The organism is Amycolatopsis sp. NPDC051716 (assembly GCF_040681595.1).
Taxonomy (GTDB): Bacteria; Actinomycetota; Actinomycetes; order Mycobacteriales; family Pseudonocardiaceae; genus Amycolatopsis.
In genome coordinates, this window is sequence record NZ_JBFAZA010000015.1 from 70,761 (window position 1) to 126,779 (window position 56,019).

Genomic DNA, 56,019 nt, shown 5'->3' on the forward strand with positions numbered 1-56,019 from the left:
CGGATCAGGTCTCGTTCGCCATGGAGACCGTCGCTGCTGTCCTGGCGCAGCAGTTCGACCGCACCGACCTGCTCGCCGACAACCGGGACGCGTACGTGGCCGCGGCCCGTACCCAGCGGCAGTCCTACGACCTGGACCTGCTGGTGTCGGTTCCCCGGCCGGAACCGAAGGTGGCCACGGAGCTGATCGAGGGGCTGGGCGAGTTCGGCCTGCGCGTGGATCGGTCGTTCTCCGGCGATCCGGCGTTCCTGGAGCAGACCGGCAACCCGGCCAAACACCTCTGCCTCGTCGTGGACGGTGGGGTGAGCCGGTGGCAATCGATGGAGGCGGAACGGTTCCTGCGGCACACCCTGGACGCCGACGCTGGACGGCAGCTCTTCTGCGTACTCACCCGAACGACCGACCCGGACCGGTTGCCGGCGTTTCTCCGCAACCTGCGGCTCTTCCAACTCGACGCCAGCACCCGGCCCCGCCAGGTCGCACGGCTGCTGCACGAGATCATCACGGACTCGGTGCCGAGCCGACCCGATTCCGACCAGGCCGCATTGCAGGATGCCGTCTCGGCGCTGAGCAAGGTGCCCACCGAAGTGGGGCATCGCGGACGTTGGCCCCTCGTCCAGCAGACGGTGGCCGATATGACCGCGGCGTGGCAGGACGGCGATATGCCGCTGCTCAAGGACCTCACGGTGGATCTCGAGCAGCTGAGCGAGGTCCGGGCGAACGGCAGCCGCTTCGCCGCGCCGGAAGGACTTCGCGAAGACATCGACGCACTGCTCAGCCGGATCGAGCGGCGGATCACCGTGTTCACCGAGTGAGGAGATCAAATGGCGGAGAAGTTCGGGACCGATGAGCGGGGCGCGCTCATCGCGCTGACCTTGGCGAACGAGGAGGTGCCGAATTCGGATCTGGTGAAGAACTATGGAGTGAGGCTTAGTCCGGCCGGTCGAGAGAAGCTGGAGACGGAAGGCTTCATCGCTGTGCGCGAAGAGGGCCGCCGTTACTACCTGCGGATCAAGGGCCCTGGCATCGCATGGTGCGAGGATCACCTCGCCGAGGTCGAGCCTCCACAGCGGCCCGGTCCTTTGGTCCGTGCGGTCTTCGAAGTCCTTCGGCGCTTGGTCGGCCAGCTGCGGGATCGCGGAGTTCGCCTGGTGGACTTCCTCTGCGGGGAGCGGGATGAGCAAGCCGAGCCTGTGGTTCCCGAGAGGAGCCTGCCCAGCGATCTCGAGACCTTGATCCGCCAGGCTTATCGGCAGCTTGCGGCCAGGCCTCAGCAGTTCGTGCGCTTGGCCCAGCTCCGGCCCAAGCTCAACGGAGCCGACAGGGCCGAAGTCGACGAGAAGCTGCTGGAGCTGATGAAGACCAGCAAGGTCCAGCTGGCTCCCGAATCGAACCGCAGGGGGCTCACCGACGAGGATCGCGCAGCGGCGATCCGAGTCGGCAGGGAGGACAAGCACCTTCTGTCGATCGGGGAGTCATGACCGAGGAACAGCAACGCCAAGCTCTGGCCGCGGTCCGGTTCAACTCGGCGGAGACGCCGGAGGACGTCTGGGGTACGTCACCCTTCCACGTCGAAGGACTGCACACGCTGGCCGAGAACCGGATTCGGGCGGGCATCCAGGACGCGAAGAACAGCCGGGGCCCGAGCCCGATCGGCCTCGCCCTGCAGGGGCAGAAAGGCGTCGGCAAGACCCATCTGCTCGGCCGGGTGAGACGAATCGTGCAGCGGGAAAGCGGCTACTTCTTCCTGATCGACATTTCCACCGGCAAGGCGTTCTGGGATGACGTCTTGCGTGCCATGCGGAGCGAACTGTGGCGCAAAGGAGACGACGGTGAGCTTCAGCTGACCAAGCTGCTGCGGAGGTTGTGCGAAAAGGCTGAAGTCGCCGAGCCGGTGGCCAAGGTCGTCCGCGGTGATGCGCCGCTCACGACGGCGGACCTCAACAGCTTCATCGGTGCGCTCCGCAGGGTCGATGCTCAAGTTGCCGTCGAGTGCGCTGACGGACTCCGGGCGCTCGTGTTGTACGCGGCGGCCGACAGCGAGTTGTCGGATACCGGCAAGGAATACCTGTCGAGTCTGGCGAGTGAAGAGAGTAAAACGGAACGCAGGCGCTGGGGCCTGCCTGCCGATCCGAAAGATCCGCGTGAGGTGGTCCGGGAGATTTCGCGAGTGCTCGCGCTGACCGGACCGAGTGTCGCCGCGATCGACCAGCTGGATTCTTTGATCACGAAGGTGGCCGACGAGTCCACCCGGGAATCGACCAGTGAGCTCGCGAAGATCGCCGACGGGCTGATGCAGTTGCGGGAGAAAACCCGGCGAACCTTGTCGATCGTGGCGTGCCTGCCGACGACGTGGAATCTGCTCGGGGAAGCGGCGACCGACTCGTTCGACGATCGGTTCACCGAAACACCGAATCTCGGTGCCATCGTCGACTCTCGGCTCGGCTGTGCGGTCGTGGAGAAGTGGCTCGAGGTGGCCTACCAGGGGATCGGCTTCAACCCGCCGCATCCGACGTGGCCCGTGGCGTCGGATGCGTTCGGTGCTTCCTGGAGCGCCTACACTCCGCGTCAGTTGCTGAGACGGATCCAGGAGCACGCCGAAGCGTGCTTGTACGGCAAGATCAGAGAACTGCCTTCCTTCGACGAAGAGCCCGTCGAAGTGGTGGTCGAGATCCCCCACGAACCCAGTGGGGAACCTCGCTACTTCGATGAGTTCGATCGTCAATTCGAAGATCTGCAGCAGCGCGCGGACGTGAAGTCCGCGATGAGCAGGCACTTGGTGGATGAGATCATGCCGGGGCTCGTCCAGGCCGCGCTGAAGTCGTGGATCACGGAAGTGGGCAACGACGACCGGTCCTGGGAAACCGAATCCTTGGACGGTGCCGGGGAACTCCACGCGGGACTGCGCCGCACCGTGGACGAGGAGCACGACGTCTGGGAGCAGTGGGTGTTCCGGGCGATCGCCTCCCAGCACGGCAACATCGTTTTGCGCAAGCTGCGGGAGGCCAGGTCGGCCGCCAAAGTTCAGGCGGGGGTGCGAAATCGGCACCTGGTCTTGATCCACGACGGGGGAAAGGGCTGGCGCGGTGGCGTGACCACCGATGAGCTCGGAAAGCTGGAGCGGCTCGGCAGCCCGCGTGTGCAGATCAGCGAGGCTGACATCCGGACGTTCTGGGCTCTCCGGCAGCTGCTCACCAGGCAGAGCTACCACCTGCTCAACTGGCTGGTCGCCCGCAAGCCGGCCAGCAAGACGGGTCTCATCCGCCAGATCCTGCCCGACCCGGGCCGGCCCGAGGGCAACCAGCGGGAGACCCGTCCGCCGCCGGTGAAGGACGAGTCCGAGCCGGAAGTGAAAGCCGGTGCATTCGCCCTCGGCATGGACGGCGAAATCCGCATCGAGCTCGAGTCCCTTCGCAAACACGCCGTCATCTTCGCCGGGTCCGGGACCGGGAAGACCGTTCTGCTACGCCGGATCATCGAGGAATGCGCCCTGCAGGGTGTCTCCGCCATCGTCCTGGATCCCAACAACGACCTGGCCCGGCTCGGCGATGCCTGGCCGGAACCCCCGGAAGCCTGGCGGCCCGGCGATGCGGAAGCCGCTGCCGGCTACCTCTCCGGGACCGAGGTCGTCGTCTGGACCCCCGGACGCGCTGCCGGGCGGCCGCTGAGTTTCCACCCGCTGCCCGACTTCGCCGGCGTCCGCGACGACGAGGACGAGTTCGCGGCGGCTGTCGAAGCCGCCGTGGCGCGGCTGATTCCACACGCACGGGTGAGCGGTGGGGCGAAGGCCGCCGTGCGGGGCCAGGCCGTTCTGCGGGAGGCGCTCACCTACTACGCGCGGATGGAGTCACGCAGCCTTTCGGGGTTCGTCGACGTGCTTGCCGAACTGCCGATGGGTGTCAGCAAGCTCGCCACGGGGACCAAGACCGCCGCCGACCTGGCCGAAACGCTGCGGGCCGCAATGGTCAACGATCCGCTGCTCGGCGGCTCGGGTGAGCCGGCCGATCCGGCCGTGCTGCTCACGCCATCGCCCGGCAAGCGGGCTCGGATTTCGGTGATCAGCTTCGTGGGACTGCCCTCCGACGAGCAGCGGCAGGGGTTCGTCAGCCAGCTCCAGCTGGAAGTGTTCGCCTGGATCAAGCGCCATCCCGCAGCCGACCGGCCGCTCGGTGGGCTGTTCGTCATGGACGAAGCCCAGACGATCGCGCCCTCCGGAGGGTGGACGGCGAGCACCCAGAGCACCATCATGCTGGCCTCCCAGGCCCGCAAGTACGGGCTCGGCCTGCTGCTCGCCACGCAGGCGCCGAAGGGCCTGCACAACCAGATCACCGGGAACGCGACCACGCAGTTCTTCGGCCGCCTGAACAGCCCGGCGCAGATTGCGGCGGCGAACGAAATGGCCAGGGCGAAGGGCAGCACCGTCGGGGACATCTCGCGGCTCGAACGCGGGCAGTTCTACGTGACCGGGGAGAAGTTCGGGTTCCGCCCGATGCGGGCCCCGTTGTGCCTGAGCCACCACCCACCCAGCCCGCTGAGGCTGGAGGAGGTGCTCGACCGGGCCCGGAAGGGCCGCTGACACGGAGGCCGCGTTCCGAGGGGGAACGCGGCCTCTGTGTGTACACCGTTGACCGCTCGGGAGGGAAACGGTCAACTCCTTGTCGCCGAATGGCGCGTGACGAATCCTGATTGCAGGGCGCAGAAATTCACAAAGCGCCCGGAACAATCACCTCTAGCAAGGAGGATTCGTCATGTCCTTGTCTTCGAAGCTGGCCAAAATCGGTGGCCCGGTGCTCGCCCTCTGCATCATCGCTGCGGCCCCCGTGATCGGCTCCAGCACGGCGTTCGCCGACGGCGACGGCGGGACACCGCCGCCCGTGACCACCACGGCTCCGCCGCCGGCGGGCACGGATGGCAACCCCTGGCACGGGTGAGGTGCGCCTGGCCGGCCGCGACTCGCTCGCGGCCGGCGACGGCAATTGCGCGCGGGCAATGAAAATGGTGTACTCGGACACGGTGGGAATGGAGGTCCGCATGGCCGAATCTTTTGGCGAGTTGTTGCGGGAATGCCGTGCGGCCGCCGGGATCTCGATGGGAGACCTGGCCAAGCGGGTCAACTACAGCAAGAGCTACATCAGCAAGATCGAGAACGACCTCAAGCCGCCCAACTCCACGCTGGCGCGGATCTGCGACGGAGTCCTGGACGCCGGCGGCGCGCTGATCGAGGTGGCGAACGAGATGCGGGCGCGCGCACAGTCCGAGAACACGCTGGACCGCCGCCAGATGCTGGCCGGCGCCGGGGCGGTGCTCGGTATCGCACTGGCCGGCGGGCCGCGTCCGATCCTGGACGAGCGTGCGGTCGCCGGACTGCGGGCGTCGTTCGAGCAGCTGCGGACGCTCGGCATGCAGACCAGCCCGGCGGTGATCCTCCAGCCGCTGGTCACCCAGACGCACACGGTGCACGCGCTGGCCAGGGGCAACCCCGAGCCCGTCCGGTCCCGGCTGCTCCTGCTCGCCGCCCGGATGGCCGAGTACACCGGGTGGTTGAGCCAGGAAGCCGGCAACGAGCACGACGCATTGTCGTGGACGAGGCACGCCGCTGAGGTGGCTCGAACCGCCGGTGACCGTGAGATCGCGACCTACGCGTACGTGCGGGAGGCCGGGCTGGCGCTCTACCGGCAGGACCCGATGGCCACGATCGACCTCGCCCGCCAGGCTCAGCGGCTCGGCAGGCCGGGCACGCGGACGTTCGGCCTGGCCGCGCGGCGGGAGGCACAGGGCCACGCACTGGCAGGCGACCGGACCGCATTCGAACGGGCGATGGACCTTGCCGCCGAGCCACCTAATACGTCCACTGTGGACGAGGGCGGGTACCCTGTGCTCGGCTCGACCGCGCCGGACCCGGTCGCGCTCGCCCGTGGCTGGTCGCTCGCCGACCTCGGACGACCCGGTGAGGCGGCGACCCTGCTGGGCGGGGAGCTGGCTCGGGTCCCGCTCGCCAACCGCCGCACCAGGGCGCGTTTCGGCGTGCGCCGGTCACTGGCTCACGCGCTGGACGGGGAGATCGACGAGAGCTGCCGGACACTGGCCGAGACGATCGAAGACGTGGCCCACGTCGATTCCTCGACAGTGCGCGCCGACCTGCGCGAGCTGAGCCGGTGTCTCAGCAGGTGGCGCGGCCACCACACCGTGCGGGAGATGTACCCCGAGCTGAGCCGCGTGCTGCACCGGCGCTGACGTCAGCGCGGGCCGCAGGCGCAGCTCAGTGTCGCGCGCTCCTGCCGCACCTCACCTGCTTCCGGCAGGTCGAGCGCGGCGAATTCGGCCTCCGCCGCGGCCCAGTGGGCGACGGCACCCGCGTGGTCCCCCAGCGCGTGCAGCGCCTCGGCGACGCCGCGGTGGGCCCGGGCCCGGTAGGCGCGATTGCCGCTCCCGTCGGCCATGTCCAGCGCCGACTTGCCGGCCGTGAGCGCTTCTCCCCGGGCACCCCGAGCCAGTGCGGTTGCGCCGCGGTCGAGGTAGAGCTGCGTGCGCAGGTCGGCGTCCGGCACGTTCGCCGCCACTTCCTTCGCCTTGTCGTGGTAGCGCCCGGCTTCGGCGTAGCGGCCGCGCTGGCGGTGCACGTTGCCGATGTTGTTCAGCGCGTAGGCCTCGACGCAGCGGTCGTCGACTTCTGCGGCGCACGCGTGCGCGTCCGTGTAGCTGGCCAACGCCTCCGTGAGCATTCCCAGCTTCTCCTGCACGGAACCGAGGTTGTTCAGCGTGTGCGCCACACCCTGGACGTGGCCGACCTCGCGCAGCATCCGCGCGGCCGCCGAGTGCTGACCCAGCGCGACGTCGAAGTTCCCGCGCTGCTCGTTCAGATACCCGAGCATGCTCAGCGCGTGAGCTTCGCCGCGCCGGTCTTCGCTCTGCTCGTACTTGGCCAGCGCGGCGGTGAGGTGGGCCATCGCATGGTCGTGCCGGCCCAGTTCCATCGTCGGGATGGCCAGCGCGCACAACGTCGCCGCTTCGCCGTGCGGGTCCTCGAGGCGGCGCCACTTGGGCAGCGCCTGGGCGGCCCGTTCGAGGGCTTCGGCGTGTTGCCCGCCCCGGTCGTGCGCGGTGGCCAGCCGCAACAGGACGTGCGCCTGGCCGTAGTCGTTGCCCTCGTCGGCGGAGACGATCTTCCACGCGAGCTCCAGGGTCCCGATCCAGTCCTCGAACTGGTTCGTCGTGTTGAAGTAGCGCCATAGCAGCACCGCGAGGCGCCAGGTGTGTTCCGGCTGGTCGTGTGTAGCGGCGTAGTTGATCGCGGCGACGAGGTTGTCGCGCTCGGCGACGATCCAGCGCAGCCCGGCGCCGGCGTCGGCGAAGACGGGCAGCACCGGCGAGGATCGGTCCAACCCGGGCAGCTGGGCGCGGTCGAACGGGTACGCGGCCGCGACCGCGGCGGCCAGCGTGACCAGGTAGAAGTCGAGCAGCCGCACCAGGGCTGCCCGCTGGTCAGGCGTCTCCCCGCTCGCGAACTCCTTCAGCGGGTCGAGCATGTGGTAGCGCTCCGGAGCGGTCTCCTCCAGCAGGCTCACCTCGTGCAGGTCGTTCAGCAGCAGGCGCGCCTCGGCCGGGGTGCAGCCCGCGAGCGCCGCGCCGCCGGCGATGTCGACGTCCGGCCCCGGCAGGCTGCCGAGCAGCCGGAACATGGTGCGCTGCGGTTCCCCGAGCTGCTGGTAGGACACCCTGACGGCGGCGGTGCCGTCGTCCGTGCCCCACGGTCCGTCGGCTTCGAGCAGGCGAAGCAGGTGCTCCAGCGGCCACCGATCGTGCCGCCGGAACAGCGCGGCCGCCACGCGGATGGGCATCGGCAGGAAGCCGCACCGCGTGACCACCGCGGAGACGTCGGCCGAGCGACCGCGCACCCGCGGCGGGTCCGTCAGCACGCGGAACAGATCGGTCGCCTCCCCGGGCGACAACGGTGCGAGCCGGACGTGCTCACCGGTGTCCGCGTCACCCATTCGGCGGCTCGTGACGACGGCGAGGCAGCCGTCCGCCTCCGGCAGCAGCGGCCGGATCTGCTCCGGCGTCGCGGCGTTGTCGAGCACCACCAGCGTGCGCGTGCCCCACAGCGTGTCCTGATAGAGCCGTACCTTCCGACCGACGGTGGCCGGGATCTGCTCGGCGGGCACACCGAGTTCGACGAGCAGCTCGGTGAGCGCGTCGCCGACCGCGGTCTCCGGCACGCCCGGGGTGAAGCCGTTGAGGCGGACCATGAGCTGGCCGTCGGCGAACCGGTCGCGAAGCCGGTGCGCTGCCTCGACGGCCAAGCCGGTCTTCCCGACACCCGGCGCACCGCTCACCCACACCGCGCGCCGTCCCGCCGAGGCGGCCGCCTCGATGGCTCCGATCTCCGCCACCCGGCCGGTGAACCCGCCGGGCCGCGATGGCAGCGAGCTGGGCGGATCACCGCGTTCCGCCCGAGCCGCAAGCTTGCGCAGCACGGGACCGGGCTCGATGCGGTGTGCGGTGAGAGCGGTGCGGGTGCCGTTGAAGACGCGCAGTGCCGCGGTCCGGTCTCCGCCGGCGAGCAGCGCGCGCATCAGGAGTTCGGCGTGGCGCTGGCCGGCCGGGTCGGCCTGGACGAGCGGCCGCAGCCGATCGCGCGCCGAGCGGTGGTCACCGGACTCGAGTTCCAGTTCGGCCAGGTCGCCGACTGCGTCGAGGTAGCTCTCGTCCGGGGAGATCACCTCGGCGCCGCCGACGCGGTCGATGTCGATGTCTTCGAGGAACTTCCCGCGCCACAGGCCGACCGCCGCACGCAGCAGGGTGATCGCCCGGCGCGGGTCGCCGGCGAGGGCCGCGGCGGCTTCGGTGCGCAGCCGGACGAACCGTGCGGTGTCGAGCTGGTCCTCGTCGACGCGCAGCAGGTACCCGGTCGGCGTCGTCTCGATGGTCACGTCGCCCGCGACCTGAACGATGTCGCGCAGCCGCTTGATGTAGCTGCGCACCAGGTTGGGCCGGATTTCCCGGCCGCCGGCCCAGACGATCTCGGTGAGACGGGCGGGCGTTACCGGCTTGTTCGCGTGGAGCAGCAGTACGACGAGGACGAATCGCTGCTGCTGGTCACCCAGTGCCACCGGGGCGCCGTCGTGCCACGCCTCCAGCGGGCCGAGCATCCGAAACTCCACGCGGCCTCCCCGGCCTCAGCTTGCGGTCCGTCTTTGACATCGCGCAATCGGCCGTAAGGGTTTCGAAAATCCGCATTTCTTCCACGTTCGATACACGCGCGCTTGCCAAGCTCCGCCGATCGATCAGGGGCGAAGGAGAAACCGGTATGGGGTCCGAGGTGTTGCCGTGTTACGTGGCTTGCGATGTTTCGCTGTCGATGGCCGACCACATCGACGAGCTGAACGCCGGGCTGCGCGAGTTCCGCGGTGCGGTCCACGCGGACGCGGCGGTCGCCGCCCGGGTTCTCTGCAGCGTGATCGGGTTCGCGGAGACACCGCAGGTGGTGCAGCCGCTGTTCCCGATGGACGACCTGGCCGCGATCCCGGCGCCCGGAGCGTGCGCCGGCACGAACTTCGGGCCGGTGTTCACTTTTCTGCGTGACGTGATCGAAGGGGACGTGCGCGCGTTGGAGGCGCACCGCGTGCGGGTCCACCGGCCGATCGTGTTCTTGCTGTCCGACGGCCAGCCGACGGACCCGGTGACCTGGCCGTCGGCGTTCGCGGCGCTGACGGATCCGGGGTGGACGCGCAACCCATGGGTGGTGACGTTCGGCCTCGGCGACGCCGACCAGGGGGCGTTGGCCCGGATCGGCACATTCCGGTCGTACCTCGGCCGCGACGGCGTCCGCGTGGGGACGGCGCTGATCGCCTCGGTGATGCACGTTCTGTCCACTTCCCGTCCACCGGCCGGTCGCACCATGCCCGGAGAGGAGACGCCATGGAAACGCACTGAAGGAGACCGACCGTGAGCGGGCGAGCTGAGCTGGTCCAGGAACTGAAGTTGCTCCGCAAGGGACGCGGTCTGCTGGGCAAGGTCGATGACCGGCTCGGTCCGGTGTTGAGATCGGCCTGCGCGGTGTCGGACGAGGACGGGATGGTGGCGGTCCGCCGGAAGGTGACGAGCCGGCTGACGGAGCTGGCGGGTCATCTCCCGGAGGACCTGAGAGTGGTGGTGCTGGCGGCCTTCGCGATCGGCGCGGAGGCCCGCCAGCCGCTTTACCAAGAGAGGGTGAAGTGGGCGGCGGAGAAACTGGACCGCGACCCGCGAACGGTTCGTCGGCGGGCGGACCAGGCGATCGACCTGCTGGCCGAGCTGGCGGTGGGAACGGCGGCGCTGACGCAGCCCACCGGCGACCGCTGGCACACCACGTCGCTGACGGTGGCGCTGGTGCTCGATCAGCCTCGGCCAACGGTCCTGGAACAGCGTCGCATCATCGCGGACGAGGACGGCCTCCGGTCGGTGGACCTGGCGGTTTCGCTGCCGTCGGGCCGTTCGGACCTTGCGGTGACGGTGTTGTACGGCGGCAGGCTGGTGGACCGTGGAATGGAAGCGAGCGACCGGTGGGGGTACAGGCTGGAGCTGCCCGGCCCGTTGGCCAGTGGTGAGCCGTGGGACTTGGCCATGCTGTTCCAGCTGCCTTCGGTGTCGTCACTGCGGCCACACATGGCCAGCGTCCCGCGGCAGCCGTGCGACCAGTTCGACCTGCGCATCCGATTCGGGGCGGACCGGCCGTCGGAGATCTGCGTCTTGGACGGCGCGTTCCAGCGGGACGTGTCGGACCCGGGCTATCGCGGACGGCGCCTCCCCGTCGACCAGGCGGGTGAGGTGCACCGGCAGTTCAGCCACCTCACCCCGGGCATGGCGTACGGAATGCGCTGGGAACGCCCGTGACCGCTGGTTGTTGCGACTTGTGGGCGGGGTGAATGGACCGCAGGTGCTCTGCCCGTTGCCGATGTGGAGCAGTGGCTGACGGACACCGGTTTGCCTTGTCCTGGCGAAGGTGTCGACCGGACATGTGGCCGACCGTGAGCTGAAACCAGGCTCTTGGGTGCCCCCGGCAGGATTCGAACCTGCGACACCCGCTTTAGGAGAGCGGTGCTCTATCCCCTGAGCTACGAGGGCCTGCTACTACCGGGTCAGCTTAGCTTGCCGGAGGGGCCCGCAGCAGCAGGGGCACGGATGGAGCAACCCGACGGACGTCGTCACCCAGGTGAGTGGTTCTCCGGGCCTGGGGAACCCGGCGATACACCCTGGCGCACCGCCCACCGCACCTGACCTGGACGGACCAGTGCCTCACCTGGTCGTGTCTGGTTTCGAACTGCTGAACAACAGTAGGTAACCTTCGTTAACGGGACGCGGGGAGCCGCCTCCTACTGGCTGTTGCGGAGGGCTTCGTTGATCAAGCTCATGTTCGCCGACGACGAGGAACTGGTGCGCTCGGGGTTGCGCGCGATGATGTCCGGGGCCCAGGACATCGAGATCGTGGGCGAGGCGAGCGACGGCAGATCCGCCGTGGAAGTTGCCCGGCGGTATCACCCCGATGTGGCCCTGCTCGACATCAAGATGCGGGCCCCTGACGACGGCATTCGCGCTCTCCGGGCCATCCTCGCCCTCCCCGATCCGCCCACCGTGGCCATGCTGACCACCTTCGACATCGACGAATACGTCAGTCTCGCGCTGCGGCTCGGGGCCAACGGCTTCCTGCTCAAGGACATCGACCCCGCCGCGCTGCTGCGGGCCGTGCGGGATCTGAGCCGGGGTGGTGCCGTGCTGGATCCGGGGGTGGCCGCGCGGATGGTTCAGTCGCACCGGGATGAACAACGCGCTGCTCAGCCCGCCCGGAAGCTGCTCGCCTCGCTGTCCGAACGGGAGCGTGAAGTCGTCGCGCTGATCGGGCAGGGCCTGTCCAACGCCGAGATCGGCGGGCGGCTGCACCTCTCCGAAGCCACCGTCAAGGGGTACGTCTCCGCCGTGCTCTCCAAGATCGGCGCGGCCAACCGGGTGCAGGCCGCGCTGCTGGCCTACCGCGGTGGTCTGCTCGACCAGTAGATGCTGCTCACGGCGCTGGAGTTGGTCGGGCTCGTCGCCTTCGCCGCGTCCGGGGCGCTCGCCGCGGTGCGGGCGCGGCTCGATGTCTTCGGCGTCGTCGTGGTCGGGCTCACCACCGCGCTCGGCGGCGGCGTCATCCGGGACGTCCTGCTCGGCATCCACCCGCCCACGACGCTGCGGAACTGGCCCTACCTCGCCGTCTGCGCCGGGACCGCCCTGGTCGTCTTCGTCTTCCACCCGCAGGTGGCGCGGCTACGGCGCGGCGTTCTGCTGGCGGATGCGCTCGGGCTCGGCGTCTTCGCCACCGCCGGGACGACCATCGCGCTCAACGCCGGCGCCACCGTCTACGCCGCGTGTCTGATCGGGATGACGACCGGCATCGGCGGCGGGGCCGTGCGCGATCTGCTGCTCCGGGAAATCCCGCTCGTCCTGCGGAAGGAGATCTACGCCGTGGCCGCGCTCGCCGGCTCGGCGCTCGTCGCCTTCGGTCACTCTCTGCGACTTCCGGAAGGGCTCGTGACCGTCGTCGCGGCCGCTGTCGTGGTTTCCATCAGGATGATCGCGCTCTGGCGGCACTGGAACGCGCCGGTCGCGCGCGGCCCCGAGTGAGAAATCCTTTGTGAGTTCTGCGTGTGTTCTTAGGCGGGTCTCAGCACGCTGCGTAAAACTAGCGCCATGCGCATCCTTGTGGTGGACGACGACCGCGCCGTCCGTGAGTCGCTCCGGCGGTCCCTGGAGTTCAACGGCTACCAGGTCCAGCTGGCCAGTGACGGTGCGCAGGCCCTGGAGGCGATCATCGCCGACCGGCCGGACGCGATGGTGCTGGACGTCATGATGCCCCGGCTCGACGGCCTGGAGGTCGCCCGCCGCCTGCGCAGCACCGGTGACGACCTGCCGATCCTGGTGCTCACCGCCCGCGACACCGTCTCCGACCGGGTGTCCGGCCTGGACGCCGGCGCCGACGACTACCTGCCGAAGCCGTTCGCGCTCGAGGAGCTGCTCGCCCGGCTGCGGGCGCTGCTGCGCCGCGCCGTCCCCGAAGGCCAGAACGGCCAGGCCTCGGAGTCCCTGGCCTTCGCGGACCTGACGCTGGACCCCGGCACGCGGGAGGTCCGCCGCGGTGACCGCGAGATCAGCCTGACCCGGACCGAATTCGCCCTGCTGGAACTGTTCCTTTCCTACCCGAAGCACGTCCTCACGCGTGGCCGGATCCTGGAGGAAGTATGGGGTTACGACTTCCCGACGTCGGGCAACGCGCTGGAGGTCTACGTCGGCTACTTGCGCCGCAAGACGGAGGCCGAGGGGGAGCCGAGACTGATCCACACGGTGCGGGGAGTGGGGTACGTCCTGAGGGAAACCCCGCCGTGACCGAACCGGGCGATCCCCGCGGCACGCGCTGGGGCGCCCGCCGGTTCTCGCTGCGCGGCCGGGTGACGCTGCTCGCGGCCGCCTGCGTCGCCGGCGCCGTCGCGCTGGTTTCGATCGGCGCGTACATGGTCGTGCGCAGCAACCTCTACCAGCAGCTCGACGACAGCTTGCTGGCGCGCGCGCAAGCGGCGGCCAACTCGCCGCAGGTGCAGACCGAGCTGCGGCAGGTGCCCGGCGCGTTCCTGGCCAGCGCCGACCTGCAGATCGGGCAGCTCAACGCGGCGCCCGACGTCCAGCACGCCGTGATGACCTACCCGCTGTCGAGCTCGCCGCCGCCGTTCGGGCCGGACGAGCTGGCCGTCGCGAACGGCGATTCGGCGGAGTCGCTGCGGACGGACTTCCGCTCCGACAGCCGCGTGGTCGCCCTGCCGACGGGGCACGGCGAGGCCATCGTGCTGGCCCAGTCGATGGGCCCGACCAAGCGCACGCTGAACGAGCTCGCGCTGGTGCTCTTCCTGATCGGCGGCGCCGGCATCCTGGTCGCCGCCGCGGCGGGCACCGCGGTGGCGCGCACCGGCCTGCGCCCGGTCGACCGGCTGACGTCGGCCGCCGAGCGCGTCGCCAAGACCGGCGACCTGCGGCCCATCCCGGTCAGCGGCGACGACGAGCTCGCGCGGCTCACCCAGACCTTCAACACCATGCTCGGCACGGTCGCGGACTCGCAGGAACGCCAGCGCCAGCTGGTCGCGGACGCGGGGCACGAGCTCCGGACGCCGTTGACGTCCCTGCGCACCAACCTCGAGCTGCTGCTCGCCGCGAGCAAACCGGGCGCGCCGCCACTGCGGAACGAGGACCGCGTCGACATCATCGCGGACATCAGCGGCCAGCTCGACGAGCTGACGCAGCTCATCGGCGACCTGGTCGAGCTCGCGCGCCAGGACGAGCCGCGCGAGCGCTTCGAGCGTGTCGAGCTGCTGGAGGTCGTCGAGCGGGCGCTCGACCGGGCACGGCGGCGTGCGGGCGAGATCAACTTCGACGTCTCGCTGCAGCCGTGGGTGCTCACCGGCGACAACAGCTCGCTCGAACGCGCGGTGCTGAACCTGCTCGACAACGCGGTCAAGTTCTCGCCGCCCGACGCGACGGTCTGGGTGCGGCTGTACCCGCTCGGCGACGGCACCGCCGTGGTCGAGGTCGCGGACGCCGGGCCGGGCATCGCCGAAGAAGACCTGCCCAAGGTGTTCGACCGCTTCTACCGGTCGTCGGAGGCCCGGACGCTGCCGGGTTCGGGCCTGGGGCTGGCGATCGTGAAGCACGCGGCCGAGCGGCACGGCGGAGCGGTGTACGCCTCGCAGGCGCCCGAAGGCGGCGCGTTGATGACGATCCGGCTGCCGGGGGCGCCCGGCTGATCCGGGCCCGCGGCATCCACCGGAATCGGGCGGGGAGCACCGGCCGTTGCCTTTTGGTGCGCTCGTGAGCTGACGCGTTCTCCGCCGTTGTTCGGCTGGCTTACGGGACGTCCGTTCCTGTCCACGTCATGACCTGGTGTTTCGAAGTTCACCCTCGCCGGGTCTGCGGATCCTGTGTTTAGTCGTGTAGGATTTTGTGTAATTGGCTGGACGGACGGAGTGAACGGTGCTGGCGCGTCAGCGACAGGCGGTGATCCTGGAAGAGGCCCGCCGGACCGGTGCGGTCCGCGTGAGTGACCTCGTGACCAGGCTGGGCGTGTCCGACATGACGGTGCGTCGCGACCTCGACGTCCTCGCCGGCCGAGGACTCGTCGAAAAGGTGTACGGCGGCGCCACTTCGGTCGTCGGCAAGAGCACCGACGAACCCGGCTTCGAGGCCAAGTCCGTGCGTCAGCGGGCGCAAAAGGAAGCCATCGCCGAACTCGCCGCGACGCTGATCCGGCCCGGCACCGCGATCGGCATCTCCGCCGGCACCACCACGTGGACGCTGGCGCGAGCGCTCGACAACATCCCCGGGCTCACCATCGTGACCAACTCGATCCAGGTCGCCGACGTGCTCCGCGGGTCGACGCAGCCGGATCGCACCGTCGTGCTCACCGGCGGCGTGCGGACGCCGTCGGACGCGCTGGTCGGGCCGGTCGCCGTGCACAGCCTGCGGTCGCTGCACCTGGACGCCGTCTTCCTCGGCGTGCACGGGATGTTCGACGGGCCGGGGTTCACGACCCCGAACCTCACCGAGAGCGAGACCGACCGCGCGCTGGTCGAGGCCGGGCGCAAGCTGGTCGTGCTCGCCGACCACACGAAGTGGGGCACCGTCGGGATCTCGACGATCGCCGACCTGGACGAGGCCGACGTCGTCGTCACCGATGACGGGATTTCCGACGAGGCCAAGGAAATTCTCGCCGAACGGGCGGGAGAACTCATGATCGCCGAGACGGCGGAGACGGACGAGGCCCAAGAAGCGTGAAGCGCACCGTACGACACCTGGCCGACGGCCGGGACATCATCTACTTCGACCAGCCCGGCGCGCCCGACCGCGTCGCCGAGGACACCCGTGACCTGCCGCCGGTTTCGGCCGCGTCGGAGATCCGGCTGGACCCGCTGACCGGCGAGTGGGTCGCGATGGCCGCGCACCGGCAGACGCGGACCTACAAGCCGCCGGCGGACCTCTGCCCCCTGTGCCCGAGCAAGCCCGGCAAACCGAGCGAGATCCCCGAAAGCGATTACGACGTCGTCGTCTTCGAGAACCGGTTCCCGTCCTTCGCCGAGGACGTCGTCGGCGAGCCGTCCACTGTGGATGGTTTCGGGCTGGTGCCGGTGCGGCCCGGCCGCGGCCGGTGCGAGGTCGTCTGCTTCACGAGCAACCACGACGGATCCTTCGCGCAGCTGAGTGCCGAGCAGGTGCGGGCCGTGGTGGACGCGTGGGCGGACCGCACGACCGGGTTGTCCGCGGTCCCCGGCGTCGAGCAGGTGTTCCCGTTCGAGAACCGCGGCGAAGAAATCGGCGTCACGCTGTCGCACCCGCACGGGCAGATCTACGGCTACCCGTTCGTCACCCCGAAGACCGAGCGGATGCTCGACGTCGCCCGCGCCTACCAGGCCGAGCACGGCCGCCCGGTGCTCGGGGACGTGCTCGCCGCCGAACGCAAGTCCGGCGCGCGCGTGGTGACCTCCGGCGAGCACTGGACGGCGTACGTGCCGCCGGCGGCCCGCTGGCCGGTCCAGGTGCAGATCGTGCCGCACCGGCAGGTTCCGGACATCCCGGCGCTGACCGATGCCGAGCGCGACGACTTCGCGAACGTCTACCTCGACGTGCTGCGCCGCTGCGACGCGCTGTACGACCGGCCGCTGCCGTACATCGCGGCGTGGCACCAGGCGCCGGTGCACCGCGACCGGGACCTCGGCTGGCTGCACCTGGAGCTGTTCTCCGTGCTGCGCGCGAAGGACAAGCTGAAGTACCTGGCGGGGTCCGAGTCGGGCATGGCGGTGTGGATCAACGACGCGACGCCGGAGCAAATCGCCGAACGGCTCCGCGCGGCGGGCTGATCCCGGCATACTCATCTCCGATGCACAGGTTCGGCTCAGGAACCTCTCAGGACCATCGCGCAAGGTGAGGACATGACCGAGAACGACCCCAGCGCGCACGACCCCGCGAACCCGCGGCACCCCGAGACCGGCCAGCAGCCGGCCCAGGGCGGTTGGGCGGGGCACCCGTACGGTGAGCAGGCCCAGCCCGAGTCCGGCGGTGCGCCGCAGTACTCCGAGCCGTCCTACCACGCGGTGACCGGGGCCGATCCGGCGTACGGCGGGCAAGCCTCGAACCCGTGGTCCGCCCAGGGTGCGCAGATGCCGTCCGGCCCGACCCAGCAGAGCGTCTACCCGCCGCCGAACCCGTACGGGCAGCCCGGCACGTCCGGCTACCCCGTGGCCGCGCCGGAGCCCAAGCGCTCCGGCGGGAAGCTGCTCGCCGGCGTCGCGCTGGTCGCGCTGCTGGTCGGTGGCATCGCGGGCGGGACGGTCGGGTACTTCACCGCCGGGTCGTCCGGCCCGACCGGCAATGCGCTCAACGCGCCGAAGCCGGCCCAGCAGACGGGCAACGCGCCCGCCGGCTCGGTCGAGGCCGTCGCGCAGAAGCTGTCGCCGAGCGTCGTCGAGCTGCAGGTCAGCGGGCAGCAGGGGGCCGGCGAAGGCTCCGGGTTCGTCATCAGCACCGACGGCTACATCCTGACGAACAACCACGTCGTCGAGGTCGCCGCGAACGGCGGGCAGATCCAGGCGGTGTTCCAGGACGGCAAGAAGGCCGCCGCCAAGGTCGTCGGCCGCGACCCGACGACGGACATCGCGGTCGTCAAGGTCACCGGGGTCGGCAACCTGACCCCGGTCGAGCTCGGCCGCTCCGACGACCTGCGGGTCGGCCAGTCGGTGGTGGCCATCGGCTCGCCGTTCGAGCTGGCCGGCACGGTCACCTCGGGCATCGTCAGCTCGCTGCACCGGCCGGTGCGCGCGGGCGGCAGCAGCGGCGACCAGACCACGGTGATGGACGCGGTCCAGACCGACGCGGCGATCAACCCGGGCAACTCGGGTGGGCCGCTGGCGAACATGTCCGGCCAGGTCATCGGCATCAACTCCGCGATCTACAGCCCGCAGTCGGCGTCCGGTGGCCAGGGCCAGGGCGCGTCCGAAGGCGGCAACGTCGGCATCGGCTTCGCCATCCCGATCGACCAGGCCCGCCGCACCGCGGACACGATCATCAAGACCGGCCAGGCGGTGCAGACCTACATCGGCGCGGAGGTCAAGGACGCCCCGCAGGGCGGCGCCGAGCTCGGCGCCATCAAGCCCGGCAGCCCGGCGGAGAAGGCCGGCCTGAAGGCGGGCGACGTCGTCACCAAGATCGACGAACGCCCGATCGACTCGGCCGACACACTGGTCGCGGCGGTCCGCACCCGGGCCCCGGACGAAAAGGCGACGTTCACGCTCGCCGACGGCCGCACGGCCGAGGTGACGTTCGGCGGGCAGCCCGTCCAGCCCAACTGACCCGGTTCAGACGCTCGGCCGCCCTGGGGCGGCCGAGACCAACTTCGGCTCGACCCCCGACTTCGGGGCCGGACCCACAAGGCCACGCGCGACCAGGCACTCGATGCCGGTCGCGCGTGGCCGCATTTGTGCCCTGACCTGGACCTGACCGGTCAGGGGCCGGGACGGTCGGCCGGCGTACCGGGGAGGTCGGCCGGCGTGCCGGGAGGGTCGGCCGGAGTCTCTGGAGGGTCGGTTGGCGTGCCTGGGGGGTCGGTTGGCGTGCTGGGAGGGGCATCTTGCGTGCCTGGAGGGGTATCGCGCGTGATTGGGGAGGCATCACGCGTGATTGGAGGGTCAGCACGCGTGATTGGCGGGGCGACACGGGTGGGGCGGGGGATGAGACGGTGGCGGAGGGCGGTCAGGAGCACGGCCAGCCAGACCGTGGCCAGGGTGAGGGCCAGTGCGGGGGCCGGGTTGGTGTCGTGGAGGCCGGGCATTGGTGCGGTTCCGTACGGGCGCCAGAACAGCGGGAACGCCAGGATGGCCAGGACCCCGGTGATGACTGTGCCGGCCACCACCGGGGTCTTCCATGGGTGCGGCAGGACGCGGGACAGGACGATGCCGAGCAGGGCCGTCAGCGGGGCGATGACCGCGTCGTTGAGGATCGGGCCGCCGATGATCCAGCCGACCGTCCCGAAGACGTCCGGACGTAGGGGCAGCGCGTACTCCGCGAACAGCACCACACCCCACGCCAGGGCCGCGAGGCCTGGCAACGCGAGGAGCACTCGGGCGGTCTTCACAGCGCCTCCAGCTTCGTGACCCACTTCGTCTGCAGCACGCCGGGGCGGTTCGGGGCGATGATCCGGCAGGGGAAGCCGTGGTCGGGGGCGAGGACCTCGCCGTTCAGCTCCAAGGCCAGCAACGTCAGCTCGTCGGCCGTGTGTTCGCCCGGGAGCACGCTGACGCCGTACAGCCCGCCACGCTCCGAGGAGGACACCCGGACGGCCGTGCCCGGTGCCGCGCCGGCGGCTTTCAGGAGCGTGGGCAGGGAGATTCCGCGCCAGGTGGCCGACTGGCTCCAGCCCTCCACACACGCGATCGGGAGCTCCGCCGTCGTTTGCGGGAGGGCGCGCAGCTCGTCGAGCGAGAACTTCATCGTGCCGCGCGGAGTCACCACCGAGAGCCGCCAGGCCGGCGACCACGTGACACCCGCGGCCGCCGCCGTGCGGTTCACCGGGAGGTCCTGCGTGCCCTTACCGGATCGCCAGGAAAGGGCGGAGACGCCGCGCAGGAACGGGACCGTCGCGCCGGCGGTGGCCACGACCGCGACACCGGTCGCCAGCCCGGTGGTCACCAGGAAACCCCGCCGGGACAGCCCCTCGGCCGGCGCCTCCGCCACGGTGGTGGCCCGGCTCAGGCCGCGGCGGATGATCGGCAGCTTCACCGCGACGTGCACCAGGATCGAGCCGATCGCCAGCCACGCGACCGCGTAGTGCACCTGGGGGAAGTAGAAGGCCCAAGGGTAGTTCTGCGCGACGTTCAGCAGCCCGGTCGTCAGCTCGAAGAACGCCGCACCGGACAGCACCAGGATCGACAGCCGCTCCAGGGCGTGCGGCAGCGAGCGGACGAGCGGCCGGCCGAACAGCTTCGGGTAGACACTCCACAGCTTCGCCAGCAGCAACGGGATCGACGCCACGCCGGAGATCACGTGCAGCCCCTGGGTGACGCGGTAGAGCCCGATCGGCCGGCTGGGCCAGGAGAACCACCCCGGCGGGTGCTGGATCAGGTGGCTGATCAGCCCCGTCACGAAGCACGTCGTGAACGTGATCGCGAGCGCCAGGCCGATCTTCGACGTCACGCGTTCGTGGTGCGCCGGGGCCTGGAACTGCTCTTCTGCCGGAATCGGGAGCTTCACGGCCGCTCCAATCGCGCGAACCAGCGGTGCCCGTGCCGGGTGGTCCAGTCGACGCGCAACCCGGCGCGCACGGCGACCTCGGCGATCGCATCGACCCCGACCCAGGCCCAGGTGAACCAGGCGACGTCGGCGTGGCCGGGCCGGAGCCGGACCCGCTCGTGCCGCAGGCCTCGCCCGGGTGGCTCCAGTTCGACGAGGATGTCGCCGCCCGGTGCGACCAGCCGCGCCGTGCGCCGCAGCAGCGCGGCCGGGTCGCCGCCGATGCCGATGTTGCCGTCCGCGAGCAGGGCGTGCCGCCACCGCCCTTCGCCGGGCAGGCGGTCGAAGAGGTTGCGCTGCAAGGCACTTCCACCACGGCGCCGGGTCAGCCTGACGGCCGTGCGCGAGCTGTCCACGCCCAGCGCGGCGACTCCGCGACCGGCCAGCGCCGCGGTGAGCCTGCCGGGCCCGCACCCGAGGTCGATCGTGGGGCCGGAGCACGCGTCGAGCAGGACGTCGTCACCCTCGGACGGCTCCGCCCAGCGTTCCACCGCCAGCTCGATCCGCTCGCCACTGGCCAGCTCGAGCCAGCACTGGTGGCCGAGCAGGCCGCGGTCGAACTCGTGGCCGGTGCTCACCGGAGCCGTCATCACGCCACCGCCCGTCCGCCGACCGCCGCGACGGCGCGGGCGAACCGGCCGCCCGGGCACGCCGCCGCCACCGACCGGGCGTCCGCCATGGTGTCCACATCGGACAGCAGGGCGGCGCGCCGCGGCCGCAGCCCGCACGCGGTCAGGGCGCGCAGGGTGCGCTCCCCGGTGTCTTCGCGGGACATCGGGACGTCCTTGAGGGCTTGCGCGTGCCGCGGCTCGGCGAGGCCCAGCGCCCACCAGCCGCCGTCCGCGGCCGGCCCGAGCACCGAGTCGTGGCCGCCGTGCAGGACCGGTGCGGCGGCCGCGGCGAGCGACTCCGGCGTGACCTGCGGGGTGTCCATGCCGATCTGGAGCACCGGCAGGCCGGCGTGCACCTGGGCGGCGTCCGCGTGGGCGTTCGCCAGCCGGGCGCCGAAATCGTGGCCACGCTGCGGGATCGTGGTGACGTAGCGGAGCGCCATGCCGATCTCGATGGGCCGGGCGGCCGCGCCGAGGTCGCCGGTCATCGCGACGACGGGCTCGGCGCTGGGCACCGCGCAGACGGCGTCGAGCGTGTCGAGCAACGCGGCCGCGGCGATCTCGGCCGCCTGAGCCGGGGTGGCGGGCGGGCACAGCCGGGTCTTGGCCAGCCCCGGGACGGGCGCCTTGGCCACCACCAGCAGGATGAACGGACGGGTCATCGGGCCAGCACCCGCCCGAAGTCGCGGACCGCGCGCAGTGTGCCCCGCACCGACCCGGACACCTTCGACTTCGTCCCTTTGGCACGCTCGCCGTAGCGGACGTCGAACTCGCTGACCCGCCACCCGGCGCGCTGGGCCTTGATCAGCAGCTCCAGAGGGTAGCCGAACGCGCGGTCGGTGACGTCCAGGCGGAGCAGGGCGAGCCGGTCCGCGGCACGCAGGGGCGCGATGTCCCGCACCGGCAGTCCGCGGCTGCGCAACAGCGTCGCCAGCACGACGTTGCCCACCCTCGCGTGCCATGGCCACACGCCCGGGCCGGTCGGCACCCGGCGTCCGACGGCCAGGTCCGCGCCGCGTTCGACCGCGGTCACCAGGCGCGGCAGGTCGGCGAGGTCCAGGGACCCGTCGGCGTCGGCGAAGCACACGATGTCCGCGGTGGCGGCTTCCAGCCCCGCGTGCACGGCCGCGCCGTAGCCCCGGCGCGGCTCGTGGATGACCTTCGCGCCGAGCGAGGCCGCCACTTCCGGTGAGCCGTCGGCCGAGCCGTTGTCGACCACGATCGCGCGGTAGCCCGGCGGCAGGCCGGCCAGTACGGCGGGGAGGGCACCCGCTTCGTCGAGGCAAGGGAGGACGACGTCCACTTCCAAGTCAGTCACGGCGCCGACCGTAAGGCCGTCCGAAACGTCGCAGAACCCTTGCGGGGCTTACCGAATCATGACATCGGACGAGTTCTTACCGCGTCGTTACGGCTCCGGTTTCCCGGGCGCGGATCACCCGCCGTGACCCTAGGGTGGGCGACGATGAGCGAGCCGACCTCGGCAGCCCGGCTCGCCGAGCCGCCTGCCCGCGAACCCGAAGCCCCGGTCTCCGGCCGCCGCGCCGACCTCCTTGCCGTCGCCGCGGCGGTGGTGCTCGTCGCCGCGGCCACCGCTGTCGGCCTCTACTACAACCGGCCGCACTCCGGCGTGATCATCTTCGTGTCCGCGCCGCCGCTGTTCGCCGACTGGCTGCCGCACGTCGGCCCGGGCTCGGTGTTCGCCGTGCTCGTCGCGGTCGCGGTGGTGCTCCACGGCCCGGCGCTGGCCGCCCACCTGCCGTGGCGCCGCGCGCTCGCCGCCGGCTACCTCGCCTCGCTCACCTGGATCTTCTCGCTGACCATGGTCGACGGCTGGGCGCGGGGGTTCGCCGGGCACCTGACCATTCCCCAGGAGTACCTCCACGAGGTCCCGGGGATCACCGACATCCCGCTGATGCTGCGCGAGTTCTCCTCCCGCATTCTCGACTTCCGGCCCGAATCCTGGACGACACACGTGTCCGGCCACCCGCCGGGCGCGACGCTCGTCTTCGTCTGGCTGGACCGGCTCGGACTGCACGGCGGCGCGTGGGCGGCCACGGCCGTGGTCCTCGTGGGCAGCCTGGTCGCGGTGGCCGTGCCGGCCACGGTCGCCCTGCTCGGCCGGCCCGAGGCGGCCCGCGCGGTGCTGCCGTTCGCCGTCCTCACCCCGGGCGCGGTGTGGATCGGCGTCTCGGCGGACGGCCTCTTCGCCGGGGTGACCGCCACCGGGCTGGCGCTGCTCGCGCTGTCCGCGACGGGGTTCACCCACGGCCGCCGGTACGCCGTTCCGGCCGGGCTGGCCGCCGGGGTGCTGCTCGGCTTCGGGATCTTCCTGTCGTACGGCCTGGTGCTGCTCGGCCTGCTCGCCCTGGCCGTCGCCGTCCTCGGCCGGCAGTGGCGGGCGGCGGCACTGGCGATCGTCGCGGCCCTCGCCGTCGTCGGCGTCTTCGCCTGGGCGGGGTTCTGGTGGCTCGACGGCTATCACCTGGTCGTCGAGCGCTACTACCAGGGGGTGGCGCTGGTCCGGCCCTACTCGTACTGGGTGTGGGCCGACCTCGCCGCGGTGACCGTCGCGCTCGGCCCCGCCGTCGTGGCCGCCGTCCGGCGCGGGTTCGGGGCTCCGCGCCGGGCCTTGCTCACCGATCCGGTCCTCCTGCTCGGGCTCGCCGCCCTGGCCGCCATCCTCTTCGCCGACGTCTCGGGCCTGTCGAAAGCCGAGACCGAACGGATCTGGCTACCGTTCGGGGTGTGGTTGCTGCCGTTGACGGCGCTGCTGCCGCGACCCGGCCGCCAGTGGTGGCTGGCCGCACAGGCGGCGACGGCGCTGGCGGTCAACCACCTGCTGCTGACGGGCTGGTGAGGGAGACGTGATGAGCGATCAGGCCGGGCGCGTGCTCGTGGTCGACGACGACGAGACGGTCCGCGACGTCGTCCGCCGCTACCTCGAGGTGGCCGGGTTCACCGTCGACATGGCCGGCAACGGCGCCGAGGGGCTGGCGAAGTTCGCCGCGCACGAGCCCGACCTGGTCGTGCTCGACGTCATGATGCCGGGGATCAACGGCCTGGAGGTGTGCAAGCGGCTGCGCCAGGTCAGCCAGGTACCGATCGTCATGCTCACCGCCCTCGGCGAGGAGGAGAACCGCATCGCCGGCCTCCAGCTCGGCGCCGACGACTACGTGACGAAACCGTTCAGCCCCAAGGAACTCGCCCTCCGCGTGGCCTCGGTGCTGCGCCGGGCCCGGATGCCGCGCCCGGCGCCGGCCGCTGCCGAGCTCGTGGACGGCGACCTGCGCCTGCAGATGAACGCGCGCACCGCGACCCTCCGCGGCCGTGAACTGCCGCTGACCACCCGGGAGTTCGACCTGCTGGCGTTCTTCCTCGCCCACCCCGGCGTGGCGTACTCGCGCGCGGACCTGCTCGAAAAGGTGTGGAGCTGGGACTTCGGCGATCAGTCCACTGTGACCGTCCACGTGCGACGGTTGCGCGAGAAGATCGAGCGCGACCCGGCCAAGCCGACCCGGGTGGCGACGGTGTGGGGTGTCGGCTACCGCTACGACCGGGAGCAGCCATGATCGGTTCGGGCGAGCCCTTGCCGGAGATGCTGACGCACCTCTGGCACATCCTGCCGTTCGCGTTGATGTTCTCGCTGCCGGTCGCGGCGCTGGGCGGCGTGGCGTTGTACGTCCTGCGCCGCGGTTCGCTGGCCACCACGCTCACGGTGCTGGTGCTGATCCCGGTGCTCGCCACGCTGGTCGGCGTCCTGGGGATCAGCGGGTTCATGTTCACCCCGGCGCTGACCACGATGCTCCTGGTCTGCCTGCTCGTCGGGCTGGTCACCGTGCCCGCGGCGATCATCCTCGGCCGGGCCATCGCACGCCGCAGCGTGTGGGAACGCGAGGCACGCGAGCGCGAACGCGCCGCCGAGGCGTCGCGGCGCGAACTGGTGGCCTGGATCAGCCACGACCTGCGCAGCCCGCTGGCCGGGATCCAGGCGATGGCCGAGGCACTGGCCGACGGCGTGGTGTCCGAACGCGACGAGGTCGCCGACTACGCCCAGCGGATCAGCGGCGAGACCCGGCGGCTGTCCGCGATGGTCGGCGACCTGTTCGAGCTTTCGCGGATCACCGCGGGGGCCCTGGAGCTCACGATGTCCGCGGTGCCGCTGCGGGACGTCGTGAGCGACGCCGTGGCCGCCCAGGCGCCGGTGGCCCACCGGAAGCGGGTCCGGGTCCTCGCCAGGGCGTCGACCTGGCCGGTGGTGACCGGCAGCGACCCGGAACTGGCCCGGATCGTGCGGAACCTGGTCTCCAACGCGATCCGGCACACCCCGCCTGACGGGACGGTGGCGGTGCAGATCGGCGTCGACGGCGATGAGGCCCTGCTCGCCGTGGACGACTCCTGCGGCGGCATCCCGGACGACGAGATCACCCGGGTCTTCGACGTGGCTTTCCGCGGGACGCAGGCGCGGACGCCCGAGCGCGGCGGGACGACCAGCGGGGGCGGCCTCGGCCTGGCCATCGCCAAGGGGCTGGTCGAGGCGCACCGCGGGCGGATCGGGGTGCACAACCACGGGCCTGGGTGCCGGTTCGAGGTGCGCCTGCCGCTCGCGATGCCCTAGACGCCGTAGGTGCGGAACCGGCGTCGCCGCGCACCACGAGGTACCAGTTGCCGGCCTTCAGGACCAGGCCTTGGGGCTGCAGGACCCGGCTGATCTCGTGCGGCTCCGCCCAGTGCGGGTAGCGGATCTCCGGGGCGTGCTGGGTCCAGGTGGCCTCGGCGATCGACGTCAGGTGCGGGGTTCGCTGGACGGCCGCTTGGCCGAGGGGGATCCGGACCGGATCGCCGACCACTTCCGCGCTCGCCGCCGGCCCTGCACCGCCCGCTGTGCTCTCCACCTCACCGTCGAGCACGGGGTGATCACCCGGTACCACGTCTACGAGGACAGCCTGACCGTCTTGCAGGCGTTCACCGGCTGAAGTCAGACCGGGTCACGCAGTTCCGCCGCGGCGAAGTCCGCGATGCCCTTGGTGAAGCCGATTTCCGCCGTGAAACCCAGCAGCTCGCGGGCGCGGGCCGGGTCCGCGACGACGTGGCGGACGTCGGCCGGACGGGCGCCGCCGATCACCTCCGGGGCCGGGCCGCTGCTGGCTCGGGCCAGCTCCGTGGCCAGGTCGCCCACCGTGTGCGGGGTGCCGGAGCAGATGTTCAGCGGAGTTATTTCGGCTGCTGGGCCCTCCGTGTGCAGGGCCAGGACGTTGGCCCTCGCCACATCGTGGACGTGGACGAAGTCGCGCTGCTGGCCGCCGTCTTCCAGGACCCGGGGTGCCTCGCCGCGGGCCAAGGACGAGCGGAAGAGGGACGCGACTCCCGCGTACGGCGTGTTCTGGGGCATCCGCGGGCCGTACACGTTGTGGTAGCGCATCGCCCACACCGTGCCGCCCGTCTGCCGGGCCCAGGCGCCGGCCAGGTGTTCCTGGGCCAGCTTCGTCGCCGCGTACGTGCTTCGAGGGTTCAGCGGCGCGTCCTCGGGCACCAGCTGCCAGCTCAGCTCCGCTTCGCACGACGGGCAGCGTGGCTCGAACCGGCCGGCGTCCACATCGGACCGGCGGCGTGGCGAAGGCGCCACCACGCCGTGGTCCGGGCACGCGTAGCGGCCTTCGCCGTAGACGACCATCGACGAGGCCAGCACCAGCTTCCGGACGCCGGCCGCGTGCATCCCGGCCAGCAGCACCGCCGTGCCGTAGTCGTTGTGCAGGGCGTACGACGGTGCGTCCGACGGGTCGATCCCGTGGCCCACCACCGCCGCCTGGTGGCAGACCGCGTCGACGCCGTCCAGCAGCTCCGCGACGATCTCGGCGTCGGTGACGTCGCCGCGCAGGAAGCGGTGCCTGACCGTGTACGGCGGCGGGGAGCTGGAGCCGTGGGCCGTGGGGAGGAGGTTGTCCAGCACCACGACCTCGTCACCGCCGTCGGCCAGGAGGTCGGCGATGTGAGACCCGATGAACCCGGCTCCGCCGGTGACCAGTACGCGCACCCCGGCCACGCTAGGGGCCTTCGCCGGGACTCGCCGGAGCCTGCGGCGTCACGTCACCGAATCGTCAGAACTCACCCGGCACCTCCCGGCGGCCGGTCGCCGAAACCGGCTACGGTGGGCGCCATGGAACGGAGTGCACAACGGCTGGGCCGGGCCCTCGTGGTCATCGTGGACGATCGCGTGGCGCACGGCGAGCACGAGGACACCACTGGCCCGCTGGTCACGGAGCTGCTCGAAGAAGCGGGCTTCATCGTCGACGGTGTCGTGGTCGTGGAGGCCGAGACCGCGGGTATCCGCAACGCGCTCAACACCGCCGTGATCGGCGGCGCCGACCTGGTGATCACCGTCGGCGGCACCGGTGTGCTGCCGCGTGACCGGACTCCGGACGCCACCGCCGGTGTGCTCGACCGGCCCATCCCGGGCATCAGCGAGGCCATCCGCGCGTCCGGGCTGGCCGCCGGCGCCGTCGACGCCGGGATCTCGCGCGGGCTCGCCGGGGTGTCGGGCAGCACGCTCGTGGTCAACCTGGCCGGGTCGCGGTCCGCGGTCCGCGACGGGATGGCGACGCTGACTTCGCTCGTTCCGCACGTGATCGACGAGCTTTCGGGCCTTGAAGAGGTGTGACCAGGCCGGACCGGACCTCGGCGAGATCGAGGGCTGGTTCGACGATGTCCTGACCGGACGGGTCACCCGCGACGCGGCCGATCGCTGGGCCACGCGGTGGCTCAGCGGCGACTCCGCGGGCAAGGTCGATCTCGCCGCAGACCAGCTGTGGGCGCTCGAGCTGCTCGGGGGCATCGACCTCACGCACGGGCCCGGCGCCGGATTCCTGCACAACGAGGAGCAGATCCGTGCGTGGCGGGACGAAGTGCGGGCGCACCGCCGGGCCTGAGAAGCGAGCCGCCGCTGTCGAGGTTCGCTCTGGAGTTGTCAAACACCGCGTCGTGGGACACTGGGGGCATGGCAGGCCAGGAACGCGATCCCAAGACCAGCAGCGAGCAGCGCCGCCGGGTCGATGAGATCTTCGGGGACGTCCTGCCCGAGACGACCTCCGACGAGCGCGATCCCGGGCGGCGCACCGGTCTCCCGGACGACTGGTACCGGGAGAACCGGCCACCGCACCACGACCGCTGACCTCGTCAGTCGCGGTCGGTGCCGCGCTGGGTCTGCTGGGCGCGCAGCAGGTCGCGGATCTCGATCAGCAGCTCCACGTCCGTCGGCTCCGACGGGCCCGGCTCCTGGCCGCGCTTGCGGCGCTCCTGCACCTTCTTGACCGGCATCACGATCACGAAGTAGACCACCGCCGCGACCAGCACGAAGTTGATCGCCGCGTTGATCACGCCGCCGAAGTCCAGGAACGTGGCTTTGTTGTTGTCGAAGATCTGGTACCCGAGACCGTTCGCGGCGTCCGTGCCGCCGATCGTGCTGATCAGCGGCTTGATCAGGCCGTTGGTGAACGCCGTGACGATCGCCGTGAACGCGGAGCCGATGACCACCGCCACGGCGAGGTCGACGACGTTGCCGCGCATCAGGAAGTCTTTGAAGCCTTTGAACACCGTGCTCTCCTCACGAACCGGAACGGGGACGCCCGCGCCCGTCTCGGCGGACGTGGGCTAGCGGAGAGTAACCGTTACCGGACGCTCCAGTGAAATCGCCGCCACCCTCGTCGCGGCTGCTTCCGGCAGCCGGAGCAGTACCAGCGGCCCCTTGAGCGTGGCCGGCTCCTGGTGCCCGACCGTCACGACCGTCGCCCCACCGGCCAGCACGGAGGCGGGCGCGGCCGGTTCCGGCGCCGCGATGACGTCGACGCGCTGGCCGGGCCGGAGCAGCGCGGCGACGGCCACGTCGGCCAGCCGGACCGGCACGGTCGCCGTGCCGGGATCACCCGGGGCGGGGACCGTCGCCAGCCGGACGTCGGTCAGCGGTTCGCCGGCCCGGACGGCGCCCGCCAGCAGGCGCCCGTCGACGGCGTCGAGGGTGCTCAACACGCCCATCGGACGTGCTTCGTCGGAAAGGTCGGCCAGCCGGACGTCGCCGGCCCGCAGAGTCGCGCCGGAAGGAAGGTCGTGGGCCGCGAGGACGGTCGGTGCGCCTCGCGCGGAGCCAGGGTGGACCAGCAGCACCGCGCCCACCACGAACAAGCCGACGGCGAGCCAGCGGCGGATGAGCCGCGTCCGCCGGCTCTGCGGCCGGGTCAGATGCAGTGGGTGGAGCTTCGCCAGGATGTCCACGGGGCCCCCTCGGCCGGATCGGGTGCGGCGGTGTGCTGCACGAGATCGACGTTAGGGAAGCCGGACGGGCCGCCGGAAGGGCCACGTCCGGCATCTGTGGACAACCGGGGTGTTGTGGATAACCGGGGCGGTCAGGACGCCGCGGCGGCCGTCTTCGTCGTGGTCGAAGAGGAGGATGCCGAACTCGTGTCCGACTTCGACTCCGTCTTGGTCTCCGTCTTGCTCTCGGTCTTCGGCGGGGTGGCCGAGGTGCTCGACTTGCTCGAGTCACGCGAGTCCGTGCGGTAGAACCCGCTCCCCTTGAAGACGACGCCGACCGAGCTGAAGACCTTGCGCAGCGCCCCGGAGCACTGCGGGCAGACGGTCAGGCTGGGGTCCGAGAACGACTGCACGGCTTCGAACCGGTGGTCGCATTCTTTGCAGGCGTACTGGTACGTAGGCACTGACGGCTCCTTTGCTGGCACTCATCCGACCAGAGTGCCAACCCGATTGTGCGGGAAAACATTCCCCGAAAGCAATTCCAGGTTGCTCACACCGGCAGTTCGACCACGCCTCGACCGGGCGTCAAGGCCCCGGTCATCCGCACGTCATGCGGCTCGCCGGGCAGTCGTTCGACGAGCTCTTCGTCCCGGACGACGGCCAGCAGCGTAGCGCCGGGCGCGGCGAAGCCCAGCGAGCGGTCGTAGTGGCCCGCCCCGCGCCCGAGCCGGACGCCCTGGCGATCCACGGCCAGCGCGGGCACCAGCACCAGCTCCGCGGCCCCGACGGCCTCGGTACCCAGGCGTTTCCCGCCCGGCTCCCGGATGCCGCGGAACCGGCTGGGCACCAGGTCGGCCTCGCCCGTGTACTCGGCCCAGTCGAGCGGATCCGTCCGCGAGACGATGACGGGCAGCAGCACCCGCGCACCGCCGGCCACCAGCGCGTCGACGAACGCCGTCGTGCCTGGCTCGGTACCGAACGGCAGGTACGCGCAGACGGTGTTCGCTGTGACCTTCGCCACCGCGTTGACCAGCGCCGACGCCTCCCGGGCGTGGGAATCGGCTGCCTGCCCCGCCCGGGCGCGCGTCACCCGGTCACGCCACTCCGCCTTGCTCAGGTGCTCATTGCCCAGCGGGTGCATGACCTCACGTTAGGCTCTGCGCCCATGACGGGCGCCGCAACCACCCAGACGTTCAGAACCGCCATCGTGCCTGCCGCCGGCCTGGGGACACGGTTCCTCCCGGCGACGAAGGCCGTGCCCAAGGAGCTCCTGCCGGTGGTGGACACGCCGGGCATCGAGCTGGTCGCGGCCGAGGCCGCCGCCGCCGGCGCGGAACGCCTGGTCATCGTGACCTCGCCGGGCAAGGACGCCGTTGTCCGGTACTTCGAAAAGCAGCCCGAGCTCGAGCAGAACCTCGAGGCCAAGGGCAAGACCGAACTGCTCGCCAAGGTGCGCCGGGGCACCGATCTCCTCGCCGTCGAAACCGCCATCCAGGAGCAGGCCCTCGGCCTCGGCCACGCCGTCGTGCAGGCCGAGCCGAACCTGCGCCCGGACGACGAGGCCGTCGCCGTGCTGCTCCCGGACGACCTGGTGCTGCCCACCGGCGTGCTCGAGCGGATGGGCGCGGTCCGCGCCCAGTACGGCGGCAGCGTGCTCTGCGCGTTCGACATCCCGAAGGCCGAGATCTCGCCGTACGGCGTCTTCGACGTCACCGACACCGACGACGCGGACGTCAAGCAGGTGCACGGGATGGTCGAGAAGCCGAAGCCGGAGGACGCGCCGTCGACCTACGCCGCGGCCGGGCGGTACCTGCTCGACCGGGCGATCTTCGACGCGCTCAAGCGGATCACCCCGGGCAGCGGCGGCGAGCTGCAGCTGACCGACGCGGTCGCGCTGCTGATCAGCGAGGGACACCCGGTGCACGTCGTCGTCCACCGCGGCGGACGCCACGACCTGGGGAATCCGGGTGGTTTCCTGCGCGCCGCGGTCGATTTCGCGCTTGAAACGCCCGAGTACGGTCCATCTTTACGGGCGTGGCTGACGGAACGGATCGGGACAGAGCGCCCATGACGGAATCCCTCGACGCGGCACGGCCGGAAGCGGCCGGGGACGAGGCCGAGCTGCGCTCGGTCGACGCGCAGATCTCGATGACCTTGGACGCCGCCGTCCGGCCCCAGCCGGTGCGCGTGGCGATCTCCGAGGCCCAGGGGCTGCTCTGCGCCGAGGAAGTGGTCGCCGAGCACGCGCTGCCCGGGTTCGACCAAGCCGCGATCGACGGGTACGCGGTGCGCAGCGTCGACGTGCGCAACGCCGGGCAGGAGCCGGTACAGCTGCCGGTCGTCGGGGAGATCGCGGCGGGCTCGCGCCAGCCGCGCCGGCTCCAGCCCGGCCAGGCCGTCCGGGTCGACACCGGCGCGCCGCTGCCGACGCTGGCCGACGCCGTCGTGCCGCTCGCCTACACCGACGGGCACCAGGCCAAGGTCACGGTGCACCGCTCGGTGCCGTCGGCGGGGTACGTGCGGCGGGCCGGCGAGGACGTCCAGATCGGGGACGTCGCGGTGCGCCGCGGCGACACGATCGGCTCGGCCCAGGTGGGCCTGCTGGCCGCGGTCGGCCGGGCGAAGGTCCTCGTCTACCCGCGCCCGCGGGTGTCGATCGTGTCCGTCGGCGACGAGCTGGTCGACGTCGACCGGACGCCGTCGGTCGGGCAGGTCTACGACGTCAACTCCTACGCCCTGTCCGCGGCCGCCCGCGACGCGGGTGCCGAGGTCAGCCGGGTCGGCATCGTGCCGAGCGAGCCGAAGCGGCTGCGGGAGGTCGTCGAGGGCCGGCTGCTGATGTCGGAGATCGTCGTGGTCGCGGGCGGCGCCGGGGGCGCCACCGGCGACGAGGTCCACGCCGCGTTGTCCGACCTCGGCCGGATCGACATGACGCGGGTGGCGATGCACCCCGGGTCGGTCCAGGGGTTCGGCAGGCTCGGCCCCGACTCGGTGCCGACGTTCCTCATCCCGGGCAACCCGATGAGCGCGCTGGTGGTGTTCGAGGTGCTGGTGCGGCCGCTGATCCGGGCGGCGCGCGGGACCCGCAACCCGCACCGGCGGATCGTCGGCGCGCGGCTGCTGTCGCCGATCACCTCGACCGCCGGCCGGCGCGGGTTCCTCCGCGGCCAGCTGCTGCGCGACGAGGCCAACGGCGAGTACCTGGTCCAGCCGCTCGGCCAGTCCGGGGCGCACTTGCTCGCGTCGCTGGCCGAGGCGAACTGCCTGATCAACGTGCCGGAAGAGGCGACCGAAGTTCCCGCCGGCGAGCAGGTGCAGGTGACCTTCCTGGCGCAACGGGCCTGATGAACTCCGTGTCGGGCGTGTCCTATCCGGTCGAAAGCCGGCACCCGGGCTGGCCGGCGCGGCTCGGCCCGCTGCGGGTGCCCGCGGGCGAGGTCGCGATCCGGCCGGTCCGGCTGCGCGACGCCGGCGAGTGGAGCCGGATTCGGCTCCGGGACCGCGCGCACCTCGAAATGTGGGAGCCCACCGGCGTCGGGCCGTGGCCGGAACGCAACGCCTTCTGGTCGTGGCCGTCGCAGTGGGCGGCGCTGCGTTCGCTCGCTCGGCGTGGTCAGTGCCTCCCGTTCACCATCACCCTGGACGGTCGCCTGGCGGGCCAGATCACTGTGGGTAACGTCATCCGGGCGTCGCTGCGGTCGGCCTGGATCGGCTACTGGGTGTCGTCCGAGGTGGTCCGCGGCGGGGTGGCGACGGCCGCCGTCGCGCTCGTCACCGACCACGCCTTCGGACCGGCCGGGCTGCACCGGCTGGAGGCCACCGTGCGGCCGGAAAACGCCGCCAGCCTGCGGGTTCTTACTAAGGCGGGCTACCGGCGGGAGGGCCTGTTCGAGCGTTATCTCGACGTCGCGGGCGGCTGGCGGGACCACTATTGCTACGCCGTGACGCGCGAGGAAACCGGGCCGGGGCTGGTGTCGCGGCTGGTCGCGACGGGCCGTGCCGACTACGCCTGAACGTGATTACCCACCCGGGTCAGTAGCCGCGTTACCACATGCTGTGAGTTTCACCTAATCCGGTGAGGCTTTTCCGTGATCCAAACCGGCGAGTCTCCGCCCGATCTGTTACTCCTGTGACTAACGTGATTCGTGGTGGAAGGATCGGGGGAGGTGACGGGAGATGCCCAGCTCCGTGATCATCGTCGCGCTCGCCGCGGCATGGCTCGTCGTACTCGTGCCCATGGTCGCGCGTCGGCGGCAGCAGGTCGCGAGAACGGCCGACTCGGCGCTCGCGGCCAGGGTCGTACGCAGTGGACGCAACGAAGACCGGGAGGAATTCGCCATGTCCGATCCCGGGAAGTCCCGGCCTTCGGTGGAGGACGACCTCGCCGAACTGGAGGCCGAGCTCGAACTCGAAGACGACCTCGAGGAACCGGACCCCGAACCCGAGCCGCTCCCGCAGCCGGCCCGCGGCTCGCGGGCCGAGCGTGACCGGTCCGACCGGGCCGACCGGGCCGGCTACCGGCCCGGCCGCGGCGGCTTCGACCCCGAGGCCGCCGAAATCGCGGCCCGCGCCAAGTACGGCTTCCGGCAGCGCATCGTCGTCGCCCTGCTCGTGATCGCGGTGATCAGCGGGGTCGTCGCCGGTGTCGTCGTCCCGCTGGCCTGGTGGGGCCACGGCGCGATCGACGTCGTGCTCGTCGGGTATCTCGTGTACCTGCGCCGCCAGGTGCGCATCGAGGAGGAGATCCGGCAGCGCCGGCTCGCCCGCTTCAACAGCACCCGCGCGCCCCGGCGTCCCTCGACATCGGTGGCCCCTTCGGCTTCGTCGGCGGAAGAAGACCACGCGGAAACCGAGGACGTGGACGTCGTCGAGCCGGCCCGCCGCCAGGTCGTCGAGCGCCGCCCATCCCCGACATCCCGCGTCCGCCGCAGCGCGGTCGTCGTCGACCTCGACGACGAGGACCCGGCGTTCGAGGAGCTCGACGAGCCCGGAACCGGCCCGTACCGCCGCGCCGTCGGGGAGTGACCCCCCTGCAGGGGGTGCTCGTAGGGCACTGCTAAGCTCTACGAGCACAACCAAGGGGCTGTAGCGCAGTTGGTAGCGCGTCTCGTTCGCATCGAGAAGGTCAGGGGTTCGATTCCCCTCAGCTCCACCTTAGAGGTCTTACTAGAACAAGTGCCTGAATGAAGGCCACGAAGTAGGACCGCGACGCCTGAAGGCGAGCAGGGGCCACCCGCATTGCGGGTGGCCTTCTTGTTTGTGGGCAGCGGGCTGGTCGCTGTGACCTTGGCCTGGCCGTCCTGGATGGCGTGGAGCAGCCCGAAGGGCTCGTGGAGTTCACCGTCTGTGATCTCCTCGTCCTCGATGTAAAGGGCTTGGAAGATCGCTTGGTTGAGCAGACGCCGTTGCTGGTCATTGCAGCGTCGGTACAGCTTGTCGGGCTGTTCGAGCAGCGCGAGACTGGCGTTGACGAGTTGGGCGCTGTCGGTGAGGTCGGCGTTCGCGGTTTCGAGGCGCCCTTCCAGCTTGCGGCGCTCGATCGCGATGTCGCGGAGCCTCTCCTTGACTTTGGTCCGCGGAAGGGTGCTGTCCGCTGCGAGGTCGATCAAGTTCTCCTCCTTGGTGTCGAGTTCCTTGAGCTGTGCGGTGATCTGCTTGCGCAACAGCCGCGCGGACTTTTCCTGATCGCCGATCACGGCATCGACTTGGTCGCGCATGTCGGCGATGAAGGACTGGCTGAAGCGAATCGCCGCGTAATGCCGCTCGACGGCGTCCTCGATGAGAGCGACGTTGACGTACGGGGCTTGGCACGCCCCCTTCTGCCGGCCTCGGCAGAAGAAGTACGTGTACTCGGCGCCCTTCGAGTTGGTGGTCTGCTGGATGATCATCCGCCGCTTGATGCCCTCGCGCCGACAGCGCCCGCAGAAGACCGATCCTTTGAGGTAGTGGTGATGCACACGGCGGCGTTCTTGAGCTGTCATTCGCGAGTCGAGGATCTCCTGGACTGTGTCGAAGAGGTCCTCGTCGATGAGCGCTTCGTGCCGTCCCTGGATTTCTTCGCCGTCGTAGTCGACGTATCCGAGGTAGTAGCGATCGTGCAGCATCTGCGAGATCTTGTTCTCGGAGACCTTCTTAGCCGGATGCCGCCGGGTGGCCCTGGTGCGGAGACCGCGATCGTAGAGTTCGTCGGCTAGGTCTTCTTGGGTGTAGTCGCCGGTGGCGAAGAGTTCGAAACCCAGTTGGACAAAGGGCGCGCGTTCGGGGTCGACGATGATCGTGCGGATGACACGGCCGTCGGAATGGTCGATGTGGTTGAGGTAGCCGAGCTTGGCGCGGCCGAGCGTGCCGCCGCTGCGGGCTTTCTGCCCCATCTTGTAGGCGATGTCGGCGCCGGACTGGCGGGACTGGTACTCGTTGAACGTGGCCAGGATGCCGTGCATCAGCTGACCGACCGGGGTGTCGTCGATGGCCTCGGTGGCCGAGACCAGGGTGACGCCGCGCTTGCGCAGGTCCGCCATGACGACCGCGTCGTCGTAGCGGTTACGCGCCATGCGCGAGAGCTGGTAGATGATGATCACGTCGACGTCGCCCTGGCTGCGGACCCGCGCGAGCATGCGCTGGAACGCCTCCCGTTTGGTCATCTCCGTTCCCGAGCGTCCGGGTTCGACGTACTCGTCGATCACCGTGACGCCCAGGTCTCGCGCCTTGCGCATACAGGCTTCCCGTTGGGCGGGAATGGAAATGCCTTCCGGGTTGTAGTCGGTTCTGACCTGTCCGGTCGAGGACACGCGCAGGTAGATCACCGCGCGTGTGCCGGGGGCGAGGTCGCACAACAGTGGCTGAATCGGGACTGTGACGTCCTGTTCGACTTCATCGATGAAGTCGGCATAGGCGCTGGTCATGACACCTCCTTGGGAGCGGCCTGGACGGTGGGCCCGTGCAGCCGGCTGCTGGATCGCGCGCTGACGGCGAGCGGTGAATTCGTGGGTGAGTTGCCGTTGACTCAACGGCGGCGGAACCACGCGAAGATGCGCCGGAGCACTCGACGTTCAGGCTTTTCCTGGAGTCGAATGTCCGGGTCGACATACGGGTCGATGAGCGAGAAGCCAAGTTCCTTGGCCGTGTTCAGACATGCCTCGCGCTGGGCTGCGACGCTGGACTCGGTCTCGCCCTGTTCCGGTGAGGACGGACGCCGGTAGATCACTACGCGGTCGTCGGGCTCAGGAGCTTCCGACCGCCGCTTGGCACGGACAGGGCTGCCCTGCTGTAGTTCGTTTTCCGGTTGGGCATAGGCGTTGTTCATGACACCTCGCTGTGAGCTGGTCTGGTGTGGACGGTGTGGGTCGACGCAGTTGTTCAGGCAGATCTGCCGGTCGTGTTGCGGCTAGCCCGCGATGGGTGACTCGTCGACGGATTCCTGCTTGTGACGAAGGCGATCGCGCCGGTCTGCGAGCGCGCCCGTGTACTCGATCTCGGCAACGGCACTCACCACGCGTACAAGAAAGAGGCCGAACGGGGAGCCGGTATCGAGGCCGGGATCCGCGGCCGAGACCACTCGCACACCTAGCGACGTCAACTCGTCGAGCAAGTCGGCGAGGTGGCGAGTTGTGCGGGACAGGTTGTACATGTGCTTGACGACGAGCACGTCGATGTCGCCGGATCGGGCTGCCGCCAGCACTCGCTGCAGCCCAGGTCGCTTCAACGTGGCACCTGATCCGTAGTCGCTGCAGCGAAGAGCGATGCGCCAATCAGGCTGGGAGGCGACGTAGGACTGCAGGAAGTCGCTTTCGCCGTGAGCGGGCCATCGCTGGTACAGGGCGACGCGCATGAAGGGCCGAGCCGGCGGGTCTGCGACCTGGGGACGGCTGTGGGGGTCGCAATCGGTAGGTGCCATCGTGTTGAACCTTTCTTCTCGGGCTGCGGCGAGCGAGGTCGATCCGTCGCATTCGTTGAGCGCGCGCGAACGTGCGGCGTCATGCCGCGTCGCGGAGGTGGTCGCGGTGGCTGGCGTCCGGCTCGGCGAAGGGCGGTTGCTCGCGGGAGTTGGCCGCCGCCATGTCTGCGGCGAGGCTGGCGATGACCCGCGCGAGCTTGTGCATGTCGGGCGGATCGCGGCGAACGCCGCGTACGACCAAGTTGCGTCCAGTCCTGCCCGCGCCACTGCGTCGTCGGGACTGTTTGCTTGACGCGCTGGTTGGGCTGTCCTGCTGCTGGTCGTCGACCGGAGCGGGGACGTCGGCGTGGTTGTCGTTGGGCTGGTCGGCGTTGCGAGGTTGCGCGCACATGAGCGCCCCCTTCGTGCCCGTGACGTCCGCGGGTGGCGGAGGTGCACGGGGCTGCTGGTCGGCGACAGGAACCGTCGACACAGCGGGCGTTCCCAGTCGTCGACACCTGCGGTCGCCGGTCCGCGCGAGGCGGGTTTCGCGGTGACGCGGGCACGCACCATGACGTGCGTTGAATGAGCTGGGATCGCCGAAGCTGTCACGGCCAGCGGGCCTCTGCTCCCCGAGTACGTGTGTGCGGGGCCGGCGCTCGTGGTCGTGCTGGACTCGTGCTGTTCGGCAGGTTCGTGTGTCGTGCCGAACTGGTGCTCGGTCACCTCGTCAGCGCGAGATGGCCGGTCGACGCGAGTCCAGAAGATCACTGCCGGCGCGGGCCGTGAACAGCGGCGCGTCGGCGTGGCGATGAACGTGATGGGTGCCGAGGCGCCTCCTCTCTGTCGAACCGTGCACAGGTCTGTCATCCAACTAAGGTAACACCTGAGTCATGCGTGTGCTGCCTGACTAATTCAAGTGTTGCCTGTTCAGTGGTGAGTGCTTGCTGAACACGCCGTGCGTGCGGCGGCCGGCGGCCATCGCCATCGGGGAGACTGAGCGTCGGTTGGTGACGGCGCGAAGCGCCGCAGAGCGACGAGCGCGGGACGGCAGCGAGTGCAGATCGAGTGGCGGCTGCGGAAGGTCATGGCCTCCCGCAATGTCTGGACCGCGACCGAACTGCGCGAACTTCTCATCCAGCGCGCTGGGTTCGAGCTGTCCCTCCAGTCGGTTGACGTGTTGATGAAAAAGCCGCCGGTCCAGGTGAAGGTTGCGACCATGCAGGCGCTGTGCACGACGCTGCGATGCACGCCCAACGAGCTGTTCGGAATCGATGCGCCCCGCGACGTCTCGCTCGTCGAGCCCGACAACGCGGAGGTTCGCAGCGACCAGTGAGCCCGCGTCGGCGGACGCGGTGATGATCGTCATGCGGCTCTCGCCGATGGCTCTGAGGCCGGTCCGTCTGCGGACAGTCCCGCCGAACCCAGGGTGGTCTGAATCTGCCGGTACCAGCTCAGCGCGAAGCGCAGGCAGTTCGACTCGGTGCGGTGACTCGGGCCGCAGCCGGGCACGTACCGGCCCCGTCTACTCCAGGACATCGAGTCCGAACTGGACAGCGCCTCCGCGTACTGGCTGAGGCCGCCGAGCTTGATGCCGAAGCCGTGTAGCGAGAAGTTGCGTGAGGCGAAAGCTCGCATGATCTCTTCCACAACGGCTTTGTGCTGCCGGCGACACACGGTCCCTACGCCCACGAGCGGCTCGGCTTCGAGGTCGATCCCGGCCCGGTAGTAGAGGTCGGCGCAGCGCTGGTAGTCCGCGGTCGTCCAGCCCTGCAGCACCGGTACGAACGGAAGGTCGGGCGCGAGTTCGCGGAGACGAACGAGGTTGCGCACGGTGCGCCGTTGATGCTCGCGAACGGTAAGGCCGGTGCGCTTGAGGATGCTCTGCTCGCACATCCAGTCCTGGGGCGCGGCCCAGGCGAGGTTGCCGATCTCGTCGCCGTAGCGCCGGACCGCTTGGACGTAGTCCTTCTCGTTGATCTGCCAGCGCCCGTGAAGCTGCAGTTCGGTGAACCCGCCCGAGTCGAGTGCCCATTCCGTGATGGCGCGGGGCAGGGTCCGGCGGTGGCCGAGCCGCCGATGCGACACCAGTAGCGGGACGTCCGGCACGCGGGTCAGCCAGACGGGTTGATGGACTCCCAAGTAGAACTTCACGCCGGCACCGCCCTGCGATGAGCGCGGGCGCCGGCAAGCAGGGCAACCGCGAGGACGGTGGTGACGGCTTTCCCGACGAGTTGTCCGGCGAGGTAGGTCAGGGAGCCGAAGGCCAGCGGGAGGAACAGCAGGCTGTCGACGACGAGGCCGATCGTGTTCGACAGGCCCACGGCCGAGAGCTGGTTCCGCCGTCGGAGTGGGGTGTAGACGGCGAGGTCGACCAGTTCGGAGACGGCGAAGGCCGCCGCGCTGGCAAGAGCAATGCGCGGCTCGGCCACCAACCCGGACAACGCTGCGCCGAGAAGGATCGCCAGCAGCGTTGTCCGGGCGCCGGCCGCGTCCTGCAGAAGGTCGCGGACGGTGAAGGCGAGCCCGGCGAAGAGCGCGCCCGCGGGAATATGCAGGCCGGCCACGGCGAGCGCCGGCCAGAGGGTGGAGGCCCAGTTCGCCCCGGCGATCGTTGCCGCGTACGCGGCGAACAGGAGTACGGAGGCGAGGCTCCACCAGCGGATCTTCATGCTGCGCTCGGCGGGAGGTCGGCCCCAGCCGCTGAGCTCGGTGGGAGCTCGGTGGGTCCGGGTTGGGCGCGGTGGAAGGTGCGGTCGTCGACCAGTCGCTCGTGCACGTTGGGCACCGAGGTGACCCACCGCTCCATCGGCGCCGGCCGGCCGGCGACCGTGCGGGCCCAGACCTGCCGCCCGGTGTACTTGACGTTGGTGACGATCCGCCGGACCGCCTTGGCTGTCCACGGCCCGGCGGGCGTCGGAGCCGGGTACTGGCCCCGGTCGCTGTTGAGTCGCGCCGCGATGACGGCGAACGTCAGGCCGTGGTCGGCGCGCCAGATGAAGATCTGTTTGACGACTGCGGCAGTCCGCCAGTCCGGGACGAGGACCGCCCGCAGTTTGCTGTGTCCCGTCGGGTCGGTGATCCGGATGCGTAGGGCGCGGTAGCCGTATGGCGGAGGCCCGATCTGGTAGCCGGCGCGGACGAGTTCGACCATCGCCTGGCGAGCGCGGCGAGTTGTTTCGGCGTGGTGCGCGGCGAGCGCGGCCCACTGGATGCGGTTGCCATGGGCGTCGACCAGTTCGCCTTCACTGGTCCCGTCGTCGGCCTCGACTTCGGTGTGGACGGCAGCGGGATCCGACAGACCTGTCCACAGGTTTGTCCACAGTCGAGACCACCACGGTGGACAGGTTTCGGCCACCGGTGTGCCGGTGCAGTGGTGACGTCCGGCGGCGCGCAACGCGGCGCGCTTGCGGCGGAACTTGGGGCGCCAGCCGCACTCGCGGCAGTACAGGCGGGTGGTCATGCCGCTCGCCTCCAGCCGGGGTATTCGACGTCGTTGACGGCGGGGCGGATGACGTCGTCCTCGGTCGGCCACGGGATGGCGGCTGCCGCGGAGGCGGCGAGTTCGGCGTCGTGGGCGAGTTGGAAGACGAGCACCTCGTGGTGCACGGTGAGTGCGGTCGGCGTACTGGCGGCGCGTGCTCGGGAGGCGCTTCGGCGCTCGGCGAGCGAGGCTCGGCTGATCAGCCGGCCACCGCGCAGGCCGGCGGTCAGCGCGACGCACCGGTCGACCGGCGCCAGGCCCGCGGCCCTCGCCGCGGCGAGCAGCGGAGTGGTCAGGTCGACCAGCGAGCCGTCGGGGTGCCGGCGGGGGCGCGCGACGATCACGAGGTGTCCGCTGGAGCGCAGCAGCGGCTCGCAGTAGGTGAGCGTCGCGGCGAGTTCGGCGATGGCGGAGTCGGGGTCGCGGTCCGGACCCGGTGCGCGATCCTTCTGTTCGTGGGGTGCGGTACGCAGAGCGGTCAGGACGAGTCCGACTCGGCCGACCAAGCCGGCGGCGCGGATCGCGGCGAGCACCTTCGGACGTGCGTCGAGGACCGATCCGTCGCGCCACGCGCCCGAGGTCTTGGCGGCGGTGATGTTGGCGCGGGCGAGCGTCCACGACCGGTTGCGGGCGGTCAGCCCGAGCGCGTGACGGCCGGCGCGCAGCGCCTCGGTCAGCACGGTCCCGGCCCCGCAGTCTGGGTCGAGAACGAGGTCGCCGGGGCGGGTGTACGTCGCGATCGCGTAGGCGGCGACGGCGGGCGGGATCCGGTCGGTGTCGGCATCGGTGCCGGGCACGCAGCCGCTGTCGCGTAGCTGCGCCGCGGGGTCGCGCTGGCCGGTCGGCCAGACCGACAGCGGTGGAATCGGCGGCTCCTCCCCCGGCGGTAGGGGGAGTGGCCGTGGCGACGTGGGACGGTCAGTCATCGGAGGTCTCCTCGCCGTCGGCCGTGCCGTTCGGGGCAGGCTGGGCTGTGAACACCAACAGGTCGTCGTGCACCTGGGTGTGCCGGACGGTGGACGTCGACCGTCCCGACGGGGCCTGGGAACGGTCGCGCGTGGCCGGGGTCGCCGCGGCGAGCGCGCCGTCGCGGACGGGTACGCGCAGCAGCGCGATGCGATCGAGGTAGCGCAGTCCGGCATGGTGTGCGGTGCGCACGAGCACGCCTGCCGGGTCGGTGAGCCGACTACCGCTCCGGTCACCATGAGTGATGACGGCGAGGGTGCCGGTCGGGGTGAGTAGCCCAGTCCAGTCGGTCGGGCGGAACCAGTCGAGCGTGTGCGGTTCGGCCGCGGTGATGATCAGGTCGTAGCGGTCCGGACCGTGTCCGGTCGCGGCCGGGTCCGGTTCGGCCGCGCGGTCGGTCGACGGTCCGACCGCGTGGTCGGCTGACGGACTCTCTGCGGGCAGTCCGGGTCCGGACTCTGACTCGGCGGGTCCGTCGACGGGGTGCTCGCCGACCGGGTCGGGGTGGGCGACGGCGGTCTGGGTCTGGATGCCGCGGCCGAGTCGGACCACGGTCCAGCCGGCTTCGAGCAGTCCGGCGTACGGGCCGCGCCAGGGCCGGTTGCGGACCGCGGTCGTCGGCCACGACGCGGGCGGCGCGAGGTAGGGCGCAGCGTCGAGCAGCAGCACTCGCTGGCCGGGCTGCGTGTAGTTGGTGACGATCTTGATGACCGCAGTCAGCAGCCAGTTGGCGAGCAGGCCGGTGCCCTCACGCAGGTCGTCTTGCGCGCACGGCCAGACGGTGCTCGAACGGACCGGCCGGGGGTGGCGCAGCGCAAGGCGCAGGGTGCGCAGGCGCGGCGCTCGCCGCGTCTGCGGCAGCGGGATCGGGATGGTCGGTGGGTCGGTGTGGCCGTGCTCCTGGGAGTCGTCTCCTGGGGAGTCGTTGCCGTGTGTCGGGGTCATCGCGGGTCTCCTCCGACGGATGGGTGCCGTGTGTTCGGACGCCCCTTAACTCCGTTTTTCGACCCCTTTTTGGACACATCAAATCGACTTTCTTGGCGACCACAGAAGCCCGCATGGATGCGAGTGAGAAACTATTCAGTCAGTTCCGACCGAGGTTCGGCAATGGCGCCGCGTTGCGATATCGACGCGAGCTCCGCAGGTCGCGTTCCGGACGGGCCGCGGCCGGATTTTTCAAGATTTTTCTCGCGCCTGCAATGTTGATCTTGCTACAGACCCAGATTCTACGGTCTCTCGCACGCCTTCGGATACCAGCGCGCTACTAGTGATCGACTATAAGTCCAGTTCAGGGCCTACTAGTGTTGATCAATGCCCGACGGCCCGAACACGATGAAGTGGATCTTGTCGGACGCCACGCGTAGGGCGAAATAGTAGTCCACTAGTAGCCCTCGACGCGCTTCACTAGTTGGCGGCTAGTAATGGCGTGGTATTTCGCTGGTATCGGTCGTGGCTTCCTGACGTCGTTGTTGTTCGCATCGACGCCGTGGGAGACATGACATGGCTGCACAATCTGTTTTCCGTCGCGGTTGCGACGATGCTGTTCCAAACTCGTTGGATATCGCGCGAGACACCTTTACCTGGCTGGTGACCGGGCCTCATCCGGTGTCGCTGAACGGCCGGCTGTTTCCGGGACTGCCCGACCGGCGCATCCCGCTCGACGAGGTCCGCGACCGGCTGCTGGCGCGCCGGTGTCCGCAGGCGACGCGGGACGCCGTGTGGGCGCATCTGGTGCTGCGCTCCCGTACTGAAGGAGCGACGTGGACGGTCGCCGCGGTCGGGGTTGCGCTGCCCGCGCTGACGTCGGTCGCGGCCACCTTGACCAACAGGTTTGCCGGCGATCCGGCCGACGTTCACGCCGAGGTTCTGCGTGGCTTCCTGGCCGCGTTGTCGACCATCGACCTGCGTCCGCCGCGGATCATGCTGCGCCTGCGTTGGGAGGCGTACAGGTCCGGTTATCAGGCTCTGGAGGAAGCCCTCGCGGGTCCGACTCCGGTCGCTCCGGGCTTCCGATCCACCCCGCCGCAAGCCCCGTGGGGTCACCCGGATCTGGTCCTCGCTCGCGCGGTCGCGGACGGAGTCCTGACTCAGACCGAGGCCGCGTTGATCGGCGCGACCCGGTTGGAAGAGGTGCCGGTCGCGGACTGGGCGGCGCAGCACCAGATCGGCGAGTGGGCGGTCTACAAGGCGCGCAAACGCGCCGAGCTCCGGCTCGCCGCATACCTGCGCGACAGCGCCGCCGAGACCGATCCGACGGACCCACTGACCGACCAGGTGGCCACCGCGGTGGCCCTTGCGCGGCCGGTCACGCCGGCCCGCGACGTTCCACGGTTGTCACTATCCGTGCCGGCTTCTGAGGTCAAGTCAGCGCAGAAAGTTCAGGATCGCGTGTCCAAAACGGACGCGAAATCCGGAGTTCAGGGCTGCGGGACACACCCGCGCTCAGCCCGACTTCCGGAGGTGCCCCAATGCGCCTGATCGATCGATTCTTCACCGCCGTGAGCGGGCCGCGTAGCGCCCGACTCGACGACCATCCACAGCCGTCGGACGAGACCACCTCGACGAGCACGCCGGAGGAGGCCACCAGCAGCCAGCCGACCAGCGCTCCGATCATTACGCCGGAGGACTGGACTCCGGTGCGACCGCGCCGCTGGGCGCACATGGCCCTGATCGTCGAACTGGCGGTCCTCGCGCTGCTGGCGTCGGCCTCCTCGGCGCACGCCGACACCATGGTGCTCGCCATCGCCGGTTCGGTGACCGACGTCCTGAACAACATCCGCAACTGGATCATGGGCATCTTGGCCGGCTTGGCCACGGTGTTCCTATCCATCGGCGGCGTCCGGTACGTGATGGGCGGCGGCGACCCTGGCGAGGTCGAGAAAGCCAAGACCGCGTTCAAGTCGGCGGGTTGGGGCTACGGCCTGGCGGCGCTCGCGCCGCTGGTCGTGGAGATCCTCAAAGGGATCGTGGGGGCCTGACCAATGGCCAGCACCCCGCCCACGGTTCGCCCGCACCGCCGGTCCGGCGGCCCGGTCGCGACCGCTGCCGCCGCCGACCGAGCGATGCTCTCCCCGGTCTCCGACGCCAGCGCCGACCGGCCGCCGACCGGTCGGCCGCGGCGCTGGCGCGCGGGCTGGCTGCTGGCGCTGAGCATCGTCGTGCTCCTGGTCGGCATCCTCGCCGTCAGCGCGTGGGCCTCGCCCGCCGCGCCGCAGCAGCCCCCGCCGCAACCGCCGCTGCCGATCCCGACGGTCGACCCGTGCACGCCGAATTCGCCGTTGCCGGTGTGCCAACTGCCCGCCCCGACGACGACCAAGCCGCTGCCCACGCTGCCGTTGCCGCTCCCGACTGGGGTGCCGGCGCCGACGACATGCAGCTTCCCCGGCCAGATCGGCTGCACCCCGTCCGCCCCGACCACGCCGGGCCAGCCGACGACGACTCCGAGCACGCCGTGCACCGGTGAGGACTGCATCCCGCAGCCGACCACACCACCGCCGGGCACCGGCCCGCAGCAACCCGGAAACGGCAACGGCGACAGCGACTCGAACTGCGGGATCACCGACATCGGCGCCTGCATCACCGAGGCCATCAACTCCGCGTTCCGCAGCGTCGTCGACGCCGCGCTCTCACCGATCCTGGAACTGATCGGGCACACCGCGCTGTCCACACCGGCGATCAGCGACCTGCCCGGCATCGGCGAGCTCTGGAACAACTCCTGGGAGCTCGTCCTCGCCCTCTACGGCTTCTTCATCCTCGGCGGCGGCATCCTGCTGATGGGACACGAGAGCGTCCAATCGCGCTACTCGCTCAAGGAGATCGGGCCGCGGATCCCGATCGCTTTCATAGCGTCGGCCCTGTCGCTGTTCTTCGCCGACAAGTTCATCAAGCTGGCCAACGCCCTGACCTTGGGCGTGCTCGGCGACGGGGTGAACGCGCCCTCGCTGGGCAACACGCTCCAGGAAGCCGTCCAGGGAATTCAGAACGGCGGACTGTTCATCATCCTGGTCGGCCTGGTCCTCGTGGTCGTGGGTCTGGCCCTCCTGGTCGTCTACGTGGTCCGGATCGTCATCACCCTCGTCCTGATCATCAGCGGACCGCTGTTCCTCATGTGCCACGCCTTGCCGCACACCGATCCGCTCGCGCGCTGGTGGTGGAAGGCGCTGACCGCGACCTTGGCCATCCAGTTCGCTCAGGCGCTGGTGCTGATCACCGCGGTGCGCACGTTCCTGTCCGGCGGCGTGCATCTGTTCGGCTCGACGCTGTCCGCGCTCGGCACGCTGGTCGCCGCGATCGCGCTGTTCTTCATCCTGTTCAAGATCCCGTTCTGGTTGCTGAAGGCGGTCAAGGTCGGCTCCGGCCGCTCGTTCCTCGGCGGTTTGGTTCGCGCATACATCGCGGCGAAGACGTTCGGCATGGTCGCCGGCAAGGCCGGTGCGTTCGGCAAAGCCGGCGCAGCTGTTGGCTCGAAGTCCGGCGGCGGAGGCGGCGGCGGTGGAGGTGGCCGCGGCGGTGGGTCGGCGGATCCGCCGTGGCCTGCTCAACCGCGCCTCGCGCCGACTCCGGCCATGGTCAACAAACGGCTCCAGGCGGCCCATGACGCCGATCGTGCCCGCGCGGCCCGCCAGTCGCGGCTGCCGTCGCAGGCGCCGCAGTTCCTGCAGCCCTCACCCCAAGACACCACTCACGATCCCGCCGTCACTCCGGCGAACCAGGGACCAACCATGCCTCCCGAATTCAGCTCCGCACCCACGCCCGCCACGCCGATGTCGCCGCCGCGGAGAGGACCGCGGCCCGGCTCGGCGCCGCAGTTCCAGGCCGCAGGTGGGTCACGTCGACGCGGCGGCGCGCCGCCGCCGGCCCGCCCGATCCGTGTCGCGTCGGTGCCGCCACAGCTGCGGTTCCAACCGGCCACGCCGCCTGCGCCGCAGCCTATGAGTCCCGCCAAGCCGCCGTCCGGGCCAGCGGCGCCGGTGTTCCGGCAGGCGCAGCCCGAGCCCCGCATCGGTGACGCCTACCCGCGCACTCAATCCGTTCCACCGCCGGTGTTCCGCGCACCGAAACCAGCCCCAGGAGGTGAAGGCAAATGAGTCAGCCGGTAAGGATTCCGACGGTCGTTTCATACTGCTCCTCCTTCGGTTGTTGGGGTTGTTCGTTTGACGCGGAACGACTTCGCGACCTGCTGTCGGTAGAGCTCCTGCGTGGCTTCGTCCCAGGGGATGCACCAGCGTCCGGCTGCGCCGCGCCGGGCGGGCAGCTGTCCCTTGCGGATCCAGTTGCCGACCGGCTTCGGTGCGACGCCCAGCAGTGCGGCGGCCTGGGCGATGCTGACCTCGCCTTCGCCGACGGCCACGGTGCGCGGAGCGCGGATGCCGTAGGTGTCGCGAACCCGAGCGACGGCCGCGGTGTCCCAGGGACGTCCCTTGCCGGTGGTCAGGCCGGCGTCGTTGAGCTGCGCGGCGAGTTGCTCGCTGGTGCGGACCGCGCCGTGGCGGCGGATGATCTCCAGCGCGGTAGCCGGGGTCCGGCCGGGCCCCTTGCGGTTGACGGTGATCTCGTCGGTGGCGCCGGTGTGCCAGCGAACCCCGATCCGGACCTGGCGCTGATCGTCGGTCGGCAGCAGGGTGACGTCGGCGACGAGGGTGCGCAGCAGCCGTTTGCGGTCACGCGGGCTGGTGTCCGGGTCGTCCCAAAGGCGTGGCAGATCAGCGGCCAGGGCTTCCAGCGTCGAACGAGCAGGCAGCGGCGGCTTCGCCGCCCGAGCGGTCTCCAACGCGGTTTCCGCCTCGGCCAGCGCGGCGAGCTTGCTCTCCCAACGGGCCTCCAGGCTCCTCGCCACCAAACGGTTTTCCGGCTCCACCTGACCGAACGCGCGCTCAGCGCGGTCGGCCTCATAGCGAGCCCGCTCGACCGTGAGTTCTGCGGCGCGGTGCGAGCGGACATGCCGCTCGGTGACCTCGTCGGCCACCGCCAACGCGGCGGTGATCTGCTCGGGCGTCACCGCCTCCAGCAGCAACCCGGACACCACGCCGTCCACCGTCGAGGCCGTCACCGAACGACACCGCGCGGTCTTGGCGTGATCGCGGGCGCTGGAGCACTCGTAGTGCACGTAGTGCCGGTGGCCGTAACGGGTGCCCATCCGCGCACCACACCCGCCGCAGAAGATGATGCCCTGGCACAACGCGATGCCCTCCCGCGGCGGACGAGCACCGGCGTTGGTCTGGTTCGCCGCGAGCTTCGCCTCGTTGTCCAGGAACTGCTGCCAGCTGATGTAGCCCTCGTGGTGATCCTGGATCAGCACCGTCCACTCGTCCCGCGCGCGGGTGCGCCGCGCCGAGCGCACCGTGCCGTCCGGCTGGACACGGCGCTTGTCGTAGCTGCGGCCGTAGGAATAGGCACCGGCATACGCTGGGTTCTTCAGGGCTTGCAGCACCCGGTAGTGGCCGAGCTTGCCCCACTTCAGACGGCCGGCCCACGCGCCGCCGTATGCACGTTGCGGGAACAGCCGGCCGGTCTCGGCGAACGCCTTGACCACCCCGAACGCCGACCCGGTGCGCGTGAACTCCGCGAACAGATCCTCCACCGCGGTGCGCACCTGCTCATCCGGGTCGATCACGACCTGACCGTCGAGGTCGTAGACGAACCCGACGGCCAGCTTGGCGCGCAACTCGCCCCGGTGCGCGGCCGCGAGCTTCGCGCCGTGCAGGCGGCCGGCGAGCAGATGCAGCTCGGCCTCCGACATCGAGCCCTTCAGCCCGAGCAGGAGCCGGTCGTTGACGTCGCCCAGGTCGTAGACCCCGTCGCCGTCGATGAGCAGCGTGTCGGTCAACCTGGCCAGTTCCAGCAGCCGCGCGAACTCCGCCGACGAGCGCGCCAGGCGGGACACTTCCAGCCCGAAGATCGCGCCGACCTCGCCCAGACAGACCCGCGAGATCAGCTCGCGGAACCCGTCGCGCTCCGCCCCGAACCGGCCGGACACGCCCAGGTCGGCGTCGACGATGACGACCTGCTCGGCGGTCCAGCCCAGCCCCGCTGCGACGTCGGAGAGGCCGTATTGCCGCGCGGTCGACTCGCCGTGTTCGCGGACCTGCATCAGCGTCGACTGACGCACATACACCACCGCGCTGCGGGACCGGTGCTCCGTGGTGATCTTCGACGCGCCGTTCACCACGCCCGCCGCCGCGACTTTCCTTGCGCAGCAGCGATTCGACCATGTTCGCCACGGCCATCACCGCCTCGCCGCACCAGGCCGCGGACACTGCGCCCCACTCCCGGCCCAGCCGAGCCGTCGCTATCGCTTGCGAGCACCACCAAGATCATCATTCACCCACCTGGGTGGTGCCCGAACGGCGACCCAGCACAGCGTCGGCTACCTCGCGCAACGCCGTCAAACCCTCCGCCGCGAGCCGCTGATCACCGGCCGGGACACCCCGATCGGTCCACTCCTGCCGCAGCGTCACCCGCGACCGGCCATCTACCTCGCACACGAACCACAGCCCGCGCCGCGTGCGGCGTTCGAACAGCACCACCAACTCCCTGCCACACAACGGATGAAAGGGATGGGTGACCACCAATGAGCTACCACGAGACCCGGACGAACGGGCCCTATGCAGTTCGTATCCCCGCCGACGTCGATCGCGAGGACCGCGTCATCGGTCCGCTGACCGCGCGGCAGCTCCTCATTCTCGCCGTCACCGGGATCGTGCTGTACGGCGTATACACGATCACTCGCCAGTTCGTCCCGGTCGCGGTGTTCCTCATCGTGGCCATCCCGATCGGGGTGACCGCGGCGTTTCTCGCGCTCGGTCAGCGCGACGGCATCACCATGGACCGACTGGTCCTGGCCGCGCTGCGGCAGCGGCTGAGCCCGCAGCACCAGGTGGCGGCACCGGAAGGCATCCGCCCTGCACCGGAGTGGCTCAACAACCAGGTCAATGCCGCCAGTAAGGCTGGCACCAAGGGGAAGGGGAGCGTGAGCGCTGCGGCGTCGGCGGTGTCGCCGGCCGCGTTGCGGCTGCCCGCCGAGGCGGTTACCGAGACCGGAGTCATCGATCTCGGTAAGGACGGTGTCGCCGTGGTCGCGGTCTGCTCCACGATCAACTTCGCGCTGCGGACCCCGGCCGAGCAGGAGTCTCTGGTCGCCAGTTTCGGGCGGTATCTGCATTCGCTCACCGCCCCCGTGCAGGTGCTCATCCGCGCGGAACGACTGGACCTGTCCGGGCAGATCGCCGAGCTCCGCGAGCAGGCCGGCGGACTGCCACACCCGGCGCTCGAACGCGCGGCCCGCGAGCACGCCGAGTACCTCGACCAACTCGGCCGCGCCACAGATCTGCTGCGCCGCCAGGTGCTGCTGATCCTGCGCGAGCCGTTGCACACCGGTGGCCCGACCGACGGGCTCGGCGGCGCTTCGCCGCTGGCCGCATTGTCGGCGAAACGCAAGGCCGCAAAGCAGGCCGGCCAAGTTGACGACGCCACCCGGCGGGCTGCCGAAGCCCGGTTGGTGCGCCGCCTCGGCGAGGCGGCCGAGCTGCTCTCGCCGTCGGGGATCACGGTCGTCCCGCTGGATGCCGGGCAGGCCACCGCGGTGCTGGCCGCGGCCTGCAACCCGGACTCGCTGATCCCGCCGAGTGCCGGCCTGGCCGGGTCGGACGAGGTCATCACCACCGCCCCGGACGAGGGCTGGGACGAGACCGCGTTCGGCCGCTCCGTGTTCACCGCCGACGACGGATTCGACGAGGCCGAGGACGCCTGGGACGACGACGCCGAGGACCCCGACGACTACGACAACTCCGCGGGGAGGTACCGCTCATGAAGACCAAGGACAAGCGCCGCCGCCGCACGGCGCCGGCCGCGCAGCCGCCGCTCGGGCGGGCCGGGGCGTTCACCCCGGACGCCATCTCCGTCCGTCCCCGCGCGCTGGAAGTCGGCGGCGAATGGGTCTCCTCGTTCGCCGTCGTGGGCTACCCGCGCGAAGTGCACAACGGGTGGCTGCAGCCGCTGCTGACCTACCCCGGAAGGGTCGACGTGTCGCTGCACATCGAGCCGATCGACCCGGTCACCGCGGCGAACCGGTTGAAGAAGCAGCTGTCGAAACTGGAGTCCGGTCGCCGGCACACCAGCGAGAAGGGGCGGCTGATTGACCCTGCGGTGGAGGCCGCCACGGAGGATGCCTACGACTTGTCCGCGCGGGTCGCCCGCGGTGAGGGCAAGTTGTACCGGATGGGCCTGTACCTGACGGTGCACGCCCCGACCGAGGAAGCACTCGGCGACGAGGTCGCCGCGATCCGATCGCTCGCGGCGTCGCTGCTACTGGACTGCAAACCGACCACCTACCGCAGCCTGCAGGGCTGGATCACCAGCCTGCCTATGGGTCTCGATCTCGTGGGGATGAGGCGGACGTTCGACACTTCCGCGCTGTCCGCGGCGTTCCCGTTCACCAGCCCGGACCTGCCGCCGCCAGACCCGACCTCGGTCGGCGCACCGAGCGGGGTGCTCTACGGCTTCAACGTTGGCAGCCAAGGTCTCGTGCATCACGACAGGTTCGCGCTGGACAACCACAACTCGGTGATCCTCGGCCGCTCCGGCGCAGGCAAGAGCTATCTGGTGAAGCTGGAGTTGCTGCGCTCGCTGTACCGCGGGATCGAGATCCACGTCATCGACCCGGAGGACGAGTACGCACGGCTGGCCGCCGCGGTCGGCGGCACCTACGTGCATCTCGGTGCCGAGCAGGTCCGCCTCAATCCAATGGACCTGCCGATCCACACCCGCCCGGACGGACGCCGCACCGCGCCCCGCGACGCGCTCATCCGCCGGTCACTGTTCCTACACACGGTGATCTCGGTGTTGCTGGGCAGCGAGCTCGCCGCGACCGAACGGGCGGCCTTGGACCGAGCGATCACCGCGACCTACCAACGGGTCGGCATCACGTCCGATCCGCGGACCTGGACCCGCCCGGCGCCGCTGCTGGCCGACCTCGCCGAGGTCCTCGCCGACACCGGCGATCCCGCTGGGATCGAGCTCGCGGCGCGGCTGCACCCGTATGTCACCGGCGCGTTCTCCGGGCTGTTCTCCGGCCCAACCTCGACCCGCCCCGAAGGGCACCTCGTGGTGTTCTCGCTGCGAGATCTCGCCGACGAGCTCAAGCCGATCGGCACCCTGCTCACGCTCGACGCGGTGTGGCGACAGGTCTCCAACCCGGCCATCCGCAAACCCAGGCTGGTCGTGGTCGACGAAGCCTGGCTGCTCATGAAGGAGCCCGCCGGGGCCGAGTTCCTGTTCCGCATGGCCAAAGCGTCACGGAAACAATGGGCCGGCCTCACAGTGGCCACGCAGGACACCGCCGACGTCCTCGGCTCCGATCTGGGCAAGGCGGTCGTCGCGAACGCGGCAACGCAGATCCTGTTGCGCCAAGCCTCGCAGGCGATCGACGAGATCACCCGCACTTTCGACCTCTCCATGGGTGAACGCCAGTTCCTGCTCTCCGCAGACCGCGGTCAGGGCCTCTTGTCGACCGGAACGCAGCGCGTGGCCTTCCAGTCCATCGCCTCCCCAGTCGAGCACGAACTGGTCACGTCCAACCCCGCAGAAATCGCCGGATATTCCGACACCGCGTCGGGAATCGAGAGCTCCTTCGTCGAACTCGGAGCGGACGACGCCGCCGGAATCGCGGACTCGTTCGACGACGGCGACGCGTCGCAAATCGAACTCGACGCCGCCTAACCGCTATCGCGCCGCATCGCGCGCAACAAAGCCAATGTCACCGACTCGCCACTCAGGGGATACCTATGTCCGCATCGCAACCCGTATCCGGAAATGTTCGCCGCCCTGCTCGGTTGCTCACGCAGAACAGCGAGATGCGCCAGATCGGCGTGTGGAACTGGTCGCTGCCCGCGTGGGCTGGCCGATTGCCTGACGGCCGCACCTTCAACACTTGTCCCAGCGCCGGGATCTGCGCGCAGGCGTGCTACGCCCGGCACGGCACCTACACCTGGCCAGTCGTGCGCGCCAAGCACCAAGCGAACTTGATGTTCGTACTGGACGACCTGCCCGGCTGGGAGACCGCCATGGTCGCCGAGTTGGGCACGCCGAAATTCCACGGCGCCTGGATCAGGATTCACGACGCGGGCGACTTCTTCTCCGACGCCTATCTGCTGGCGTGGCTGCGCATTTGCCGCGCCCGACCGGACGTGAATTTCTATGCGTACACAAAAGAACTCGACAGGTTTCGTCGGCTCACCGAACCGAACCCGCCCGCGAATTTCCTGTGGGTCTACTCCTACGGGGGAACGCAGGATGCCGCCCTGGATCCGGCCACAGATCGGGTGGCCGATGTGTTTCCCGATGAAGCGGCGATCGCCGCCGCCGGGTGGGCATCGCAGGAAGCCAGCGATCTGCTTGCGGTGCTCGGGCCGCGGCTCGTGGGTGTACCGGCCAATCGGATTCCCGCCTACCTCAAGCGGTTGGCCGGCCGCCGGTTCTCCGAATGGCAGGCCGAGGTCGACGAAGCACGCGCCACCCGCCAGGGCCGCCGGCATCTCCACCTGGTCGTTGACAACACCCGCCCCGCCACCGCCGAACCCGGTGACGCCGACCGCGCCCCGGCGCAGGTCGACCAGCCGCGGGCGGCCTGACCCGAGCGCGCCCAGTTCATGCCCTGTTCCGTCGCCGCCTTCGTGGGGAGGTCCCCGATGCCCTTGTCGATCATCGCCGCACCCTGGTCCGCTGTCCCCCAACTGCATGCCGATCGAGCGGTGGGTGTGCTCGCCTCGCCGGTCGGCGACTACCTCCGCGATCCCCTCGGCGCGTTCCAGAACGTGCTGGCCCACCTACGCGACCTCGCGCTGGCCTGGGGCCCGATCGTCGGGCCGGTGCTCGCGGTCGTCGTCACTACCGCCGTCGTCGCGCGGCGCCGGTGGCGGCGCCGCTACCACGAGAAGCTGGTCACCGACGCCCGGCTGGTCACCGTGCTGGCGCCGCCCACGGTCGACCCGTCCGGGGCGATCACCGTGTGGTCCAACCTGGTCGGGCTGCTAAGGCCCGGTTGGCGACGCCGGTTCAGCGGGCAGCCGCACCTCAGCTTCGAGCTCACGTTCACCGACGACGGCGTACACATCCGCTTGTGGGTGCCCGGCCTTGTGCCACCCGGCATGGTCGAGCGCGCGATCGAAGCGGCCTGGCCCGGTGCGCACACTCGCACCACCCCGGCCAAGCCGCCGATCCCGCTCGCCGCCGCGGCCGGCCGACAAGTCGAAGCGGTGGGCGGTGAGCTGCGACTGGCCCGCTCGGAGGCACTGCCGATCCGCACCGACCACCAGGCCGACCCGATCCGGGCGCTGCTCGGTGCTCCTGTCGGACTCGGCCCGCACGAACGCGCCTGCGTGCAGATCCTCACCCGCCCGGTCGCCGGACACCGGGTCACCAAGGCACGCCGGGCAGCACGGCGCGTGCACGCAGGCGGCTCGGTCAACCTGGTCGGCCGGCTGCTCGACGCCATCACGCCCGGCAAGACACCCAAGCCGTCGACCAGCACGCGGACGCCGCAGCTGGATCGTCAGACCAGCCTGGAATACGCCGCCCAGGACCGAGCGGTCGTGGAGAAGCTGCGCGCCAACCAGTTCGAGACCCGTATCCGCTACGCCGTCGCCACAACGGTCCCCGACGACGCGGCGCCCGGCGAGATCCAGGCGGTGCGGGAGGTGTTGCGGGGCCGCGGGCACGCGATCGCCTCGGCGTTCGCCGCGTACTCCGAGCACAACCACTACCGCAGGGTCCGGCTTCGCCACCCGGTCACCGTGCTGGCCGACCGCCGGCTCGGCAAGGGCGACCTGCTCTCAATCCCGGAACTGGCCGCGATCGCGCACCTGCCGATCGACGAAGCCGTACCCGGCCTGCAGCGAGCCGGCGCGAAGGCCGTGCCGCCCCCGCCCGGCATCGCCACGACCGGGAACCTGATCAAGCCCCTCGGGTTGTCGGACTCCGGGCACTCCCGCCCGGTCGGCCTGCACGTCGCCGACGCCCGCCACCACCTGCACATCCTCGGCGCCACCGGCTCCGGCAAGAGCGAACTGATGGCCCGGATGATCCTCGACGACGCCGAGGCCGGCCGCGCTGTGGTCGTGGTCGACCCCAAGGGCGACCTCGTCTCGGACATCTTGATGCGGCTGCCTGAGGAACTCGGCGAGAAGGTCGTGCTGTTCGACGCCGACAGCAAGAGCCGCCCACCGGTGCTCAACCCCCTGGAAGGAACGGACAAGAACCGCGCGGTCGACAACCTCGTGTCGATCTTCTCTCGGATCTACGCCGCCTCCTGGGGGCCGCGCACCGACGACATCCTGCGCGCCGGCCTGCTCACCCTGACCGCGATGCCCGGCACGCCGACCCTGAACGACCTGCCCAAGTTGCTGACCGTGCCGGCATTCCGGCAACGGGCCTGCGACCAGATCGACGACGAGGTCCTCAAAGGATTCTGGTCTTGGTACGACGACCTGTCCGACGCCTCGCGCGCGCAGGTGATTGCGCCGCTGATGAACAAGGTGCGCGGGTTTCTCCTGCGCCCATTCGTCCGTGCCGCCATCGCAGGTGGTGCATCCACAGTGGACATGGACGAGGTCCTCAACACTGGCGGAATCTGCCTCGTTCGCATCGCTCGTGATGCGCTGGGGATGGAAACCGCGCGGCTGGTCGGCTCGATTGTCGTCGCGCGTACTTGGCAGGCCGCTTCACGCCGAGCCCGCGTCCCTCAGCGTCAACGCCGGGACGCGTCGTTGTACGTGGACGAGTGCCACAACTTCTTGAACTTGGCCTATCCGTTGGAGGACATGCTCGCCGAGGCCCGTGGCTACCGGCTTTCCATGGCGTTGGCGCACCAGTATCTCGGGCAGCTACCCAAGGAGCTTGAAGAGGGCATCAGCACCAACGCCCGGTCGAAGATCTTCTTCAACGCCTCTCCCGAGGACGCAAAGAGGCTGGCTCGGCACACGATGCCCCGGCTGAGCGATCACGACCTGTCCAACCTTGGCGTCTACCACGTCGCCGCCCGACTCGTTCTGGGTGGCGAAGAGGCGCCGCCGTTCACGGCGGTCACCGAGAAGCTCCGGCCCGCGGTTCCCGGACGCGCCAGAGCAATCCGCAAGGCAGCCAAGGTCAACACGCGACCGCCAGTCGCCGAGACGGATAACACGACGGGCCGGGCCGGTCAGCCCACTGTGGACCCGCGCCGCGCGGTCTAGTCCATCGGTTCCCTTCTCTCGCAAACGCATGCGGGTCATCTCTCGCGCACGTCGCGGCCCCTTGAGCCGGTCCTGCGCTGTCTCGGCATTACGCCAACTTCCTGCCCACCTCTGGGAGGCGCATACCCATGATTTCGAATCCCACCCCTCAAAGGGCATTGCGCGGACACATGCCGCAGCGCCCCACGCCCCGCGCGGCCACGACCGGGGAGCACCATGCCCAGCTCGCCGGGCGGCTCACCCTCCGGGACCGGTGGCTGGCCCGGATGCTTTACGAGCACAAGG

The 56,019-nt window shown here is 70.4% G+C and carries 54 protein-coding genes, 2 tRNA genes and 2 pseudogenes (2 of these 58 running past the window's edge); 35 read left to right on the plus strand and 23 right to left on the minus strand.

Translation table 11 applies throughout. From position 1 onward, the window contains the following. The 5 genes from AB0M30_RS21800 to AB0M30_RS21820 form a co-directional block, all read left to right on the plus strand. On the plus strand, positions 1–815 hold the 3' portion of the coding sequence (locus tag AB0M30_RS21800) for an AAA family ATPase (protein WP_364586163.1). Its footprint begins 808 nt before the window's first position; the window shows 815 of its 1,623 coding nt (coding positions 809–1,623); the start codon falls outside the window, past its left edge; it ends in the stop codon at positions 813–815. 9 nt (positions 816–824) lie between these two features. After that, on the plus strand, positions 825–1,481 hold the full coding sequence (locus AB0M30_RS21805) for a hypothetical protein (RefSeq protein WP_364586166.1): 657 nt from the start codon (positions 825–827) through the stop codon (positions 1,479–1,481). After that, positions 1,478–4,576, plus strand: a complete 3,099-nt coding sequence (locus tag AB0M30_RS21810; RefSeq protein ID WP_364586168.1) for a DUF87 domain-containing protein — start codon at positions 1,478–1,480, stop codon at positions 4,574–4,576. The genes AB0M30_RS21805 and AB0M30_RS21810 overlap by 4 nt, the downstream gene beginning before the upstream one ends. A gap of 172 nt (positions 4,577–4,748) precedes the next feature. Beyond that, positions 4,749–4,931: a hypothetical protein gene (locus tag AB0M30_RS21815; RefSeq protein WP_364586171.1), complete on the plus strand. Its 183-nt coding sequence runs from the start codon at positions 4,749–4,751 to the stop codon at positions 4,929–4,931. Positions 4,932–5,031: 100 nt separating this feature from the next. Continuing rightward, positions 5,032–6,234, plus strand: a complete 1,203-nt coding sequence (locus tag AB0M30_RS21820; RefSeq protein ID WP_364586174.1) for a helix-turn-helix transcriptional regulator — start codon at positions 5,032–5,034, stop codon at positions 6,232–6,234. A gap of 2 nt (positions 6,235–6,236) precedes the next feature. Here AB0M30_RS21820 and AB0M30_RS21825 read toward each other — a convergent pair whose 3' ends face one another. Continuing rightward, the gene (locus AB0M30_RS21825) at positions 6,237–9,161 is read right to left on the minus strand and encodes a tetratricopeptide repeat protein (RefSeq protein WP_364586177.1); all 2,925 of its coding nucleotides are present in this window, start codon (positions 9,159–9,161) and stop codon (positions 6,237–6,239) included. A gap of 146 nt (positions 9,162–9,307) precedes the next feature. Between AB0M30_RS21825 and AB0M30_RS21830 the strand changes: the two genes are divergently transcribed. Beyond that, a complete protein-coding gene (locus AB0M30_RS21830; protein ID WP_364586180.1) occupies positions 9,308–9,949 on the plus strand; it encodes a hypothetical protein in 642 nt (213 codons plus the stop codon). After that, the gene (locus tag AB0M30_RS21835; protein WP_364586183.1) at positions 9,946–10,872 is read left to right on the plus strand and encodes a hypothetical protein; all 927 of its coding nucleotides are present in this window, start codon (positions 9,946–9,948) and stop codon (positions 10,870–10,872) included. Before AB0M30_RS21830 ends, AB0M30_RS21835 begins: the two co-directional genes overlap by 4 nt. A gap of 158 nt (positions 10,873–11,030) precedes the next feature. On the opposite strand, the gene AB0M30_RS21840 is transcribed toward AB0M30_RS21835, so the two are convergent. After that, a tRNA-Arg gene (locus AB0M30_RS21840) sits at positions 11,031–11,103 on the minus strand. A 273-nt stretch (positions 11,104–11,376) separates the two neighbouring features. Between AB0M30_RS21840 and AB0M30_RS21845 the strand changes: the two genes are divergently transcribed. The 7 genes from AB0M30_RS21845 (at position 11,377) to AB0M30_RS21875 (ending at position 18,398) form a co-directional block, all read left to right on the plus strand. Continuing rightward, positions 11,377–12,030 carry a response regulator transcription factor gene (locus AB0M30_RS21845; RefSeq protein ID WP_013230063.1) on the plus strand — a complete coding sequence of 218 codons (654 nt, stop codon included), beginning with the start codon at positions 11,377–11,379 and terminating at the stop codon, positions 12,028–12,030. Beyond that, a complete protein-coding gene (locus AB0M30_RS21850; protein ID WP_364586186.1) occupies positions 12,031–12,639 on the plus strand; it encodes a TRIC cation channel family protein in 609 nt (202 codons plus the stop codon). A gap of 66 nt (positions 12,640–12,705) precedes the next feature. Further along, a complete protein-coding gene (locus AB0M30_RS21855) occupies positions 12,706–13,398 on the plus strand; it encodes a response regulator transcription factor (protein ID WP_103336822.1) in 693 nt (230 codons plus the stop codon). Then, positions 13,395–14,804, plus strand: coding sequence for a HAMP domain-containing sensor histidine kinase (locus AB0M30_RS21860; protein ID WP_103336823.1), 1,410 nt, complete (start codon positions 13,395–13,397; stop codon positions 14,802–14,804). Before AB0M30_RS21855 ends, AB0M30_RS21860 begins: the two co-directional genes overlap by 4 nt. Positions 14,805–15,030: 226 nt before the next feature. Next, entirely contained in the window at positions 15,031–15,831 is an 801-nt protein-coding gene (locus AB0M30_RS21865) for a DeoR/GlpR family DNA-binding transcription regulator (protein WP_103336824.1), read from the plus strand. Further along, positions 15,828–16,910 (plus strand): galactose-1-phosphate uridylyltransferase, encoded by a 1,083-nt coding sequence (gene galT, locus AB0M30_RS21870; protein WP_364586191.1) that lies wholly within the window; start codon positions 15,828–15,830, stop codon positions 16,908–16,910. The genes AB0M30_RS21865 and galT overlap by 4 nt, the downstream gene beginning before the upstream one ends. A gap of 72 nt (positions 16,911–16,982) precedes the next feature. After that, positions 16,983–18,398, plus strand: a complete 1,416-nt coding sequence (locus AB0M30_RS21875; RefSeq protein ID WP_364586194.1) for a trypsin-like peptidase domain-containing protein — start codon at positions 16,983–16,985, stop codon at positions 18,396–18,398. A 152-nt stretch (positions 18,399–18,550) separates the two neighbouring features. Here AB0M30_RS21875 and AB0M30_RS21880 read toward each other — a convergent pair whose 3' ends face one another. Genes AB0M30_RS21880 through AB0M30_RS21900 form a run of 5 tightly spaced genes read right to left on the minus strand, consistent with a single transcriptional unit; the run spans position 18,551 to position 22,248 of the window. Beyond that, positions 18,551–19,180 (minus strand): hypothetical protein, encoded by a 630-nt coding sequence (locus AB0M30_RS21880; RefSeq protein ID WP_364586197.1) that lies wholly within the window; start codon positions 19,178–19,180, stop codon positions 18,551–18,553. Then, positions 19,177–20,295, minus strand: coding sequence for a molybdopterin-dependent oxidoreductase (locus AB0M30_RS21885; protein ID WP_364586200.1), 1,119 nt, complete (start codon positions 20,293–20,295; stop codon positions 19,177–19,179). The genes AB0M30_RS21880 and AB0M30_RS21885 overlap by 4 nt, the downstream gene beginning before the upstream one ends. Next, positions 20,292–20,924, minus strand: a complete 633-nt coding sequence (locus AB0M30_RS21890; protein WP_364586203.1) for a class I SAM-dependent methyltransferase — start codon at positions 20,922–20,924, stop codon at positions 20,292–20,294. Before AB0M30_RS21890 ends, AB0M30_RS21885 begins: the two co-directional genes overlap by 4 nt. Further along, positions 20,924–21,607: a DUF2064 domain-containing protein gene (locus AB0M30_RS21895; RefSeq protein ID WP_364586206.1), complete on the minus strand. Its 684-nt coding sequence runs from the start codon at positions 21,605–21,607 to the stop codon at positions 20,924–20,926. The genes AB0M30_RS21890 and AB0M30_RS21895 overlap by 1 nt, the downstream gene beginning before the upstream one ends. Beyond that, positions 21,604–22,248 carry a glycosyltransferase family 2 protein gene (locus tag AB0M30_RS21900; protein WP_364586569.1) on the minus strand — a complete coding sequence of 215 codons (645 nt, stop codon included), beginning with the start codon at positions 22,246–22,248 and terminating at the stop codon, positions 21,604–21,606. The genes AB0M30_RS21895 and AB0M30_RS21900 overlap by 4 nt, the downstream gene beginning before the upstream one ends. Positions 22,249–22,407: 159 nt before the next feature. Here AB0M30_RS21900 and AB0M30_RS21905 point away from each other — a divergent pair, with 159 nt between their 5' ends. From AB0M30_RS21905 to AB0M30_RS21915, 3 genes are read left to right on the plus strand one after another with little or no spacing between them, the layout of a single operon-like run. Continuing rightward, complete coding sequence (locus AB0M30_RS21905) at positions 22,408–23,802, plus strand: hypothetical protein (RefSeq protein ID WP_364586209.1); 1,395 nt, start codon at positions 22,408–22,410, stop codon at positions 23,800–23,802. A 10-nt stretch (positions 23,803–23,812) separates the two neighbouring features. Further along, positions 23,813–24,514, plus strand: coding sequence for a response regulator transcription factor (locus AB0M30_RS21910; protein ID WP_364586212.1), 702 nt, complete (start codon positions 23,813–23,815; stop codon positions 24,512–24,514). Further along, positions 24,511–25,560, plus strand: a complete 1,050-nt coding sequence (locus tag AB0M30_RS21915) for a HAMP domain-containing sensor histidine kinase (protein ID WP_360163502.1) — start codon at positions 24,511–24,513, stop codon at positions 25,558–25,560. Before AB0M30_RS21910 ends, AB0M30_RS21915 begins: the two co-directional genes overlap by 4 nt. Before the next feature lie 13 nt (positions 25,561–25,573). Here AB0M30_RS21915 and AB0M30_RS21920 read toward each other — a convergent pair. Continuing rightward, positions 25,574–25,792 (minus strand): annotated as a pseudogene (locus AB0M30_RS21920) (WYL domain-containing protein); the annotation flags it as partial. On the opposite strand from AB0M30_RS21920, the gene AB0M30_RS21925 reads away from it, so the two are divergent. Beyond that, positions 25,697–25,918 (plus strand): hypothetical protein, encoded by a 222-nt coding sequence (locus tag AB0M30_RS21925; protein ID WP_364586581.1) that lies wholly within the window; start codon positions 25,697–25,699, stop codon positions 25,916–25,918. The pseudogene AB0M30_RS21920 and the gene AB0M30_RS21925 overlap by 96 nt on opposite strands. Before the next feature lie 2 nt (positions 25,919–25,920). Here the strand turns inward: AB0M30_RS21925 and AB0M30_RS21930 are convergent, their stop codons facing one another. Further along, entirely contained in the window at positions 25,921–26,976 is a 1,056-nt protein-coding gene (locus AB0M30_RS21930; protein ID WP_364586215.1) for an NAD-dependent epimerase/dehydratase family protein, read from the minus strand. Positions 26,977–27,099: 123 nt separating this feature from the next. On the opposite strand from AB0M30_RS21930, the gene AB0M30_RS21935 reads away from it, so the two are divergent. From AB0M30_RS21935 to AB0M30_RS21945, 3 genes are all read left to right on the plus strand, one after another. Then, entirely contained in the window at positions 27,100–27,600 is a 501-nt protein-coding gene (locus AB0M30_RS21935; RefSeq protein ID WP_013230045.1) for a molybdenum cofactor biosynthesis protein B, read from the plus strand. After that, a complete protein-coding gene (locus tag AB0M30_RS21940; protein ID WP_364586218.1) occupies positions 27,587–27,868 on the plus strand; it encodes a hypothetical protein in 282 nt (93 codons plus the stop codon). The genes AB0M30_RS21935 and AB0M30_RS21940 overlap by 14 nt, the downstream gene beginning before the upstream one ends. Positions 27,869–27,936: 68 nt before the next feature. Then, positions 27,937–28,110, plus strand: coding sequence for a hypothetical protein (locus tag AB0M30_RS21945; RefSeq protein ID WP_360163493.1), 174 nt, complete (start codon positions 27,937–27,939; stop codon positions 28,108–28,110). A 5-nt stretch (positions 28,111–28,115) separates the two neighbouring features. Here the strand turns inward: AB0M30_RS21945 and mscL are convergent, their stop codons facing one another. The 4 genes from mscL to AB0M30_RS21965 form a co-directional block, all read right to left on the minus strand. Continuing rightward, the gene (gene mscL, locus AB0M30_RS21950) at positions 28,116–28,532 is read right to left on the minus strand and encodes a large-conductance mechanosensitive channel protein MscL (protein ID WP_364586221.1); all 417 of its coding nucleotides are present in this window, start codon (positions 28,530–28,532) and stop codon (positions 28,116–28,118) included. Between the two features lie 57 nt (positions 28,533–28,589). After that, entirely contained in the window at positions 28,590–29,207 is a 618-nt protein-coding gene (locus tag AB0M30_RS21955) for an SAF domain-containing protein (protein ID WP_364586224.1), read from the minus strand. Between the two features lie 131 nt (positions 29,208–29,338). Beyond that, positions 29,339–29,650 (minus strand): FmdB family zinc ribbon protein, encoded by a 312-nt coding sequence (locus tag AB0M30_RS21960; protein ID WP_360163487.1) that lies wholly within the window; start codon positions 29,648–29,650, stop codon positions 29,339–29,341. An 86-nt stretch (positions 29,651–29,736) separates the two neighbouring features. Continuing rightward, a complete protein-coding gene (locus AB0M30_RS21965) occupies positions 29,737–30,327 on the minus strand; it encodes a 5-formyltetrahydrofolate cyclo-ligase (protein ID WP_364586226.1) in 591 nt (196 codons plus the stop codon). A gap of 24 nt (positions 30,328–30,351) precedes the next feature. On the opposite strand from AB0M30_RS21965, the gene AB0M30_RS21970 reads away from it, so the two are divergent. The 5 genes from AB0M30_RS21970 to AB0M30_RS21990 all read left to right on the plus strand — a co-directional run bounded on the left by AB0M30_RS21970 (position 30,352) and on the right by AB0M30_RS21990 (position 34,338). After that, positions 30,352–31,257 (plus strand): UTP--glucose-1-phosphate uridylyltransferase, encoded by a 906-nt coding sequence (locus tag AB0M30_RS21970; protein ID WP_364586229.1) that lies wholly within the window; start codon positions 30,352–30,354, stop codon positions 31,255–31,257. Further along, on the plus strand, positions 31,254–32,531 hold the full coding sequence (gene glp, locus AB0M30_RS21975) for a gephyrin-like molybdotransferase Glp (protein WP_103336842.1): 1,278 nt from the start codon (positions 31,254–31,256) through the stop codon (positions 32,529–32,531). Before AB0M30_RS21970 ends, glp begins: the two co-directional genes overlap by 4 nt. After that, complete coding sequence (locus AB0M30_RS21980) at positions 32,531–33,199, plus strand: GNAT family protein (RefSeq protein ID WP_103336843.1); 669 nt, start codon at positions 32,531–32,533, stop codon at positions 33,197–33,199. The genes glp and AB0M30_RS21980 overlap by 1 nt, the downstream gene beginning before the upstream one ends. A 163-nt stretch (positions 33,200–33,362) precedes the next feature. Then, positions 33,363–34,211, plus strand: coding sequence for a gephyrin-like molybdotransferase receptor GlpR (gene glpR / locus AB0M30_RS21985; protein ID WP_364586233.1), 849 nt, complete (start codon positions 33,363–33,365; stop codon positions 34,209–34,211). Positions 34,212–34,265: 54 nt separating this feature from the next. Then, positions 34,266–34,338: transfer RNA gene (locus AB0M30_RS21990), tRNA-Ala, on the plus strand. A gap of 664 nt (positions 34,339–35,002) precedes the next feature. On the opposite strand, the pseudogene AB0M30_RS21995 reads toward AB0M30_RS21990, so the two are convergent. The 3 genes and pseudogenes from AB0M30_RS21995 to AB0M30_RS22005 form a co-directional block, all read right to left on the minus strand. Beyond that, positions 35,003–36,088, minus strand: a pseudogene (locus AB0M30_RS21995) (recombinase family protein); the annotation flags it as partial. A gap of 482 nt (positions 36,089–36,570) precedes the next feature. Continuing rightward, the gene (locus tag AB0M30_RS22000; protein ID WP_364586236.1) at positions 36,571–37,014 is read right to left on the minus strand and encodes a recombinase family protein; all 444 of its coding nucleotides are present in this window, start codon (positions 37,012–37,014) and stop codon (positions 36,571–36,573) included. A 145-nt stretch (positions 37,015–37,159) separates the two neighbouring features. Further along, on the minus strand, positions 37,160–37,471 hold the full coding sequence (locus AB0M30_RS22005; RefSeq protein WP_364586238.1) for a hypothetical protein: 312 nt from the start codon (positions 37,469–37,471) through the stop codon (positions 37,160–37,162). 645 nt (positions 37,472–38,116) lie between these two features. On the opposite strand from AB0M30_RS22005, the gene AB0M30_RS22010 reads away from it, so the two are divergent. Beyond that, complete coding sequence (locus tag AB0M30_RS22010) at positions 38,117–38,395, plus strand: helix-turn-helix transcriptional regulator (protein WP_364586241.1); 279 nt, start codon at positions 38,117–38,119, stop codon at positions 38,393–38,395. Positions 38,396–38,424: 29 nt separating this feature from the next. Here AB0M30_RS22010 and AB0M30_RS22015 read toward each other — a convergent pair whose 3' ends face one another. Genes AB0M30_RS22015 through AB0M30_RS22035 form a run of 5 tightly spaced genes read right to left on the minus strand, consistent with a single transcriptional unit; the run spans position 38,425 to position 42,454 of the window. Continuing rightward, complete coding sequence (locus AB0M30_RS22015) at positions 38,425–39,168, minus strand: hypothetical protein (protein WP_364586244.1); 744 nt, start codon at positions 39,166–39,168, stop codon at positions 38,425–38,427. 41 nt (positions 39,169–39,209) lie between these two features. Next, positions 39,210–39,731, minus strand: coding sequence for a VUT family protein (locus tag AB0M30_RS22020; RefSeq protein WP_364586247.1), 522 nt, complete (start codon positions 39,729–39,731; stop codon positions 39,210–39,212). Continuing rightward, positions 39,728–40,522 (minus strand): recombinase family protein, encoded by a 795-nt coding sequence (locus AB0M30_RS22025; protein ID WP_364586250.1) that lies wholly within the window; start codon positions 40,520–40,522, stop codon positions 39,728–39,730. Before AB0M30_RS22025 ends, AB0M30_RS22020 begins: the two co-directional genes overlap by 4 nt. Beyond that, positions 40,519–41,469, minus strand: coding sequence for a DNA methyltransferase (locus tag AB0M30_RS22030; RefSeq protein WP_364586253.1), 951 nt, complete (start codon positions 41,467–41,469; stop codon positions 40,519–40,521). The genes AB0M30_RS22025 and AB0M30_RS22030 overlap by 4 nt, the downstream gene beginning before the upstream one ends. Beyond that, positions 41,462–42,454, minus strand: a complete 993-nt coding sequence (locus tag AB0M30_RS22035; protein ID WP_364586256.1) for a hypothetical protein — start codon at positions 42,452–42,454, stop codon at positions 41,462–41,464. The genes AB0M30_RS22030 and AB0M30_RS22035 overlap by 8 nt, the downstream gene beginning before the upstream one ends. A gap of 555 nt (positions 42,455–43,009) precedes the next feature. Between AB0M30_RS22035 and AB0M30_RS22040 the strand changes: the two genes are divergently transcribed. The 3 genes from AB0M30_RS22040 (at position 43,010) to AB0M30_RS22050 (ending at position 46,596) form a co-directional block, all read left to right on the plus strand. After that, the gene (locus AB0M30_RS22040) at positions 43,010–43,987 is read left to right on the plus strand and encodes a hypothetical protein (RefSeq protein ID WP_364586259.1); all 978 of its coding nucleotides are present in this window, start codon (positions 43,010–43,012) and stop codon (positions 43,985–43,987) included. Between the two features lie 182 nt (positions 43,988–44,169). Next, positions 44,170–44,487, plus strand: a complete 318-nt coding sequence (locus AB0M30_RS22045; RefSeq protein WP_364586572.1) for a pilin — start codon at positions 44,170–44,172, stop codon at positions 44,485–44,487. Between the two features lie 3 nt (positions 44,488–44,490). Beyond that, positions 44,491–46,596 (plus strand): hypothetical protein, encoded by a 2,106-nt coding sequence (locus AB0M30_RS22050; RefSeq protein ID WP_364586262.1) that lies wholly within the window; start codon positions 44,491–44,493, stop codon positions 46,594–46,596. Positions 46,597–46,625: 29 nt separating this feature from the next. Here AB0M30_RS22050 and AB0M30_RS22055 read toward each other — a convergent pair whose 3' ends face one another. Next, positions 46,626–48,677, minus strand: coding sequence for a recombinase family protein (locus tag AB0M30_RS22055; protein WP_364586265.1), 2,052 nt, complete (start codon positions 48,675–48,677; stop codon positions 46,626–46,628). Positions 48,678–48,825: 148 nt separating this feature from the next. Further along, positions 48,826–49,077 (minus strand): DUF5372 family protein, encoded by a 252-nt coding sequence (locus AB0M30_RS22060; RefSeq protein WP_364586268.1) that lies wholly within the window; start codon positions 49,075–49,077, stop codon positions 48,826–48,828. A gap of 2 nt (positions 49,078–49,079) precedes the next feature. On the opposite strand from AB0M30_RS22060, the gene AB0M30_RS22065 reads away from it, so the two are divergent. From AB0M30_RS22065 to AB0M30_RS22085, 5 genes are all read left to right on the plus strand, one after another. Further along, positions 49,080–50,318 (plus strand): PrgI family protein, encoded by a 1,239-nt coding sequence (locus AB0M30_RS22065; RefSeq protein WP_364586271.1) that lies wholly within the window; start codon positions 49,080–49,082, stop codon positions 50,316–50,318. Then, a complete protein-coding gene (locus AB0M30_RS22070) occupies positions 50,315–52,225 on the plus strand; it encodes a DUF87 domain-containing protein (protein WP_364586273.1) in 1,911 nt (636 codons plus the stop codon). The genes AB0M30_RS22065 and AB0M30_RS22070 overlap by 4 nt, the downstream gene beginning before the upstream one ends. A 113-nt stretch (positions 52,226–52,338) precedes the next feature. Next, entirely contained in the window at positions 52,339–53,136 is a 798-nt protein-coding gene (locus AB0M30_RS22075; protein ID WP_364586276.1) for a hypothetical protein, read from the plus strand. Positions 53,137–53,193: 57 nt separating this feature from the next. Continuing rightward, complete coding sequence (locus AB0M30_RS22080; RefSeq protein WP_364586279.1) at positions 53,194–55,734, plus strand: DUF87 domain-containing protein; 2,541 nt, start codon at positions 53,194–53,196, stop codon at positions 55,732–55,734. 266 nt (positions 55,735–56,000) lie between these two features. Then, positions 56,001–56,019, plus strand: the beginning of a protein-coding gene (locus AB0M30_RS22085) for a replication-relaxation family protein (RefSeq protein ID WP_364586282.1). The gene runs 896 nt beyond the window's last position; only the first 19 of its 915 coding nucleotides appear in the window; it begins with the start codon at positions 56,001–56,003; its stop codon lies off the right edge, out of view.

Excerpts from the sequence above, each read along its gene's own strand:
- AB0M30_RS22080 (WP_364586279.1), top strand. The coding sequence starts at position 53,194 with ATGCCCTTGTCGATCATCGCCGCACCCTGGTCCGCTGTCCCCCAACTG.
- AB0M30_RS22070 (WP_364586273.1), top strand. The coding sequence starts at position 50,315 with ATGAAGACCAAGGACAAGCGCCGCCGCCGCACGGCGCCGGCCGCGCAG.
- AB0M30_RS21820 (WP_364586174.1), top strand. The coding sequence starts at position 5,032 with ATGGCCGAATCTTTTGGCGAGTTGTTGCGGGAATGCCGTGCGGCCGCC.
- AB0M30_RS22045 (WP_364586572.1), top strand. The coding sequence starts at position 44,170 with ATGGCCCTGATCGTCGAACTGGCGGTCCTCGCGCTGCTGGCGTCGGCC.
- AB0M30_RS22040 (WP_364586259.1), top strand. The coding sequence starts at position 43,010 with ATGGCTGCACAATCTGTTTTCCGTCGCGGTTGCGACGATGCTGTTCCA.
- AB0M30_RS21810 (WP_364586168.1), top strand. The coding sequence starts at position 1,478 with ATGACCGAGGAACAGCAACGCCAAGCTCTGGCCGCGGTCCGGTTCAAC.
- AB0M30_RS22020 (WP_364586247.1), bottom strand. The coding sequence starts at position 39,731 with ATGAAGATCCGCTGGTGGAGCCTCGCCTCCGTACTCCTGTTCGCCGCG.
- AB0M30_RS21830 (WP_364586180.1), top strand. The coding sequence starts at position 9,308 with ATGGGGTCCGAGGTGTTGCCGTGTTACGTGGCTTGCGATGTTTCGCTG.
- AB0M30_RS21890 (WP_364586203.1), bottom strand. The coding sequence starts at position 20,924 with ATGACGGCTCCGGTGAGCACCGGCCACGAGTTCGACCGCGGCCTGCTC.
- AB0M30_RS21815 (WP_364586171.1), top strand. The coding sequence starts at position 4,749 with ATGTCCTTGTCTTCGAAGCTGGCCAAAATCGGTGGCCCGGTGCTCGCC.
- AB0M30_RS22005 (WP_364586238.1), bottom strand. The coding sequence starts at position 37,471 with ATGTGCGCGCAACCTCGCAACGCCGACCAGCCCAACGACAACCACGCC.
- AB0M30_RS21875 (WP_364586194.1), top strand. The coding sequence starts at position 16,983 with ATGACCGAGAACGACCCCAGCGCGCACGACCCCGCGAACCCGCGGCAC.
- AB0M30_RS21965 (WP_364586226.1), bottom strand. The coding sequence starts at position 30,327 with ATGCACCCGCTGGGCAATGAGCACCTGAGCAAGGCGGAGTGGCGTGAC.
- AB0M30_RS21855 (WP_103336822.1), top strand. The coding sequence starts at position 12,706 with ATGCGCATCCTTGTGGTGGACGACGACCGCGCCGTCCGTGAGTCGCTC.
- AB0M30_RS22030 (WP_364586253.1), bottom strand. The coding sequence starts at position 41,469 with ATGACTGACCGTCCCACGTCGCCACGGCCACTCCCCCTACCGCCGGGG.
- AB0M30_RS21945 (WP_360163493.1), top strand. The coding sequence starts at position 27,937 with ATGGCAGGCCAGGAACGCGATCCCAAGACCAGCAGCGAGCAGCGCCGC.
- AB0M30_RS21980 (WP_103336843.1), top strand. The coding sequence starts at position 32,531 with ATGAACTCCGTGTCGGGCGTGTCCTATCCGGTCGAAAGCCGGCACCCG.
- AB0M30_RS21805 (WP_364586166.1), top strand. The coding sequence starts at position 825 with ATGGCGGAGAAGTTCGGGACCGATGAGCGGGGCGCGCTCATCGCGCTG.
- AB0M30_RS21905 (WP_364586209.1), top strand. The coding sequence starts at position 22,408 with ATGAGCGAGCCGACCTCGGCAGCCCGGCTCGCCGAGCCGCCTGCCCGC.
- AB0M30_RS22000 (WP_364586236.1), bottom strand. The coding sequence starts at position 37,014 with ATGCGCGTCGCCCTGTACCAGCGATGGCCCGCTCACGGCGAAAGCGAC.
- AB0M30_RS21935 (WP_013230045.1), top strand. The coding sequence starts at position 27,100 with ATGGAACGGAGTGCACAACGGCTGGGCCGGGCCCTCGTGGTCATCGTG.
- AB0M30_RS21970 (WP_364586229.1), top strand. The coding sequence starts at position 30,352 with ATGACGGGCGCCGCAACCACCCAGACGTTCAGAACCGCCATCGTGCCT.
- glp (WP_103336842.1), top strand. The coding sequence starts at position 31,254 with ATGACGGAATCCCTCGACGCGGCACGGCCGGAAGCGGCCGGGGACGAG.
- AB0M30_RS22035 (WP_364586256.1), bottom strand. The coding sequence starts at position 42,454 with ATGACCCCGACACACGGCAACGACTCCCCAGGAGACGACTCCCAGGAG.
- AB0M30_RS21895 (WP_364586206.1), bottom strand. The coding sequence starts at position 21,607 with ATGACCCGTCCGTTCATCCTGCTGGTGGTGGCCAAGGCGCCCGTCCCG.
- AB0M30_RS21850 (WP_364586186.1), top strand. The coding sequence starts at position 12,031 with ATGCTGCTCACGGCGCTGGAGTTGGTCGGGCTCGTCGCCTTCGCCGCG.
- AB0M30_RS21910 (WP_364586212.1), top strand. The coding sequence starts at position 23,813 with ATGAGCGATCAGGCCGGGCGCGTGCTCGTGGTCGACGACGACGAGACG.
- AB0M30_RS22065 (WP_364586271.1), top strand. The coding sequence starts at position 49,080 with ATGAGCTACCACGAGACCCGGACGAACGGGCCCTATGCAGTTCGTATC.
- AB0M30_RS22025 (WP_364586250.1), bottom strand. The coding sequence starts at position 40,522 with ATGACCACCCGCCTGTACTGCCGCGAGTGCGGCTGGCGCCCCAAGTTC.
- AB0M30_RS22050 (WP_364586262.1), top strand. The coding sequence starts at position 44,491 with ATGGCCAGCACCCCGCCCACGGTTCGCCCGCACCGCCGGTCCGGCGGC.
- AB0M30_RS21915 (WP_360163502.1), top strand. The coding sequence starts at position 24,511 with ATGATCGGTTCGGGCGAGCCCTTGCCGGAGATGCTGACGCACCTCTGG.
- glpR (WP_364586233.1), top strand. The coding sequence starts at position 33,363 with ATGCCCAGCTCCGTGATCATCGTCGCGCTCGCCGCGGCATGGCTCGTC.